Below are 55,812 nucleotides of genomic sequence, written 5' to 3'. Positions count from 1 at the left end.
TGCGAATGAGGTACATATAAGGGTGGGTAGCCCCCCCATCATCTCGCCCTGCTATTTTGGAATCAATATGTCAACATGTGAAGAGTTGATAGCCTCCAACAAGAGCATTGAAGATGTCAGGTTGGCGCTTGGTGCCGATTCGATTGGCTATATAAGCATCGACGGGCTGGTCAAATCCATCGGAATTCCCGCCGAGAACCTGTGTCTGGGATGTGTGACGGGCAAATATCCTCTGGAGGTTCGGGGCGAGGCATGTGTGCGAGGGCGTCCGACAGAGATGTAGACGACAACCGATAGAAAAAGTGCAGGACATTATGCGGGGAGTGAGATTTGAACTCACGAACTCCTACGAGACAGGGTCCTAAGCCCTGCGCCTTTGACCTGACTTGGCAACCCCCGCCTTTGTAATCTATATATGCTGCTCCTTATTTTAAATTTTTGACAACAAAGTGATACTTCGAATTGAAATCTTTTAGTACTTCAAACTCAATTAAGAATCGTGAGCAAAATAAACCGAGATCAGGTCGTGAATATAGTCGTGCAACTACTCAAGCAGGCAGAAACGACACTGCCAGAAGATGTCCTTTCTGCGCTAAAATCTGCCAGGAAGAGAGAGAGCAATCCGCTTGCACGCATACAGCTGGATATGATTCATAAAAACGCTGATTTTGCGAGAGAAAAAGGCATTCCCATGTGCCAGGATACGGGCGTGCCGATATTTTTCATCGAAATAGGGAGGGATGCAAAAATCGATTTTGACCTGGAAGGAGCGATTAGAGATGGCGTAGTCAGAGCCACAGACGAGGTTCCGCTTAGACCGAGCGCTGTTCATCCTATTACGAGGCAGAATTCTGGGAATATCGGTCCTGGTTTCCCAGATGTGAACTACGATTTTGTGGATGGAAAAGATATTAGAATTACTGTTGCAGTGAAGGGTGCCGGGTCTGAAAATATGAGTGCGCTCAAAATGTTCTCACCATCAGAAGCAGATGATGTAAAACGTTTCATCGTAGAAACAGTCAAGAATGCCGGAGGCAAGCCCTGTCCGCCAATCATCGTGGGCGTTGGCATTGGAGGCACGTTCGACAAAGCAGCGAGACTGGCAAAGAAAGCGGCGTTGCGAGGCTTGGACACGGTACCAGATAAATTAGAGCAGGAATTGGTGGATGCCATCAATTCACTTGGCATAGGGCCAATGGGCCTGGGAGGAGATACCACTGCGCTGAAGGTTAACATCGAGTATGCACATTGTCATGTCGCCTCATTGCCAGTGGCAGTCAATATTCAGTGCTGGGCCGATAGGCGTGCATCTGCCGTTCTGGAGGGTTAAAAATGGAGCACAGACTAGTGGCGCCGTTAAGCAAAGAAAACGTGATGAAGTTGCGGGCAGGAGACATCGTATATCTGGATGGCACAATCTTAACTCTCAGGGATGAAGCGCACAAGCGATTATTATCATCGGATGGGATGAATATGCCATTTGGACTGGACGGTGCGACCATATTCCACTGCGGACCGCTGATGAGAAAAGATGCAGAGTGGCGGCCGATCGCGATAGGTCCAACGACCAGCGCCAGAATGACTAAAATGACGCTGGAGATGCTGAAAAGGTTTGATATTAGGGGGATAATCGGCAAAGGTGGAATGGAAAGTATCGCAGGTCGTATATACGAAAAATGCATTTATTTGGCATCCACTGGCGGATGTGCAGCGATTACTTCTGCACAGGTCAAGCATGTTATCGATGTACATTGGCTCGACCTAGGGATGACGGAAGCCGTTTGGGTTTTGGAGGTCGAGCAGTTCGGGCCCCTTATAGTGGGAATCGACGCCCATGGAAACGATTTATATGCAGAAGTCATGAAAAAGGCAGATGAACAGATAAAAAAGATGTTCTAATAGTCACTTTTCTCCCCCAACATTGCTATAGGCATTGATTCATCACTCACCTGAGAAGAGCAGGAATGCCCAGAGAGTTCATCAAAGAGCTCAGAGGAGACAAGAGAAGGGACGCCATCGACATCTATGATCATATAGATAAGGAGGAGATGAGAAAGACATATCTAGCCTACACTCCACAGCTTGGGATCTAACGTGTTTGTTTTATCCTATCAATTCAATAACTTTTTAAATTTTAGTAATGTTGTATTATCGAGTGGTGTAGAGTTCTGGTTCTTGGTCAACACCCTATGATGCAACAGACCCGTTAAGTATTTAAATTATGAAGTAATAATATAATTACATGAATTCAAAAGAGCACCTTTTGATAGGTGCAGGAATTAGTTTAGGTGTGTATGCGTTGTATAAGTCCCATAATAAGGAGCCTTGGACTCTTGAAGGAGTCCTCATATCTGGTGGACTGGGAGCAATTACGGCATTATTACCAGATATCTTGGAGCCCTCAAGTCACCCAAATCATAGAGGTGCTTTTCACAGCTGGGGTGCTCTCGCAATATTAATTCTTAGTAACCACAAGATACTACAGAACGATGTCTTCTCTAACCTCTCTGATAATGAAAAATTGGCACTTATACTGGCTTCGGTAGGATATGGAAGCCATTTGCTAGTAGATAGTCAAACCCCAAAAGGATTGCCTATATGCTAACAGCGAAAATAATAGGCATAGTCTAATGGATCTTTGGGCTAATTGCTTAATCTCTATTTTTTGTTAGACTCTACTTAACCTTTCCACACATCAACGATCTTGAATTTTTCTTTCAATTCCGCTGGGTTTTTGAAGATCTCTTATAGGTAAAACAGATGAACAGATAAAAAAGATGTTCACCTTTCTCCAGCCAACTCCAGCCTCTGGCCCTTGACTGTCAGCTTAGATGACATTTTTGCCAATCCTCTGATGAAAGATGGGCTTTGGTTCAGCGCTTTGCACAAACCCATCATCGAGGCGTTTTCCTTTTTTATTTCCTTCTGTATTTTTTCGATTATATCGCGAAATTCTTCTTCATTGGAAAAAGCTATTACGATCAAATCGCTTAAATCGTCCAATCCACACTGAAAATTGACTTGCACGCTGGAATAAGATGTGTGGAACTCTTCGTCAGGGGTCTTTCCCAGTTCTGGCATCCTCCATTTACTCTCGATTAATCCGCCTTTTTGAAGTATCTCAAGGCTTTTTCTGGTATCTCCCCCTATCAGTCCTGCAAGTTCCTCCTTGGTCCTCCAGTTGACGGAAAGCTCGTTGAACACCCTTTTATGGATATCATTTCCAAAAACCTGGAATAATGGGACGAGGTCTGCGGGGTCATTGATGATTCGAGTTCGTTTGGGCATATTTCACCCTCAACATATACTTAGCCCTCAAATCCGATAAAGCTTTGGAACTCATCAGACCTGGGTTCGTCTTCTCACTCGAATCTACTCTCTAATCGTTCCAATATCTGAGGGAGCGTCGTGTATTCCAGTTCTTTTTCATCCAGCAGATGAGGCTGGAAGGGTCCATGGCGCCGCATATAATCTGCTATCTCATTTGCTTTTGCTCTAGCGTGGTCGAATGCTGGGTCTTCGAACATATCGCATGGCTCTTCGAGCATTCCATCGTTCAGTTGAAACCCAAGTGATGCAACGCGTGGCGGGCCGTCGAATCGCGTCGGGTTTGCATCTTTGAGTGACACAGGCATGAGGGGTCCATTGTGGCTGCCTCTCATCCATCCTGCCACTAAGTAAGGGAATGCAAATGCATCAAGCACCTCTCCTACTGCTGGAAATCCACTCTGACATCTGACCATCGCCACGGGATCGTCCTTGCCCACGTATTTCCCGGCGATCAAACTTAGTTTGCTTGTTGACACCACTCCTGCAGGTTCTCCAGATTTCTTGGCAACGGACTCGACGCAGAATTTGCTTTTGATGCCGATGACAGCGAGCAGGTCATACAGTTCCTCTGGCGCTTTCAGTTTGATCGTCTTGTTAGCGTATACGTCCAGTACCCTGAACACGAAACCGTCATGCATCTTGGTATCGATCACCAACCCAGCTGTCCCGAATGGATCCGCAAATATTTTATAAAATGGAAGATTGAACGAAGCTGGCTCGGTCTTGTCCATCATAAAGATGACGATGGGTTCGCTTTCGCGCTCTTCAATCTCAAATTCGGCGCTTCCAGGCCCCATTCCTTTGACGTTTCCAGAAAACGAATCTGACAGTAAATCCTGGCCTGCGCCGTAATATCTCTTCTTCTTGGCAGCGTCTGCCGCTTCTTTAAATGTATCCCATGCGAGGGCATGTATTGGCTCCGCATTCACGCCCATGTCGTGGGTCATTATTAATGATATGTCATCTCCGCACCGCGTGACGTAAGAATCTATCAGCAGTCCACTTTTCTCACCCTCAGTCAGATTAGTACTGCATATGTCTAACAATTCCTGGGGCACCTTCCTATGTCCAGGCGCACTGCCGATATCTGCCTTGATTATACTTATGGTTGTTTTTGCACCCATTTTTAATCCTCTCCTTCACTTTCTATTTAGTTGTTCTACCATATAATGGATTCGTAATTGTGTTATTTGACTAACATAGCCCCAACGATGAACGCAAACAGCGCCACCACCATCGCACTCTTGATGAGCAATGATGCCATAGATGGAGATTTTTTTATCACTGCGCCGCCCACTAACAAGATGACGCATGCCAGAGCCACCACTAAAAGATATGAGGTGCCGAGGATTCCGAATATTACTGGAATGGGACTCAACAAGACTGCCAGTATGATAAACATTAACGCTACCATTGTGGATTTACGTTTTCCTATGCGAATTGGTAATGTGACCGCGCCCTCTTTTTTATCTCCCTCTAAATCTTCCATGTCCTTTACTATTTCCCTCCCGATCGTAGTTAGCATCGCGAGCATAAAGAGCGTTGATGTGACTGCAATGCCGTTCACGGCTGCTCCACCGAACAAGAACGCCGAACCGGTGAGATAGCCGATGCAAATATTACCCCATAACACCGTCCTCTTGAGTCGGTAGGCATAATAAATTAAAATTAGCGAATTTGCCATTGCTATCAAAAAGCATATGAAATTTATGAAGTAAGATAGAGCAACGCCGACTGTTAACAGTCCGATAGAGAAACGGAGGGCACCCTTAGCGCTGACGCGCCCGCTCGGTATTGGCCTAAAAGGTTTGTTGGTCGCATCAATTTTCGCATCATAAAAATCATTGATGGCGTTGCCACCTGCCGTGATGACACATCCAGCGATGAATGCAAGTGCCATCTGGGACATGTATGGAGATACAGCACCACCTGCTCCGACGATGCTGCCTATCAAGATTGCCAGTCCAGCCATCAGACAATTCAACGGCCTGGTCAGTTCGAGATATTTAATCATCTCTTCCAACCTTTAACATTTTATCCAGTGCTTGTTTTGCTTTAATGCGTATATCCTCTGGCACGGTGATCTGATGCTCCATATTTTTCAGTGCCTTTGCCACCTTATCCAGCGTGTTCTTCTTCATATTTGGACAAACGGCCTGGTTAGATGAAGGATAGAATGTCTTGTCTGGATTCTCCTTGCGCAATCGATATAGTATTCCTATCTCGGTGCCGATGATGAATCCCATCGCAGACGACCCTTTAACATATCGAACCATCCCGCCTGTGCTTAAAACCTCATCTGCTAATTCTATCACCTCTGGACGGCATTCCGGGTGCACGAGTATCTTCCCTGCCGGATGTTTCGCCTTTGCCAGTAGCACATCTCCTTTTAAGATGATGTGGTGGGACGGGCAGTATCCATCCCATGGTATTATTTTTTTGTTCGTTTTTGCTGCCACGTATAACGACAGGTTCTTGTCAGGAACGAAGATGATTTCCTTTTCGTTCATCGAATTTACGATTTTGACAGCGTTTGAGGACGTGCAACATATGTCACTCTCGGCTTTGACAGCGGCGCTCGTATTCACGTAACATACCACTGCCGCATCTGGATGTTTTTTCTTCTCGGCGCGCAAAGCTTCAGGAGTGATCATCATAGCCATCGGACAAGTCGCTCCGACATCAGGCATCAAGACGGTCTTATCCGGGTTTAGTATGGCGGCACTTTCTGCCATGAAATCTACACCGCAGAACACGATGACGTCCGCATTGCTTTCCGTCGCCTTCTGGCTCAGTCCAAGTGAATCCCCGACATAATCCGCGATGTCTTGTATCTCGCCTATCTGATAGTTGTGGGCGAGTATGATTGCATTTCTTTCCTCCTTCAACTGGCGTATTTTATCTTGTAGCATAACTATGTCCCAATCTGAATTTCATCAACTATTTTTTTCAGGGTGGCAATTGTGGACAGTGCTGCCAGATAACTCGTCCTTGGGTTGTCTGGAGACGGTACATTTTCAACTCGCGTCTCGAATTTACCGAACTCTCCTTCCACATAAATTTCATGGACGTTTCTGCTCAGGGCTGGGTCTGCGATAATCCTGACTCTGGTATTTTTAGTCCCGATGCCTGCCAGGCTCAACGTAGCGGCTACGTTCACGTTGGCGGGAAAGGCTCTGACAGCGTCTTCAGCGCATCCCTCGAATATGATGGTTGCCTTTTTCAGCGCATTCAAATCTATTTTGTGCTGCTCGATATATGGCGCCCCTTGAAAGCCAGATGGATGCTTCCTGGTGATGAGCATGACGGATGACATTTTTGCCATCGAGGCGGATTTCAGCCCGTCCAAGCCAACGATCGCACCAGAGGGCAGGTACACCCTGCAGTCATGCTCGCTGGCAAGGCTCTTGATTCGTCTCCATAGTCTTTCATCCGTAAGTGCCCCAATGCTCATAATCATCACATCCCTGCCCTTTTCCAGCGCAGGTATTACTATATCTGGAACTGCGGACTGGGCAGCACATTCCACAACCAGATCAACCGCATCTATTAGCGCAGATGTATCCATGACCCTTGGCCGTATATTTACAAGAGAATCGGCAAGTTCTTGTGCTGATACGGGGTCTCTATCCGATAACGCCGTGAGATGGGCATTGATGATGCCCTGGTCGAAAGCCCTGCAGATCGTCTTGCCTATCGCGCCGCAACCAACTATCCCTATCTTCATGCAATTCCTTCGGAATTCCAAGTTGTAATTTCTACGAAATTTCAACATCGAAGAAACTAATATGCCACAAGCATAAAAGGATTTATGGTGGTAGTGAAAAGTATTAGAGAGAATCATGAGAACTGTCGAACTCAAGCGCTTCCTCGAAGAGGATGTTGGTTCAGGGGACATCACTGGAGCGGCAGTTCCAGATGTCCATGTTAAAGCGCACATCAAGGCAGGCGAAGACGGTATTTTAGCCGGTCTCGAGGAGGCGAAACAAATATTCGAGCATTTCGGACTTGATGTTCAATCTAAATTCAGAGATGGTGCCGAGTTCAAGAAGGGTGACGTGATTTTAGAGGTGAGTGGAAATGCCAGATCAATTCTCGTTGGAGAACGATTGGCGCTGAACTTTTTGGGACGAATGAGCGGCATCGCCACGCTCACTCGGTCATGTGTGAAGTGCAGTAAGGGCGTGACGATTGCTGGCACCAGAAAGACCACTCCAGGATTCAGGAAATTTGAGAAAAAGGCCATCAAAATAGGCGGCGGTCATCCGCACAGGTTCAATCTGGCTGAAGCCGTCCTGATCAAGGACAACCATATCAAAATAGCAGGTTTAAAGGCAGTTATTGATAAAGCACGAGAACTCCATCCTGAAAAGAATATAGAGGTCGAAGTGGAGGATACAAATGATGCCATCAAGGCAGCACAGCTCGGCATCGATACCATAATGTTCGATAATATGGCTCCAGAGGATATCATGGATGCGGTGGAAAAATTGAAGAAAGCGAGTCTGCGAACTCGAGTGAAGCTTGAGGCATCTGGTGGAATCACACTCGATAATCTAAACGATTACGCTGATACTGGAGTTGACATAATCTCAATGGGGGCACTCACACATTCGGCAGGATGGCTGAACTTCAACCTGAATTTGGTTGAATAAACAGTTAAGAAAGAATGCTCTCCATCAAGTCGCTCTCGATCTTGTCTATCATTGGAATGCCTGTAACTCTCTCTGCAATCTCTGATATGGACGCAATATCGTTTCTGCTTATCAGATTCAGCTTGAACTTTCTTGAGCCTGCCATCAATTGCTTCAGACCTGTTCCAAGCCGGTCAACATAGTAGGTATACAATCCAACCGCACCAGCTGGGAGCTCCCTGGCGCGTGCACCATACTCATCCACCAGGTCGGACATTGCAATAAAGAACTGCTCTGGAGCTGCGCCATAATTTTGTTCAAATGACCTTGGCAATTTGCCCTCATTCGCCAGTTCAACAAAGTGTTCTGCCTTCATCACTGCGGTTATCGGAGCCCTTGCCATTGCAATGGCCTTCACATGCGGACCGCTGCCCATATCGCTCATTGCTATCGACTTGAACATCTGCGTTTCGTTGACGAACCCGCCAGCGAATGCAATATCTGGCACATATCTGCCCTTCTTCTTCAGCAATTCTATACATTTCATAACCTGTGCTTGTAGATATACGGTTGGCGTGGCGCACTCGTTCATCATAGGTACTGGACTCATACCCGTCCCTCCGCCTGCACCATCAAATGTAAGCAGGTCAATCTTTGCTTCCGAAGCCGCCTTGAGCGTGAACGCAGTTATTACTGGCCTGTACGCCCCAGTCTTAAGGAATACGCGCTTAGCCCCTTGTGCTCTTAGATTCTCCACGTCCTCTACGAAACCCTCATGCGTCGGAAACCCAACTCTGCTGTGCCTCTCAAATGTCTTGAACGCGCCCTCTTTAAAAGCCCTCTGCACGCTTGAGTCTTCTGGGTCTGGGAGTACAACATAGCCCCTTCTTTTTAGTTCTATCGCCTTGGCGATATCATCGATTCTTACCTCGCCGCCGATAGCTTTGGCACCCTGCCCCCACTTCCTTTCGATGATGTTGACCTCTAACTTAGAGAGTGCATACTTGTCAACGCCCAATCGCTGGTCTTCCACGTTGGTCTGGACGACTATGTCGCCATGCACACCATCCCAGAATTCCCTGTATTTGTCAACCCTATACTTTAGACTATCCGAGTGCGCTACCTCTCCATTCGTGATTTTCAAATTCATATCCATTCCGCAGATATTTTCCCCAATAACCTGGATGGTGCCCGAGATGGCTGCGCCCACAGCCAATCCGTTCCAGTAATTCTGCGCCACTGCAGTGGAACCCAATCCTGCCGTGAATGCTGGTACCTTAAGCGGAACTCCTCCAGCAGATGTTTTGACATCCGCAGCTGGGAAAATTGCCCTGTCTGGGTCTGGCTCTATTCCCTCTGCCCCCAACACATCGGTCAATATCTGAAAATGCGACCAATCCAGTCCATAATCTTTATTTGATGCTGCGGTGCTATGTCCAAATTCTTCAGGCGCTGGATATAACACCTCTCTGCCTCTGAAGGCAGATTTGCCAATCTCACATAAAACTGTACAGTTCTTTACGCAAATAGGGCACATGCCGCTTGTGGGGCTTATATCCTTAAATCGCGTAGCGGTACCGGTTGTAGACCTTGCGTTTGCATATATGTCAGCCATTTATAGAACTCCTATATCCTATATTCTACATGAAACGTAACGTTTAGTTAGAATAAAAGCCTATTTGAGAAATTTTCATAAAAACAACAATTGCCACGAAAGGTTATAATGTAATATTACAAAACTAAAACCATGAAAAATCCCATAAGAATCACCATCGCCCTTGACGAAGAAACTGCCTTGAGAAGATGAAAGAGGATTTTTCAGGCACTATTTCCCCTTTAATATCGCTTCTTTTCTTTCTTTATAGCCGAGGAGATTACCTGACCTGCTGTTTTTACCACCATATAAGCCCCTCCCACAATCAATACCGCAGGGGCTGATACTATTCCTGCAGCTACCGTTATTCCAGCGCCTGCAAGCAGTGCCATGTCATGGTTTATGAGAAAGCGGGAAACCTTGTCAAGCGTGGGAGGTTCAATAGCTATGGAATCGGTCTCGAGAACCGCATCTCCTTTCTGGAAGACCTTTATCCAGCTGCTCTCTTCTGATACAAGGACTGCAGTGAAAGAGTCATCGTATAATGTAATGCCGCGTGCAGCCGCATGTTTTGTGCCGAAACCGAGTAAGGTTTCTGATTTTAATATCCTTGAACCATATGCCACAAGCTCGCCGTCAGGCGTTAGAATTACGGCCCCGTCGAGTGTAGCAAGCTTTTCAACTACGGAATCCATTCCATTACTCAGGAGATTTCCTGCAAACTGGATTTGGGGGTAGTGGAGGTGGTAGTTGCCCTCGATTTTATCCCTGTCCGCTATTATGAATAAAGCGCCCTGATTCTCTCTGGCAAGACTTTTTGAGATATTAAGGATGACACGCATTACCTCTGATTTAATATCCTTGCTATCTATTTTGTTCATACCTTCTTCTTATAATCGAGATAAGTTATAAGTTTTGGTAAATTGATTTTCATCCTGGTTTTTCAAAGGAGAAAATCACAACAAAGAGGAATCAATTGCATAAAAAAGAATAGTATCCGGAAAATGTTTGCAGGAATTTCCCATAGATATGGCCTTCTCAATCACCTGTTGAGCATGGGGCGGGATAGATGCTGGCGGCGGTTTGCAGTATCAAAACTGCCATCCAGGTATATACTTGATGTCTGTTCAGGAACAGGTGATGTGGCAATAGAGGGTTCAAAAAAAGCAATGTAATCGCCTCGGATTTCTGTGAAGAAATGCTGAAGTTGTGTGCCAGGAAAATTAAAAAAAGGAATATAGAGAATATCTACTACATCCAGAACGATGCTGAAAACCTTTCTTTTAATGATGAAACTTTCAATGGCACCATTGCGGCTTTCGGAATCAGGAATGTGGCAGATATCAAAAAAGCATTGTTCGAGATGCATCGGGTGGTTAAAAAGGGAAGAAATTGTCATAATATTGGCAGATACTTTTCTATCTCATAAGGATGGACGCATACTTTGTATCCATCCCACTCTATCTTTTTATTCTCGATAAAGTTGTTGAAGGTATGATCGCCCAGCGCTTTTCGTACCAGTTCACTTTTCTCAGTCAGTTTGACAGCGTCAATCAGACTGCCTGGAAGCGACTCTATCCCATCCTTCTCTCTTTCCTGCTCACTCATATGAAAAACATCTTTCTCAGTTGGTTCTGGCAATTCATATTTGTTTTTAATCCCTTCCATACCTGCCGCCAGCATTACCGAGAAGGCCAGATACGGATTGCATGCAGGATCTGGACTGCGGTACTCGATTCTCGTTGCTTTTTCCTTCCCTGGCTTATACATGGGCACTCTGACCAATGTAGACCGGTTTCTTCGGGCCCATGATATATACACAGGCGCCTCATAGCCTGGAACCAGGCGTTTATATGAATTGACATATTGGTTGGTGATGGACGTAATCTCCGGTGCATGCTTTAACAATCCTGCGATATATCTTTTAGCAACATCGGATAGATAATATTCGTCACCCGAGTCAAAAAATATGTTTTTATCCCCCTTGAATAAAGATTGGTGTGTATGCATGCCACTCCCATTTACCCCTGATATGGGCTTTGGCATAAATGTGGCATATACGCCGTGGTTTTGCGCTATCTCTTTAACCACCAGTCTATAAGTCATTACAGTATCTGCCATGGTGAGTGCATCGCTATAGCACAAATCTATCTCGTGTTGAGATGGCCCCACCTCATGATGGCTATATTCCACCTTTATCTCCATTGACTCCAGGGCGAGTATCGTGTCGCGCCGCAGATCGCTTGCCGCATCTAGGGTGGTGAGATCGAAATACCCGCCTATATCCAATATTTTGGGCTGTTTCTCGTCCTCAAAATAGAAGTATTCCAGCTCTGGGCCCACGTAAAAAGTATAGTTCGTCTTTTCCAACTGTGCCAGATTTCTCTTCAATATATATCGGGGGTCGCCTTCGTAAGGAGTGCCGTCTGGCTGAAGGATATCACAAAACATACTCGCTACCGCCTTCTCCTTTGGCCTCCATGGGAGAATCCTAAGCGTACTTGGGTCAGGTTTTGCGAGCATGTCACTTTCATCGATTCTGGCAAATCCCTTTATCGACGAGCCGTCAAAGCCCATGCCTTCTGAAAAAGCCTCTTCCATTATATCACTTGAAATAGCGAAACTCTTCAGTTGTCCCAGGATATCTGTGAACCAGAGTCTTATGAATCTTATGTCCTGTTTTTTTATTGCCTCGAGCACCTGCCCCTCATCCTTCGACCTCATCTTAAACCACCTTCAAATTAATTAGCGTCCAACCTATTTTATAAGAAATGAATATTTCTATAAATATCTTTCGGTTTATACGTGATTTGTATAGATTTTTACATATTTTTTGAGACCTCTTTGTTTTAAATCAGTTAATTTTTTAAAGGTTGAAAGATATAATTGATAACATGGACAAAGTCGACGAACTCGACCTTAAAATAATTCGTGAGTTGCAAAAGGATGCGCGTAAAAGTTATAGGGATATAGCCAGCAAAGTTAAGGTCGCCGAGGGGACGGTTTATAACAGGGTAAGCAAGCTTCGTGAAATTGGAGCAATCACTGGGTTCATACTGAACATAGACTACTCAAAGCTGGGCTACGACTTAACCGCATTGATAGGTCTCGTGGTCGAAGGCGGGCATTTGCCTGAGATAGAAGAGGCAATCGCCAGAGAGCCGAACGTTTCAGCAGTATATGATGTCACAGGCGAATACGATGCCATCATAGTAGCGAAGTTCAAAAACCGTTCAGATTTAAATGATTTCATAAAGAACCTTCTTGCCATGGATAACGTGAGGAGAACCTATACGATGATAGTTCTAAATATCTTGAAAGAGGAACACGGAGTGATAATTTAGCCTGAAGGTATTGTAAGAGTATTATGGACGTAGTTGGTGTGACTGCGGCAAATGTCTCTCATTTCTTTCTACTCTCAAGTTCATTTAGCATCTTTTCTATACTTGGTTTAATCTCGGGCAATCTTTCTTTTGCTACCTTCCATACGATCTCATAATCGATGCCAAAATAAAAATGAATGATCTTATCTCTTATCCTTGCCACATCACTCCATGGGATCTCTTTATATCTTTCTCTTAAATGCTGAGGTACGCTCTTGCCTGCCTCTCCTATGATCTCAAGTTTCCTTGCAACCGCGCTGTTTGTTTTATCATCTGCTACAAATTCATCAAAGTTCATATCTCCGATGAACTCATCGATCTTATCTATGGCGCTTAAAATGTCCTTTAGATATAAATTGTAATCTCGTTTCATATTGGAATTGCTTCTTCAAGCACCGCATCCTTTATCTCAGGTCGTATTACGGTTTTTCTGACAAGGTCAACCTTAACGCCTATGATCTCTTCAATATATCTCTCAATCTCTATGAATTTAAGAAGATCGGGGGCATCGTAAAACTCCACAAGTATATCCACATCACTCCCTTCTGTTTGCTCGTCTGTGACCAGAGAACCAAATATATATAGTTCTTTAACACCGTATTTATCTCTCAGTTCTCTTCTATTTGTAGACAAAATCTTTTTTATCTCTTTTAGCGTCTTCATGTCGCCTCCATATTTTATATAATCTCGTTCTCTTTATATTTCAATGCATCATAATTTTGCCTTCACAACACCATTGGAATCCTGATATTTTCCTTTGTACATACTATTCGGCGATGTTACACGGAACAATAGCATCTGGACTATTCGCTCGCCGTAACTTATCTCTATTTCTTTATCGCTCATATTGCTCAGGCACAGCGTCAGGTTGCCTCTAAACCCAGGGTCGATAAAACCGCCGCCCAGGATAAGTCCCTTTCGCGCATATGATGACCGAACCTTTAGAATACTCGCCACGTCCAATGGCATTTCCACGCGCTCGAGCGAACCAACCAGTGCAAACGCCTTTGGTTGGATGACAGTAGATTCCCCTGCTCTAAGGTCATATGATGCGGGTTGAAGCGAATCTTCGTTGAACGGTTTGATAAGTAGTCCTTCTGACATTTTCCTTCTGATATCCCTATCCGACAACATCATGCCATCCACTATACCTGAGCAGGATTTAATACTTTTCTGCGATAAGCTATAATAGAATGGCATAATATAGTGTGATGGGTCTGTGGGGTAGTGGACATCCTTTCGGGCTTCGGACCCGACGACCTGGGTTCAAATCCCAGCAGATCCGTATATCGAGGAATGTTATGAACGGCAAATTAGTTAGAGATAGGGTCATATTGGAAGAGGCTGCCATCGCTGAGTTATACAGTACCAGCTATTACGGGCGCCCCAGGGATGGCAAACTAGAATTAACCCTGACCGAGGCGGCATACCTACTTGGGCGAGAGAGAATCTCGATATCTCTGGATAAAAAACCCCTAAATTTTAAAGAATTTGTCAAGACTGCTTCCAACCTGATGGAAAAATTCGAACTAAAATACATCGTCTACAAAGATTTGCGGGAGAGGGGATATTATGTACAACCAAGTGTAACCGATTTCAGGCTGTACCCCAGAGGGGGGCATCCTGGCAAAACGCCAGCAGAGTATTTCGTGCGCGTGGTATCCGAGAGAGAACCACTCCCCCTGACAGATATAATGCGGCATCTGGAGACTGCGAAAAACGTGCGAAAACAAATCATACTCGCCATCGTGGACGAGGAAGGGGATATAACGTTCTATGATGCTAAAAAGACGGACATGGAAGGAAAGATGAGGGAGGTAAAGACGAACGGCATTAAAGAAGAGGCGGCGCTGCTGGGGGACAGGGTGATAATCTGGGATCCAGAGCTGGCACATGCGCTCCATCATGGCAGCTTTTTTGGGACATTGTTGCATGAAAAAATGCTGCAATTGTCGCTCGTGGAGTCTGCATATCTGCTAAAAAAGAAGGTCATAAAGATCGTCGATGGAAAATCAGGTAAAGTCCTAAGTTTCAAGAAGTTTGCAGAAAAAGCAACGAGAATCGAGCCGATATTTGACGGAAAATACAGGACCTATGAAGGGCTGCGGGATAAAGGACAGGTGGTCAAGACAGGTTTTAAGTTCGGCAGCCACTTTCGTACCTATGAACAGATTGATTCCATTGAAAAACTGACGCATTCTAAATATCTCGTACACGCGATTCCAGGTGACCATATATTTGCATTACAGGAGTTGTCACGTGCCATCAGACTCGCCCAGAGCGTTAGAAAGCGAATGATATTTGCATATACAACCGATAAAAAAGTACAATATGTCGATATTGGAAGAACTAAATTGTGATAAGGAGGCAGAGGGAGTATGAAGCTCGACCCATGGGGAGCCGTGGATATCACGGATTATTCAAAATTGTTCGACGAATTTGGAATAGCTCCTTTTGAGACAATTATCCCGGAGATACCGAATCCACATTTATACATGCGAAGACGAATCATCTTTGGTCACCGCGATTATCAAACGATTCTGGAAGCGATGAAAAATGACTCTCCATTTGCGGTCATGAGCGGATTCATGCCATCTGGTCCCGTGCATCTGGGACACAAGATGGTGATGGATGAGATGATATGGCATCAGCAGATGGGAGCGCATGCATTTTTCGCCGTGGCTGATATGGAGGCGCATTCTGTCCGTAACATCTCGTGGGATAAATGCATTGAAATTGGAATCAACGAATATGTGCTCAGTTTAATCGCACTCGGTTTCAAGTCCGACGGCCACATTTACTTCCAGTCCAAAAATCCGCTGGTAAAAGACCTTGCGTTTGAGCTCGGGATGAAGACGAACCTGTCCGAGATGAATGCCATTTATGGATTTCCCGGCGAAACTCACGTTTCACACATGCTCAGCACGCTCATTCAAAGTGCGGACATCCTTCAGCCACAGCTATCCGAATATGGTGGACCGAAGCCAGTGATAATACCAGTCGGTGCGGATCAGGACCCACACATAAGGCTCACAAGGGATATCGCGAACCGGATGAGGATGTTCAAAGTAGAGCCTCGTGACGGTTACATCAGCGTGAGAGCGAGAGTTGCAAATAAGTTAGCCATGCGCACCATTGCAGACCGCGTGGACGGAAAAACAAAACCCTATGCAGAACACCTGGACATCTATGATAATGATGATATGAAAGCGGTCGAATCCATCGTGCGCGAAGTGGAGGTCGAGCATGGAGGCTGTGGGTTTTACCAGCCAGCATCGACCTACCATCGGTTTATGAGTGGATTGGCAGGCGGCAAAATGTCGAGCAGTGCTCCAAACAGCGTCATTGCGCTGACCGAATCTCCCGACGTTGCAGCCGCAAAGATTAAAAAGGCAAAAACAGGAGGGAGTATCACTCTTGCAGAGCAGCGCCGGTCGGGTGGCGAACCTCAAAAATGCACCGTTTACGAACTTTTGATGTTCCACCTGCTCGAAGATGACGAGCAACTCGCAGGGATATTCAAAGAATGCCGAGACGGCGGGCGCACCTGCGGCAAATGCAAGGCGCTTGCAGTGGAGCTGATGTCCAATTTCCTGAAGGAGCATCAAGAGAAGCGCGAGCTCGCAAAAGAGCGATTGGATGAGTTTGGCTTAAAAATCTGATTTAGAGAGGAATAACGCGAAAAAGTCAGTGATAAGGACCCTGACAGTTCAGATAACATATGCCATTAAAAGAAGTTTTTGTTAGAAAAATTTGGGCGTAGCAACCTGCAAGGTTGTGAAGTCTTTTAACGGCTGTTAGACGGGGACGTTAGCCCCGAGCCAACGAAGTTGGCGAAGAGTTGCGGTTTTATATCTCCCATATTATTCCCAGCGAAACGTTTTTGCTGATATTACGAGTCCCAGGATCAAAAATCCAAGCAAAATTATCATCTAAATCCGCTGCTTCGTTTTGTTCTGCCCATGTTTTTGTCAAGGGCATGCATTTCAGCTAACGCCCTCTCTTATCTTTCACTATCTCCAATACCTTTTTAAACTCGTCCGCTCCCGCCTCTTTTAATAGTTCATATATCAACATCTCTGTGGTTGTAATTACCACTCCATCCCCTCTCACCCTGCCAATCGCCGTTTCAAAATCTGTTTTTAGATGAGAAGAGGTGGCATCCTTGATAATCTGTGTTGAATAGCCATTTTCCACGAGGTCAAGTGCCGTTTGAATCACGCAAATATGCGTCTCAACACCGCAAATTAACACTCTCGTTCGATTGATTTCTTCCAACCTTCTTCTAAACTCTTCATTCCCATAAGAGCTAAAACATAATTTTTCAATAGGATGATACATATTATATTGATGAAGCAATTCCTTTATCTCGGGGATGGTCTCACCCAACTTTTTTTGCTCCACCACCATAACAGGCAGTTTAAAAACGTTTGCAGTTTTAATCAACGCTTTAATATTCTCGACAATTTTGCCTCTCTCGTAAATGGGAAACACAGGACTATTTACCAGCCTGTCCTGCATGTCTATAATTAATAATATGCTATCTTCTTTTCCTGCCATAGCTATATGTGATTTATATTTTAATCTATCAACCATATTTACCATCACCTGAATATCATTCCCATCCCTGTTGCAGCCGACTCGTCCTCTGCCTCTATCTTTTCGATTACCTCTTCTGCCTCTTTTCCCACTACCTTCTCGATTTTTATGCCTTCCAACAGCTCATCGACCTTTTTAATCATCTCAGGCGCAGACCTTATAAATAGATAATATCCTTCGCGCTCTGAATCCACGAACTTGCACTCCCGGACGGTATATCCTACTCGCTTGAGCATGTCCCCACTTAAAATTCTCTCGGCCTCTTTCTTGGTCTCGTAATCGTAAAAATATAATGTGTTCAAATTATGCCCTCCGTTTGATAGGAGCATATATTTTATCTGGGATAAATGTTTTCAATGTAAGTAGTTACAAATAATAGATACTGCATTCTAAATCAGGAGTGTCATTATGGTCGAAATAGACCGCATCAACAGGCTTAATGAAAAGCGCATACTATTGGCGCTTGACAAGGTCGGGTCCGCAAGCCCACAGAGACTTGCAGAGATTTCCAACCTCAAAGTCGATACTGCCATGCAGGCTGCGTTTTCACTTGCCGAGAGAGGGCTGGCGGCGGTAGAGGAGGAAACGACTAAATTTTACTCGCTTACAGATGAAGGGATATTATATGCACAGCAAGGTCTCCCAGAGGGGCGAATTATCGATTTTATGGAAGGAAAAGAATGCACACTGTCCGAGTTAAAGAGGACGTTCCCATGGAGAGATATCAGCATTGCGCTTGGCTGGTTGAAGCGAAAGGGACTGGCGACTATCGAGAAAAAAGGCGAAGAGACGACAATCAGACCAATCAATACGGGCAAAAAAGACGCTCAGAAGGAAATCCTGGACTTTTTGCGCTCACGCCCTTCTGATGGTCTCACGAATTTTTCATCCATGACTATCCAGGAATTGCTCAACAGAAATCTGATCAGCGCTATCGAAAAAACATCTCGCACCATCACCATTACAGATGCTGGGCGCAAATTAGTGCAGAAAGGCATTGTGCTTACGGACGAAATCGGACAACTGACCCCTGACTTGATCAGGTCAGGCAAATGGCGAGAGAAGGGATTGCGGCCATATGACATACACGCGCCAGCACAGGAAACCTTTGTTGCTAAAAAACATCCATATCAACGACTGCTCGATATGATGCGCCAAATATTCCTCGAGATGGGCTTTGAGGAGATAAGGGGAGACTTTATACAGACGTCGTTTTGGAATTTCGATGCGCTGTTCCAACCACAGGACCATCCTGCCAGGGAGATGCAGGATACGTTCTATCTCGATTCCAAGGGGAAGCTGCCAGATAAATACGTGAAAGGTGTAAAAGCGACACACGAGCATGGCGGCAATATCGATTCTGCAGGATGGGGGACTAAATGGAGTCTTGACATGGCACGGATGAACGTTCTCAGAACGCATACTACTGCGATAACGATAAAACATCTGGCAGAACATCCAAAGCCGCCTGTTAAGGCGTTCTGCATCGGTCGAGTATATCGGCGCGAAGCCATCGATGCCACGCATCTCCCCGAGTTTGAGCAATTGGAGGGCGTGGTGATGGATGAGAATGTCTCGTTCAGAGATTTGCTGGGCTATCTGTCCGAATTCTATCATCGCATGGATTTTGAAAATGTGCGCTTCCGTCCTGGGTATTTTCCATACACGGAGCCATCGGTCGAGCCAGAAGTCTATGTGCCAGAACTAGGCTGGATTGAATTGGGCGGAGCAGGCATATTCAGGCGCGAGGTTACGGCTCCGTTAGGTATCGATTGCCCCGTTCTCGCATGGGGGCTCGGTGTTGGCAGGCTCGCGATGTTGCGCCTGGGCCTAAAGGATTTGAGGGACTTATATCGGCCTGATATCGATTGGTTGAGGAGGTATCCTATCTCTCAATTGCGCGAGGGTAAAAATGAGTGATGAGGAAATCGCAATAGTTGAAGAAACCAGTGTCGAGGAAGTAAAAAGAAGATACGAATGATAAAAGGGCGAATGTTTAAAAGAGTTAGGAAGTAATATCTCTGTACTAAGCCGAATTAGAGGCGTATAATAATGAAGATAGAGAAAGTCCAGATACGAAACTTCAGGTCTATTAAGGATCCCAGTGAAATAAAAATCGATAGCAAAGTGACTTGCCTAATGGGCAAAAATGAAAGTGGCAAGACTAATTTTTTAAAAGCTTTAGAATCTTTTAATTTGGATTACGAATATATAGAGGAGGATATTTGTTCTTATTCCGAAGTGAAGGAAAAGTTAGAAAGGGGAGACATAGAGCCCGAAGACATAGATATCATTACAGCTTGGTTTGAAATTGAAAATGAAGATAGAAAAAAGTTAAAAGATATCAACAAAGAACTTGCCAAAATAAAGCATTTAAAGATTACAAAATATTATAGCAATCAATACGAAGTTGAAAGTCCGGAGTGTGGAATCGAAGATTTAGAGGTGGAACCTAAGAATACAGAAGAAATAGTTGAGAATATAAAACTTCAAATTGATGATGTGTCAACAAAACTCCAACAACATACACAAAGATATCCTCCTTTCGCTTCTAGTAAGCCTCAATATGACCAATTTGCAGAAAATTTCCTCTCGACAGATTTTACTAACATATCAAACGTTGAACAAGCTTTCACCACCTTATACGCTAACTTGCGTGGATTACCTAACATAGATGCCACTATTCAAACAGATATTGAAAATACTATCAAGATTCTTGAGCAAATTAAAGGTGAACTAATAACCGAACTCCAAGAAGACGATATCATAGGAAAAATTTTAGAACTAATTCCTAATTCAATTTATTTTGATGCCGTAGATCTTCTAAAGGATAGTATTGAAATAAATGAGTTTCTAAAAAATAGACCTCAATACAAAACTTTTGACAATTTAATAAATTTGGCAGGGTTAGATGTAGAAAAATTAACGGAAAAACCCACACATCGACGCCGTTCTTCTAAAGAAGAAGCTTCAGCGAGAATAACTGGTAGGGTAAATGAGTTATGGCGACAGGGTACTGTAAATGTCAAAATTGGATACGATGGGGGCACTCTTTTTGTCTATATAGAGGACAAAACAGAAGCGCGTGATCCACCAAGTCGGAGAAGCGATGGTTTTCAATGGTTTTTGTCATTCTATATAAACTTTATGGCAGGCACTAAAGGCGAGTTCAAAAATGCAGTAATATTACTTGACAACCCTGGGGTGCTTATTCACCCCTCGGGACAAAAAGACCTCTTAAAAACTATAGAGCAAATCGCAGAAAGTAATCAAATCGTATATACAACTCACTCTCCCTTTTTAATTGACAGAGAGCATCTTAACACAATTAGAATTTTTCAAAAGAAAGAGAGAAAAGTGGGGACAATCATCAAAGAAAAATTTCATGATTCAGATTTTGATGCACTAGAGCCAATAAGGGCCGCTATTGGAGCCACTATTGGCGACTCTCTTTTTGGCTTAAAGAAAAATGCAATTGTGGAGGGATATTCAGATTATCTTATTTTAGAAGGAGTGTCACATTACTTTCAAAGAAATAAAAAGGGATTCCTTGACTTTTCTAAAGTAGCAATTATTTCTGTGGGTGGAGCACAAAAGGTGCCCTATTTCACGCTTTTTGTGTGGAGAAAAGGCTATAAGTTTGTTATAATACTAGATAATGACAATGAGGGAAGAGAGGTTGCAAGAGAGTTAAAAGAAAAATATCCAATAGATGCAAGTTTAGTTTTCAAGTTAGATGAAATAGCACCCGATAAAATGCAGGGAAGAGACATCACAATTGAGGATCTCATTGATCCTTCTTTTTATAACAAGGCTGTTAATGAAGCCTATAAGGTTTGCTTCAGAAAAAAAAGAGGAGAAGAGGAAATAAAATTGGATGAACTTGATACCTCAGTTATCATGCAAACGAAAAAGTACGAGAAATTCTTTAGTAAAAACAGGTTGGGTCGATTTGACAAAACCTTAGTGGCAAAGCAAGTGTACAATATGACTAGCGATATATCTTGTACTGATGACGTTCTAGGAACAAGTACAATAGAAAACTTTGATAAGCTTTTTGAAATAGTTAACGATAAATTGAAGATTTAAAATCGTAGAAGAAAGCGTTGGGTGAACTAATGAAAATTTATCTCGATGAATCGGGTGATTTGGGATTCGGTTCCAGAGCATCAAAATACTTCGTATTAGCAGCGCTCCTCGTTAGAAGCCCGCCCCAAATTAAGAAGTGCTTCACAAAAGTCAGAAGGCAAAAACTCCCCAAAAAATACAAAAAGACGCCAGAATTGAAATTTCACAATTCCAGCCCCACTATCAAAAGACGCCTTCTTGAGCGTATAGCAGACACAGATACCGACATTGTATATGCCGTGTTGCGCAAGCATCAAGTGCATAAGAGTCTTCGAGATAAACAACCCATTATTTATAATTATGTGAGCGGGTCGCTGCTTTCTAAAATCGTCACCGAGTATCGGCTTAAGGGAACCGTGAATGTGTTTGTCGACAAATCCCTTTATGGACTTCAAAGGGAAAGTTTTGACCAGTATTTAACATGGAGGGCACTGATGAGTGACCATACTAGAGAGTTAGATATAAAGCCGCCAAAAATTGTTCATGCAGATTCCCAGCAGGATCCATGTATTCAAGCAGCGGACTTTGTTGCTGGTGCGATACATTGCAAATATCGTGATAAAAAAGATGTTTATTACCAAAAAATTAAGTCCAGAGTCTCTATAGCACTCGACTTTTTTGAGGGGAAAAGCAAAAATTATGTAGTGAACCCTTCCCTACTTCGTCCCACCCGCCTCAGGGCGGCCTCATCCTTTTCGAAAAGGACTTACTCACCAATAACATCAATACAATTAGTAAGACTTAAGACTTTCGTTGGACTTCAAAAGGTGTTAACATGCCAATCATAACCTTACAATACGACGACCTTGAAAAACTAATCGGCGCAGACAGGGATACAATTCTCAAGAGAATACCCATGATAGGCGCTGACATCGAGCGCATTGAAGATGAGCATGTCGACATCGAGTTCTTTCCAGACAGACCAGACTTATTCAGCGTCGAGGGTTTGGCGAGGGCGATGCGTGGTTTTTTGGGAATCGAGACAGGACTGCCCGAATATGATGTTGAAAAATCGGACATCGCGGTCACGATAGAAAAATCGGTCAAGCCGATAAGGTCGCATCTTGCGTGTGCAGTTGTCCGTGGCTTGCGCCTAAACTCCAACAGCATTAAATCCCTGATGACATTGCAGGAGGATTTACACTGGGGATTGGGGCGCAATCGAAAGAAGATGTCCATCGGCGTGCACGACATCTCGAATGTGAAGCCGCCATTCAGATATCTCGCTGTCGGTCCCGATTTTAAATTCGTCCCACTTGAGTGCAATCGGAAAATGTCAATGCGCCAGATACTTGAAACTCACCCGAAAGGAGCGAAATTCGCCCATATTCTGGCAGGGGCAGACCGCTATCCGCTGATAATCGACTCTGCAGATAATGTGCTATCGTTCCCGCCGATCATCAACTCCTCGCTGACGAGCGTTACCGAAGACACCGCCGATGTGTTTGTCGAGGCGACGGGCACCGACCATTCCATTTCCATGGCATTGAACATCGTGGTCACGGCGCTGGCGGAAAGAGGTGGCAAAATCGAGTCTGTTGAGGTTATTTCGGACGGTAAGGGAGTTGCAATGCCTGACATGTCTCCGACGACCAGGAAGATTCAGGTCAGCGAGGTCAACTCGCTCCTCGGACTAAATCTGACAGCGGAACAAATATCTGATGAGCTCGTAAAAATGAGATTTGGCGCCACCATTAATGATGGGGAAATCAAAGTTGCAGTGCCACCCTACAGGGCAGACATACTGCACACCTGGGATATAATCGAAGACGTTGCAATTGGATATGGATACGATCGATTCGAGCTGGCATTTCCAGAAACGCCGGGAATTGGAAAGACACATCCCATCGAGAACAAAATGGCAGTTGTCAGAGAAATAATGACAGGGCTCGGATTTTTAGAGGTCATGACGTTTACCCTGTCCAGCGAACAGGTGCATTTCGATATGATGCGGCGCAAAATAGAAAAGGTCACCAAAGTCAAGCATCCGATCAGTGAGGCCCATACCATGGTCAGGTCGTCCATTCTGCCAAATTTACTGGAAATCCTGTCGCTGAACAAACATCGAGAACTCCCCCAGCGAATATTCAATGTGGGAGATGTGGTCATCAATTCCAAGAACGCACAGCGACTTGCCAGCGCATCCACGCATGCTGCCGCGAATTTTGCCGAGATGAAATCCATACTCGAATCGGTAGCGAAGGAGCTCGGCCTTGAATACGATATCGTCGAATCAGATGACTTGGCATTTTTAGAAGGAAGAAGGGCATCAGTGAGGGTCAATGGAAAGACCATTGGAGTATTTGGCGAAATACATCCGGATGTGATAACTAATTTCGGATTAGATCATCCGATTGTAGCGTTCGAGTTGGAGCTTTTTTAATCTCATGCCATAGACGATGCCCACAAAGAGCCCACTCAAATGGGCAGTGCGTGCCACCATATCTCCTGCGCCAATGAAGAGGATGTCCATTACCGCAAAGAGGATGACTGCATGTGTGATTTTCATCGGGATGAAGTATATATAAGCCCTTATATCGGGCGCGATTATCGCGAGGCATGCAAAAACGCCGAACAGGGCACCACTTGCACCTACCACTGGATTTTCCGACGTTATGAGGTGGCCAATGCCTGCGACGATTCCTGATAATAGGTAAATCGTCAAGAACGTTTTGCTTCCAACCCGTCTTTCCAGTTCAGGTGCGAAGAAAAACATGAAGAGCATATTGAAAAATAGATGCCCAAAGCTACCGTGCAGGAACAAATACGTCACAAGAGTCCACGGCATTGAGAGGACATAATCAGGATGCAGAATAAGTATACCTGGATATAATGGAATGATAGACTGCAAGATAAATGATACGATGCATGCCACTAAGATGATGGTCGAGTAATTCCGTTGATATTTTTCAAGCACAAATCATTACTATTATGCACTCACAGATAAGGTTTATCTATAAAACCAACACCAATCAATGCAGTAGGTATCGTGGTGAAATCATGCGGACAATCAACTGGAGCGACAATGGCCATATTATATTGACAGACCAGACGAAACTGCCGAAGGAATGCGCCACGATTGAATGCAATGATGTCGATACTTTGGCAGAGGCGATACGATCCCTTAGGGTCAGGGGCGCCCCAGCTCTGGGTGTAGCTGGCGGTTTTGGGATCGCCCTGGCTGCGCAGACCAGCAGAGCAAGGAGCCAGAGAGACTTGATACGGGACATTGAACATGCGGCAGAAGTACTGCGAAATACTCGACCGACTGCAGTCAACCTGTTCTGGGGCATCGAGCGCGTTCTAAAGAAAACGAAGACGGGGCGTTCGGTCCATCAAATGAAGGAACTCGCATTAGAGGAAGCCAGGAAGATGGCGGACGAGGATGTGGAGATATGCAAGCGAATCGGCGAACATGGGGCAAAACTGCTGGAAGATGGCGATGTCATTATGACATATTGTAACGCCGGCAGAATGGCTTGTGTGGACTGGGGCACTGCCATCGGCGTAATCAGATCGGCTATCGGACAGGGGAAGAGAATAAAGGTGATCGCATGCGAAACGCGTCCATTGAACCAGGGCAGCAGGATCACGGCCTGGGAACTCCTGCAGGATGACGTTCAGGTTATCCTAATAACAGATAACATGGTGGGGCATGTGGTAAAATCGGGAATGGCGGACAAGATAATAGTCGGTGCCGACCGCATAGTCGAAGATGCGGTGTTCAATAAAATAGGAACGTATACTCTTTCAATAATAGCAAAGGAGCATAAAATCCCATTTTATGTAGCAGCACCGATGTCCACGTTTGATTTTGAAAAGCGCGCAGCGGATATAGAAATCGAAGAGCGGTCTCCCCAAGAACTGAAATATTTCGGAGACGAACAAATCGCTCCGCTTGAGGTGGAGGTGTATAATCCGGCATTTGATGCCACGCCGATGGAGAACATAACTGCGATAATCACGGAAAATGGCGTGTTCCATCCCCCGTTCTCATTTAAAGACATAAGAGGAAAAGAGAGTTAAACTAAAATAAGAATACATTTGATAGAGTAGATTGGAGGGCATATATAATGGCAGCGATAAATTTAATCTGCAAGGATGAGCCAGGTGTGTTGAGAGACATCACAGGAGTGGTGGCGAGACACGGTGGCAACATCCAATACACCCAGCAGTTCATTATCGAGCGGGGCGTCCACCGAGAAAAGGTATCCGTCTGTATGGAAGTTGACAATATCGAGGATATGGATGCACTCGTAGCGGATTTGAATTCACTGGAAGCCATGTTCGATGTTATGACCTATCCGTCCTTTAAGGAGGTATTTGGGTCAAGAGTTATCATCATCGGAGGGGGCGCACAAGTAGCACAGGTCGCGATGGGTGCGGTCAATGAGGCGGACCGGCATAATATCAGGGGCGAAAAAATCAGCGTCGATACGATTCCGCTGGTCGGAGAGGATGCGGTTGCAGATGCCATAAATGCCATAGCACGTCTTCCCCGAGCTGCCATTCTGGTTCTGGCAGGGGCGCTCATGGGCGGACGAATTACAGAGGAGGTCAAGAAACTGCGTGAAAGCGGAATCCCTGTCGTTGCGTTGAATATGGCGGGCAGCGTGCCCGACGCTGCAGATCTGGTCGTGAGTGACCCAATACAGGCTGGGACGTTTGCAGTGATGCATGTGGCAAAGACAGCGGTATTTGATATCAATAAGTTGACGAAGCGACGATTTTAAAAGAATTTCGAAAGCAGTGAGCTCTCTGCCCTGCATAACTCTATGAATCCACAAGAACTGCACTGTACTTTTTCAGTTCTGTCTGGAAGCGCACCGCCTTTTATCTTCTTCACTTTGTCTAAGATTTGCAGGACTTTTCTGCGATCGGCATGTCTGATATTTGCCTCGCGGAATTCACCATAACGGCAATATTCGACGAGACCGCGCCTTACTATCGTATCAAATTCCTCTTCGATGAGGATTGCATAGGCGGTCAGCTGTAGTTTGTCGTTCTTCCAGACTCCGTATTCAGGTTTGTTACCAGTTTTGATAATAGATGGGAAAAGTTCACCATCGATTTGTACTATCTTATCTGGACATCCTATCATGTCGAAGCGTTTAGAATATAATTGATGTTGCACTTTCCACGGCGTAATCTGCTGTATTAACTTTTCCCTGGAGTTACCAACGCCTTTTTCGAGACCCGTGGCTATCAGGTCAACATCGATGTTTGATTTGGATTCCTCGAGTTGCACCTCGGATAGATTCTTCAGTTCATTTCGGTATATGGTTCGAATCCTATCTGCCACTTCATCCAATTGGGCAGTCAACGCACCCGAACAAGAGACTCCGACAAGTCCAGACTCCTTCGGAAGACTTTCGGTTTGAAACAGCGATGGAAAACGGAATGCGAGCTCTTTGAGCAGCAGATGTTCTATATGTTCCGGGGTGATGGCCTCATTGAGTTCGTGTCCGCGAGACGTAAAATAAACCTGGCGCGGACATGACAGGTATAATCTCAAATCAGAAACTCTTATCGTCAACCTATATGCTCTCCAGTCCGTTCAAAATTTCATCGGCGGTGTATCGTGACGAGATGGTTCTGCTACGTCCTCTCCTGCCATCATTGATATAATTTGTATCGATCAGTTTAATTGATTCCAGTTTGTTCAGCATGTCATGGTATCGAGTGTAGCCCAATCCCGTGCCTTCTTGGAATTTTTTATAGAGCTCTCCTGCCTTAATCTCTCCACTTTCAGCGATCAATTTTAGGAGGGTCTGTTCGTCATTTCGCAGGAGGCGAATCAAGTGTGCAAGATGCACGAGTTTTGAGCCCTCATACGCGCCGTCTACGTCTTCTATCGATATTTGCTTACTTGCTCTGCGTTCTGCATTAAAGCCAGCTCGCTTGAGCAGGTCGATGCCAACCCGCAGGTCCCTGGAAGTTTCGACACAATCGACGATCTTATCCAAGACATCTGCGGGAACCACATCCGGGAAAAATCCATATTTTATCCTGTTTCTCAGGATGTCGTGAATTTCAGCGCGCGCATATGGTGGGAAGCGAATTTCTTGCGGCAAAAATACCGAGTTGACTCTTTGGTCCAGAACATAGTGCATCCCCGTCTCACTCAACACACCTATAACTCCGATTTTCGCTCCGGGATATACCTCATGCGCCCGTAAAAGTGGATACAAGACTCCATTTACTTCGTTTTCGTGGAAAAGGTAATTGACGTCGTCCAGCGCAACCACAAGGACGCGCTTTTTTTCAATGAGGTATTTTGCTATCTCACCAAAGAGCTTTTTGAAGGAAACCCCAGATGTTGGAGGCATATAGCCATATATCTTCTGGAATATTTGGGAAAAGATGACATATCTGGTATTATCCACCTGGCAGTTGACGTGGACTGGAATGACTGATGACGTGTGTTTCTCGATTTCTTCAAACACCTTGTGAACTGCGGTCGTCTTACCGGTTCCAGGTGGACCGAGACAGAGCGTATTGATGGGATGCATCGCTCTAACAGCCGGGCGCATGTTAAACGTCAGTGCCTCTATCTGGCCGCTTCGGTGAAGAAAATGTTCTGGTACATGGTCTAATTCGAACATCTCGCCGTTTTTGAAAATCGTTTGGTCCCACGACAGCATATCCTTTGGCATTTTCACTCCTCCCTATCACTTTCACTCTACTCTTAGATTAGCTTTTTTATAGTATATAATTTATAAGAACTTGTATTGAATGATGATAATCTTATTATGGCATCAACGTCAATAAATGTGCGATAAAATGACCGAATTTGAACGCGAGTTGGTCAGGTCCTTCAATATATCCTTTGAGCGCAACCAGATCGATGGCATAGCATACAGGATTAAACAGCACAGATTTTCCTCACAGCCGTTGGACGTACTGGTCGATTCGCTAAATCCGGATTACTATCTGGGCATCGAGTGCAAGAGCATATCGACAAAAAAGGGAGCGAACGCACTCTACTTCACCCAGCACTTTAGCACCGACAAAAATGGCACACACCAGCTCGAGCGCATCGATGAGTTCCTCAAAAAATCAGGCAGAACAGGATTTCTGGCCATTGAACTTAGAAGGGGCACTGGGAAACCGAGGGAAGCATATATCCTCAAATGGTCGAAATTGAAGAAGCGCTATGACGACGATTCCGTTGGATTCACGGTGGACGAACTCATGGAACTCCCGCAGATCGGTCGGGATGGCACCGATTACGTAATTGACCCGCAACTATGGAGACGTTGAAAAAATGCCAGAATATTCATCAGTTTCTAAATGGGAGGAATTTCTCAAGCAGTACTATGAAGCGCACATTCTCCAGCTAGCGAATGAATATCCAGAGGGGCGCACTCTGATCGTCGAGTACCATGATATCGAGAAATATGATTTGAGTTTAGCGGATGCACTGTTGGAGAGGCCTCAGGTAGTTGTGCCAGATATGGAAGAGGCTCTCAAGCTCATCGATATTCCAATTGACGTTCGCCTAGATGATGTGCACGTCAGAGTGACCAAACTCCCTAAGAAGACGCAGATTAGAGAGCTAAGAAGTCAACATATTTCCAGGTTAATCGCGATAGAAGGGCTGGTGCGAAAAGCTACTGCAGTGCGCCCTAAGATAATCAATGCCGCATTCGAGTGCTTGCGGTGTGAGCAGCTCACCTATGTACTGCAAACCGGGACAAAGTTCAACGAGCCATACGTCTGTGAAAACGTGTCATGCGGCAGAAATGGTCCATTCAAACTGAATCTCAGCGAATCGACTTTCGTGGATGCGCAAAAACTGCAGATACAAGAATCTCCAGAAGAGCTGAGAGGGGGAGAACAGCCGCAGACATTAGATGTGAATATAGAGGACGATCTAACAGGAATAGTTGCGCCTGGCGACAGGGTGATCGTTACGGGGATTCTGTGTTCATATCAGCGTACCACTCCCAGTGGAAAGAGTGCGTTTTTTGACATATATCTTGAATGCATTTCGATCGAAATGGAGGAACAGGAATTCGAGGAACTGGCCATCTCCAAAGAAGACGAGGAAGCGATTCTTAAGTTATCTGAAAATCCAGACATTTATAAAACCGTGGTCAACTCGATTGCTCCATCTATTTTTGGCTATGAAAATGTAAAGGAAGCGATGGCACTTCAATTGTTCTCGGGAGTGGCAAAGCTCCTGCCAGACGGCACGCGAATCAGGGGCGATGTTCACATGCTGTTAGTTGGAGACCCTGGCACAGCAAAATCTCAAATGCTTCGCTATATAACAAAGCTTGCGCCGCGGGGAATCTACACAAGTGGAAAGAGCACGACATCAGCTGGATTGACCGCCACCGCTGTTAAAGACGAATTTGGAGATGGACGCTGGACGCTTGAAGCAGGCGCACTTGTGCTCGCCGACAAGGGAATAGCTGCTGTGGATGAGATGGATAAAATGAAGTCAGAGGATCGAAGTGCACTGCACGAGGCGATGGAACAGCAGACCATCAGCGTGGCCAAAGCAGGCATCATAGCCACGCTCAGATGCAGATGCTCTCTGCTGGGCGCTGCTAACCCAAAATATGGAAGGTTCGATAGATATACCTCAATAGCAGAACAGATCAACCTACCGCCAGCACTACTATCTCGATTTGACCTGATATTCCCTCTCGCTGATGAACCGGATATAGAGCTGGATAAAAACATCGCCGAGCATATTCTACGGACGCATTACGCAGGAGAGCTCGCTGAACATGCTAAAAACTTCCCAGGTGGCAGGGTAACCGAAGAAGATGTGAAATCCGCAATGGAGGTAGTCCAGCCTGAAATCGACCCAGACCTGCTGAGAAAATATATCGCCTATGCTAAGAGGATATATCCCATACTCATCGATGAATCACGCCAGAAGTTGGTCGAGTTCTATCTCGGGTTGCGAAAGCAAGGGATAGGTGCCAATTCCCCGGTACCGGTGACAGCGCGTCAACTAGAGGCGCTGGTACGGCTATCAGAGGCAAGTGCCAGGATTAGACTGAGCGACTCGGTTACGGAAAATGATGCAAATCGGGCCATCAACATAGTAGAGGCATGCCTCAAACAGGTTGGAATAGACCCTGAGACCGGGATGTTCGACGTCGATGTCATAGCAGTGGGCACCAGCAAAAGCCAGCGTGACAAGATCAAGGTGTTGCGCGACATCATACGAGAGCTCGAGCGCGAGCATGGGGGTAAGGCGCCAATAGAGTATATCTATAACAAAGGCGAAGAAAACGGCATATCGAGGGACACTGCAGAGGAACTTATATCCAAACTAAAACAGCAGGGGGACATCTACGAACCTACTGCAGGATTTATCAAATTGGCAGTGGCAGGATAATGTATCTTAAGATATATCAAATCGGATGTACAGAGCATAGTTACTCCAGGAGTTGCATTCCGACTAACGGTTTCAGGAGAGATTGCAGGAATAGCTTTTGCGGGTAGCGATACAATCAGAGTTAAAGGATAAAGGGAGTAGTAATATTAGCATCCGAAGCTTTTTGAGATCTGTCGTAACATTCATCACAATTGCTTTGGGAGGTTTGGGGCTAATCATGACTGGCACAGGTATACACACATTAGTAAGAAATTTCAGTATATCTGGATTAATAAATGTCATAGTTATGGTGGTGTTTGCGGTTATACTTTTAATTATAGGACATACCTTATGGCTCGGCCCTACGCCAGAACCGAAATATGAACCACCAGAACATGAACATGAGGAGACAAAGAAATCCAAAATATGGATTCGTAAGAAATCCAGAGATAAAAGATAGAGATGGTTATCCAGAGCTTATGGTCAAATTCGACAGATCAGAGGTGCAAAACATGGTCACCATAGGAAACGTAACTTTGACAATAACTGGAGAGATTGAAGGATTACGATTTGAAGGCAGTGATACGATCAGGGTGATTTAAATAAGATTGTTCAGAATGAATAAGACAGGTTAGTACATAATGACTCCATCACTATTTTGTCCAGGTTGTGGGCGAGAATCCAAAGAAGGGCTTTGCACACCCTGTTTTCTAAAACACTTCAATCTAATTGAGCATCCATCTATGTTGGAACTTGAGATATGTCCAACGTGTAGGGCTTGTTTTGTCGGTGGCAGATGGACCAAATACCATGATTATGCAGATGCCGTAACTCCAATCGCCATGTCTCAATTGAATATCCATCCCGATGCCAATGAGCTGCGCATTGCACTCAAACCTCAAGTATCTGATGGATGCGCCAGCAAGGTACACGTTCGTGTGGATGCCGTGGTGCAGAGGATGGACGTCTTCAAAGAGTTTGATGTCGAGGTTCGGATCAAAAAGAGGGCATGTGATAGATGTAGTCTAATTGCCGGGGGTTACTATGAGGGCATCGTACAGGTCAGGGCAAGCGGGCGCACTCTGACGGAGATGGAAAGGCACATCTCAGAGAAGATTGCGCATACGGTCATCAAACAAATCCAGGAGCTCAGTAAAAATGCCTTTATTTCGGATATTAAACACCTGAAAGAGGGCATGGATATATATGTAGGGGCGATTAAGATTGGCAGGCAGATATCCAAAGCCATCATAGATAAATTTGGAGGGAATTTTTCAGAGGCGTCAAAATTGGTCGGACAACGGGACGGAAAGAACATCTACAGAATTTCCTTTGCGGTGCGCATCCCTAACCTCATGCCAGGAGATATCATCTCACTGAGAGACAGCGTAATCCAGATAACGGACTCTAGAAAAAAGGTAATCGGGATTGATTTAATGACTGGCGCACGTTTTATTTCAGATGCCAAGAAACTGAAAGGAGTGAAATTACTGTGCCATGAATCTGATGCTGAAGCGACCATTCTGACGATGGTGCAGGATGACGAAATCCAAATTCTCGACCCTGATTCATACAAGCCAATGACTTTGCCAAGGCCGCCTTTTTTAACTGCGGAGAGCGGAGATGATGTTTTGGTCGTCAAGACCGAGAAGGGCATGTTTATTTTGCCGAAAGAGAGTTGATCACTCATATACCTGATACAATCATCGCCCAAATTACCTATCGCAAACTCCTTTCTTCGCATAAAACGATATAAGTCATCAAGGTTAACTACCAATAAGAGCTATGTCCAGAGAATCGAACGCCACCCTCCCAAAGCTACTAACTGGTGCATTGAGTAAAGATGAGTTGGAATTGTTGCCGGGCGGGTGGCAGATTCTCGGCGATATTATAATCGTTAGCATCCCGCCTCAATTGAGAGCCAGGAAATATGTGATTGGCGAAGCCCTCCTCAAATTTTATCCAAGATGCAAGACCGTGTTGAGGATGAGAAGGATTTCGGGTCCGTACAGGGAGCCAAACGTCGAGGTAATTGCAGGCAATGACACAGAAACAATCCACAAGGAGAATGGGTGCAGATTTAAGCTGGATGCAACTAAAATCATGTTCTCGCCTGGAAATCTGGACGAAAGAAAAAGGATGTCCAAGCTCGGTAAAGACGAAATCGTCGTGGACATGTTCGCAGGAATAGGATACTTTTCGATCCCGATGGCAGTACATTCAAAACCAAAGAAGATAGTCGCAATTGAGGTTAATCCTCTTGCATATCGCTATTTGTGCGAGAACGTTCAACTCAATAAAGTGGGGGACATCGTCCAGCCAGTGCACGGAGATTGCGCCATAAAAACGCCAGTTGGCATCGCTGATAGAGCGATTATGGGCAGTTTTGAGGCATTTCATCATTTAGCCCATGGGATAAATGCGCTTAAGCCTGGGGGAATTCTTCACTATCACGAAACGACACCTGAGAAACTGTGTTTTGGCCGTCCAATCAACCGAATCATAGCTACGGCCGAAATGCTGGGCAAATCCGTTAAAATACAGAAATCGCATAAGGTCAAGAAATACTCTCCAGGCGTCTGGCACATCGTAATTGATGCGCAAGTATTTTAGGCTTTAACCCGATGTATGATACGATGGACCAATTGGAGACCATACTTGACAATGGAGAACAGGAAAACATCGAGTTCAAAGAATATCTAACAGAAGAGTTGCACCTGAAGGATGAACGGAGGCAGGGGTTAGTCTGCCAGATGAAGCACAGGTTGAGTATGGGGAATGGTACCGCGCTCTATGTAGTTGGAGTGACCGATGGAGGTATGTTGCGCGGCATATCATCCTCTAAGTATAAAGAGACGTTATCTGTTTTGAACTGTATCGCACTTGAGGCTGGTGCCAAGGTCACGGACTGTAAAGAATATAAGGTAAACAAGGGATATGTTGGGCTCCTTACCATTAAGAGTCACCTCCCTGCCAAAGAGCATATACTGATTGGTACGGCAGGACACGTGGATCACGGGAAGAGTACATTGGTAGGCTCTCTGGTTACTGGAATAATGGACGATGGAGCTGGCAAGACCCGCATATTTTTGGACGTACAGCCCCATGAAATCGAAAGGGGGCTGTCCGCTGATTTGTCTTATAGTGTATATGGATTTAAAAATGGAAAGGCAATTCGTCTGAAGAATCCCCTGAGCAAGAAAGAAAAGGCAGGAGTGGTCGAATCGGTGGACAAACTGATATCTTTCGTGGACACCGTCGGTCACGAGCCATGGTTGAGGACCACTATAAGGGGCATCGTCGGTCAGAAACTGGATTATGGGTTGCTCGTGGTGGCGGCGGACGATGGGGCGACTCATGTCACAAAAGAGCATCTGGGAATTTTACTCGCAATGGAGCTGCCGACAATAATCGCCATCACAAAAATCGATAGAGTGGAAGAGGGACATACAGCAGAGACGGAAAAACAGATTATGCATATACTTAAAGTGGTTGGAAAGATTCCATTGCGCATAAAATCAAAATCAGACCTCCACGCCATTTCCAATAGATTGAATGATGGAGTGATAGTCCCTATTCTCAGAGTTTCATCCGTTACGAAGGCGGGATTTGACCTGCTCGATCAGTTATTGTTCCAGCTGCCGAAACGAAATCTGGGAGCTCAAAAGCCGTTCCAGATGTATGTCGATAAGGTGTATCAAGTGACAGGAGTTGGAACTGTAGTGAGTGGTTCGATCAAGCAAGGCGAGGTGAAAGTTGGAGACCATCTGCAACTTGGCCCGACCGACGATGGAGGCTCCATCCCGGTCAAGGTGCAGACCATCGAGACACACTATTACAGGGTGGATAAAGCAAGCGCCGGCGACATCGTTGGGATAGCGCTCAAAGGCGCCAAGCCCTCCGACATCTGGAGGGGCATGTTATTGTGTGAAAAGGAAATTAAATCAATTCGGGAGTTTGAAGCAGAGGTCATAATATTAAATCATCCGACACGCATTGCAAAGGGATATGAACCAGTTGTCCATATTGAAACCATAGCGGAAACTGCCACATTTGAGAAATTGGAGCAGGAATATATGATGGCAGGGCAGACGGGGCGTGTCACCATGCGCTTCAAGTTCAGGCCATATCATATCTATGAAGGAGAGAAGTTCATCTTCAGAGAGGGCAAGAGCAAGGGAATTGGAAGGGTTTTGAAGGTCTTCGAGGCAAGATAACCTTTCCCCTATTTCAGTTCTGTGAACAGAGGAATGTCAACTTAACACCTATAAATAGAGATGAAGCAATTGTGTATAACGTATCGAGTGTATCTGAAGTTCCCTAAAAGGGAATTTGGGCGGAGGTGCGTAGCACCGTAGCCAGATACGCTCTGTTATATGCCGTGTTCATATCCTATCTTTCTCCTACTTGCGTTGAGTATGGTAATCCCCACAATTTCTCCTTTTTCATATCTGATTATAAGGTCATCATCTGTGAGTTCAGAATCATCCGCGTGGCTTGGCCTCTTGAAGTTAATGTATAAAACATCGGCTTCTTTATCGTAAGATGTCCAAATCCTTGAATACGGCACCTCCAACAAGTCAGGTACGAGATTCATTATCCTCTTTACTTCTCCCACTGCCATATCTTTCGCCTCCTTTCAAGCTTTTTTCTCCACCTCGTTAAAAAGGCGGTAATCACAAATCCATCTTCTTTACTCAATTCCCTATATATTGCTACAATATATTTATCCTTCTCTATTTGCCTTACTGCTATACGCTCCCCAGTCTTACCTTCATAAATTGCTTCTGCCCCCTCCACCACTTCGAGAACTTCAAAATAATAGCCTGCCATCTCTGGATGCTCTTCTGTAATATGAATCCATCTCTCCTCTGTCAATCTTATTGGGACACCGTTTTTAGACCTTACTATGTCCATATTCTATTAAATTTCCCTTATGGATATTAAGATTATTCACAGGCATGGCGTATAACTTAATATATACGAAATTCGCATTTTGCCCCAATCTAGAAGGATATACGAACTTGTTAACCTTCATATTGATAGAGAAGTGTATAAATTTGCTTCTCAATCTTTTCCTTAAGTTGGCAGATTCTTATGAACAAATCCTAAACTTCATCTTTTGTCTTTTTGATGGCTTTTGGAATGGCATCTATCACATCTGTCGCCAGCAGTCCAAATCCATATTCCCCAAATGCGATATCCCCGGCAAGCCCATTTATAAAAGCTCCAGCAGCAGCCGACTCAAAAGCATCGTTCTTTGCATAGAATGCTCCGACAACACCAGCAAGCACATCTCCAGTTCCTCCAACGGTCATGCCAGCATTCCCGGTCTGATTTGCCTTTGCCGTATGGCCATTAGATATTATATCTATTTTGCCTTTTAATAATACAACACATCCATTCTCTCTTGCAAATTCCTTGAGCACCTCCATTCTCTTCTTCCAGTTTTTCGGGATGTCACGCCCAGTCAATCGTTTAAATTCGCCTGCATGTGGAGTTATTATGGCATTGCCATCCAGCGGCAGGTCCAGTGCAGATAATGCGTCGGCATCGATCACGACCTTCTTACAGATGGGGATGATTGCTTTAACCGCCCTCAGCGTCAATTCGTCCCTGCCCAGCCCCATGCCGATAACCACGACATCGTGCTCCTGCACCAGTTCTGTTATGATCGGCAGGTCGTCGAGCGTGAGTATATCAGACGTTAACGAGGACACGATCAAGTTCGGTGAGAACGATGCGATGATGTCCGAGACGCTGGCTGGTGCAGCGATGGTTGCTATATCTGCGCCAGTCCTAAGTGCCGCCAATGCAGCAAGTGCGGGTGCGCCGACGTACGCACCTCCTCCAATAATCAGTATGCGCCCATTATCTCCTTTATGGCTATCCGAATCTCTATATACTAATGAGTGAACGTCTCCAGGCCCTACAAATAATTCCGCTTCTTCTGGCACGCCTATGCCCATAACTTCAACGTTTGGCATGGTCGCCAATCCCTTTTTCATTTTATGAAAGGTAATGGTCAAATCTGGGTGAACCATTTTTATGCCCTTGCCTGTATCCGGGTCCATCCCACTTGGGACGTCCACAGATATCACGAACGCGTTTGACTCATTAATCAGGTCGATTGCGCTTGCTTCTGGTTCCCTGATCGGGCCACGAATGCCCGTTCCAAATATCGCATCGATGATGATGTCCGAATTTATGACCCCATCACGGTCGATATCTTCCGTATCATGCACTTCTGTTAAGGTCGCATCAGTATCTTTTAACCTATCCCAATTAACCTTTGCCTCTTTTGTCCGTATATTTTCAGGAGTGCATAGCAACATGACGTGGATATCGAATCCCTTTAGATAACGGGCGGCTACGAACGCATCCCCTCCGTTATTGCCGCGCCCTGCTATGAGTGTGATCTTGCCACTGGCGTGTCGTTTTCGAACTGCATCTGCAACAGCCTTGCCAGCATTCTCCATCAGCTCCATGCGTGGAACGCCGAAATATTCTGAGTTGACGTCTATCACTCGCATCTGCTTTGACGTGATGATTTCGGACATAAGTATGGTTTACATAGTCCAATAGTATAAGATTTATGCTGGTATAGTGCCTATACATCGAGATGATATTATGATTCCTGGAATGAGGGGCATGAACCCAAGAAAAATGCAACAGATGATGAAACAGATGGGCATCGACGTTGAAGATGTCGAGGACGTGAAGGAAGTCATCATCAGAACATCGAACAGGGACATCGTTTTTAATGACGCCCAGGTCACGATAATGAATGTCAGGGGTGCAAAAACGTATCAGGTTGTCGGCACCCCAGAAGAGCGCCAGCGCGAATTGGAGGCGACCGAGGCAGATGTGCAGCTCGTGGTAGAGCAGAGCGGGGCATCCGAGTCTGAGGCAAGAAAGGCGCTGAAGGAAACGGAAGGCGATCTGGCAGAAGCGATACTGAAACTGAAATAAAAGATGAAAGCATGATAGCCGATGATACCCCTGTACTGCTCACGGACAAAAAATGTGAGCATTTAGTCGCAGTTTCAGATGACGAATTTCATACGGGTTATGGAACGATCAAATTATGCAAATTACGCGAAAAGGAATTCGGTGACACGATTTCTACGCACCTGAATCACGAATACATCATTCAAAGGCCAAGGGCACCGGATTTTTTCAAACACTGCAAAAGGACAGGTGTTCCTTTGATGCCAAAGGACATCGGAATCATCCTTGCATACACGGGGTTGGGCGGCGGGGACTCTGTGCTCGATGCGGGAACGGGTTCCGGGATTCTGGCAATCTATCTCGGCAATGTCGCTAAGAGAGTGATCACATATGAAAAAAACGAAGAATTTGTCAGGGTGGCACGCAAGAACATCGAAACTGCGGGCATGAAGAACGTCGAAGTGATGCACGGCGACATAATCCCTGAGATGGCAAACCTAAACGAGAAATTCGATGTGATAACCCTTGACATGATGGATGCAGACCAAGTAGTACCGCATGTGAGAGCTGTGCTCAATCCAGGCGGATATTTGGTGACATATTCTCCATTTTTTGAGCAGACGAAAAAGATACGCACCGCAATTGATCATGGAAAATTCTCAAGCGTGCGGACCATAGAATGCATGGAACGCGAAATTAAATTTGAGAGGCGTGGGACGCGCCCCTCCACGCGAGTGGGGCACACTGGATTTATCACAATAGCACGGTTATAAAACTTCCCCTTTTCACTTTTTCTTGTTCTTGGAGTATCCGAGAGCTTGTAGAAGTTCGATCGGCAAGGGAATCACGACCGTGGTCGCCTTTTCGGTCGTGGCCTCTGCTATCGTTTGGAGGGTACGTATGAACATTCCGCCTTCTTGTTTGCTCAGGATGTCTGCTGCTTCTGCTATTTTTTGAGAGGCTTGTTTCTCACCCTCGGCGTGAATGATTCGCGCTCGCCTATTCCTTTCCGCCTCTGCCTGGGATGCCATCGCCCTCTGCATCTCCTTTGGCAGCTCCACGTCTTTTATCTCGACTGCGGAAACTTTGATTCCCCATGGGTCTGTCGCTTCGTCGACGATTTCTTGTATCTTCTTGTTCAATTTAACTCTCTCTGATAGCAGTTCATCTAATTCAGCCTGGCCTATCACGCCCCTCAACGTCGTTAGAGCCATTTGAGACGTTGCGAGAGGATAGTGTTCTACCTGGGTGATTGCCTTCTCAGGGTCCATCACCCTGTAATACACGACGGCATTTACCCTTGTGGTGACATTATCCTTGGTGATGACCTCTTGCGGCGGCACGTCAAAGGCGACCGTTCTCAGGTCCACCCTCCTCATTTCCTCAATTATGGGTATGATGAAAAAGAGTCCAGGTCCTCTGGCACCGACAAGTCGTCCCAATCTAAATATCACGCCACGTTCATATTCGTTTACAATTCTTACCGCGGACGATAAAATCATAAACACCACTATAATCATTCCGAGTATCAATAGTTCCATTTATTCGCGCTCCTTATTTATTTTTCTAACAAAAAGAGTTAGCCCCTCCACACGTATAATCTTTACGGTTTCTCCCTGTTTTATCGCCCCGTTTTCTGCCCTCGCATTCCATATCTCTCCCCTGACCTTGACCTTGCCCTCCTTGTCGATGTCCGTCTCGGCTCTGGCTGTCTTTTCGATCAATTCATCAATACCTGTCGTTGGTTTCTTCCTTCTCGTTTTCATCACGGCACCAACTCCGAATATGAAAAATGCTACAGAGGTGCCAGCCATTCCAAGCACAATTAATTGGAACGTTCTGAACCATTCTTCCGCGAGTAAAGGCTCTTGTGGCAACATGAATGCCCCGAGTATGAGACAAACGACGCCGCCCACCGTTAGAATACCATGGGTGGGCGTGAGCACTTCTGCGATAAACAATATCACCGCCGCTATTATCAGAATTATGCCAAACATATTAACGTCAAATGTTCCAAGACCATACAACGCCAGGATTAAGCATATCGCACCTATCACCTCTGGCACATATGTTCCAGGCGAACTGAATCCAAATATTATTCCATATATGCCTACTAACAGCAGTATAAACACTACCTGCGGATTGCTGAGTATATCGATGATCTGGTCCCTAATCTTCTCCTCCCTCACATATATCTCTGCATCTGCCGTCTGCAGATGGGTTTCCGCCCCCATCACCATGGTCGTCATGCCGTCGACTTTCTCAAGCAGACCGCGAACATCATCTGCAATTACATCGATAACATCCGCCTCCAGCGCTTCGCTTGCGGTTAGTACTAAATTCTCGGTGACAAAGCGCTCTGCGACATCAACCGGCCTTTCCCTTCTCTCGGCGATACCTCTCATAAACCCCGCCATGTATGATATCGTCTTGTTGTCGGCTGGTCCCGGCGCACCTGCTGGGTCTGCCATGACTGGCATGCTAGCACCCGTCGTGGTTCCTGGCGACATGGCTGCCACATGGCCCGCAAGCAGGATGTACGTCCCGGCAGATGCGGCGATGCCCCCCCTCGGTATGTATGTTATCACGGGAATTGGCGAATTATCGATAGCTTTTATAATATCTATCGTGGCGCCCACAAGCCCACCTGGAGTGTCTATCTGGAGCAGCACCGCTGACGCACCCATGTCCACTGCATCTTCTATTCCGTTCTCCACGTGAAGCGCCGTGCCAGCGGTTATCATTCCTTCAATCTCGATGACGTATACTATGTTCTCTGATGACCTGGCGCCACCGATTCCCGATGTCAGGAGTAGCATCAAAATGATTGACAAAGTCCATATTTTCATGACGATGTTACCTCAAACGCATAGCATATGATATTACGGTATGATATAAATTTGCTCCTATCAATAATTTTAAGCCTGATTTATATTATATTAAATTCGATGAAATTTGCCGGGCGACATATCATCTCAATGAAGGATTTCTCACGTGAGGAGATCGATTACATATTAAAAAAAGCCGAGGCGCTCGAACCGTTTGCGCGCGGTAAAGGTAAGGGGTCCGACTTATTAGCAGGCAAGATTTTAGCGACGTTGTTCTATGAGCCAAGCACAAGAACCAGACTGTCTTTTGAGACCGCTATGAAGCGATTGGGCGGAGATGTCATCAGTATAGTATCCACAGAAGCCAGTTCAGCAGCAAAAGGCGAGACGCTTACCGATACGCTCCGGGTAATTGGAGGATATGCGGATGCCATTGTGCTAAGGCATTCCAGAGAGGGTGCCGCACGTATGGCAGCGGAGATATCCGATATTCCGATTATAAACGCAGGAGATGGTGCAGGACACCATCCTACGCAGACCCTGCTGGACCTGTACACCATCAGACGAGAAGGACATCTTGAAGACCTGAGTATTGCACTTATAGGAGACCTGAAATACGGCAGAACCGTACATTCGCTGGCATATGCGCTATCGCTGTATGGCGCAGAGATAAATTTAGTTTCCCCTGAACAACTTCGAATACCGCTCGATATCAAGAATGATTTAAAGAAACGAGGGGCAAACGTGGTCGAAACTGCAAAATTGTCCGATGTGATTTCCGACATGGATGTTCTCTATGTCACCAGAATCCAAAAGGAGCGCTTTCCAGATCCCAGCGAATATCATGAAGTGGTGGGGACATATCGCATTTCAACCGAGACGTTGCGGAATGCCAAAGAAGATATGATAATCATGCATCCGCTTCCGAAGGCGGATGAAATCGACAAGGACGTAGATTACACTAAACATGCCAGATATTTCAAACAGGCGTTCTATGGCATTCCGGTGAGAATGGCGATACTACGCCTCGTACTGGGTGATGCGCAATGAAAAAGAATGGACTTTACGTGCGCCCGATTCAAAATGGAACGGTCATAGACCATATCACGGCAGGGCAGGCGCTCAGCGTGCTACGAATTCTCGGTATCAACAGGACGACGGAGGAAGTGGTCAGTGTGGTCATGAACGTCACGAGTAAGGCGATCGGCACAAAAGACATCGTCAAGATCGAAGGACGAGAATTAAAACCCAGTGAAGTGGACAAGATTGCATTGATTGCACCGTCTGCTTCTATCAACATCATCCGCAAGTACAATGTGGCAGGGAAGCATAAGGTAGACATCCCTGACGAGATAGAGGGTGTTGTGAGGTGCGCCAACCCAAATTGCATTTCAAATACAATAGAGCCGGTGGTATCCAGATTCACCACCGAAAAACAGAAGACAGGCATACAGCTGCGCTGTATTTACTGTGAGCGCATAATCTCCGAGAATATCGTGGAGCATCTTTTATAACATCTCACCAGGCACGCCTACCGCATCAGTCCTGCACTGTTTGCAGTGTTTGAAAAGCCGCATATGTTTACTGACTGATAATCTGGCGCGATTCATCTGAGTGCAGGTTGGCCTCTTCATCCATCCAAATTCACCCCGTGGTATCAGCGGCATGACGTTCATACCGAGTGCATATTTGGACCCCCATCGAGCTATCTCTTCAACCTCGTGCTCATTCACGCCCGGTATCAGCACCGTGTTTATTTTGATTGGTATGTCCAGCTCGTGCGCAAGTTGAACGCCCAGCTGCTGAGCTCTCAGCAATATGGACGTGTCCTTGGTTTTTTTGCCATCGAGATATAACCACTCATATATCTTATCCGCCGTCTGAGGCGTGAATGCGTTGACCGTCACGGTCACGTAATCGACACCTAATTGATGTAGTTGTCGTATCTTGTTGGGCAACAATAGACCATTGGTGCTTAAACACGTAATTAACTGTGAAAAACGATCCTTGATAATCTCCAGCGTTTCAAACGTTTGTGCATTGACCAGCGGATCCCCGGGTCCGGCAATTCCAACCACCTTGATTTGTGGGTCTTCCACAATCGCCTCTTCTACAGCGATGATTGACTCTTGCGGAGTCATTATCTTAGAGGTTGCGCCTGGTCTAACACACTTGGACGTACAAACGCCATGTACGCAGAATCGACATTTTATATTGCACAGTGGCGCGACAGGTAAATGTATCCTGCCCACGCGAAAATGTGCGTCTTCATCGAAACAGGGGTGGTCCATCTCTCTTACCATTTGTCATATCGCTACAGGGACTATATAACATAACGCACGCCTGAGTCGCTCAGAAGTAGCAAAGCGAAAGGCTTTTACTCGTCAACTACAAATGAACTATTTGTTCGTAAACAACCTGTTAGGCGAAATGCGAATAGCAATAGGGGGAATGTAAATGGTTTATAAAATTTTCCTGAGTCATAGTAGCGTAGATAGGGATTGGGTTGAGTGGATAACTGTCAATGCAAAAAATATTGGCATCGATGTTTATCTTTACGAACATGATCATCAACCGGGAACGCTCATCGCTGATAAGTTAAAACGAGCTATCCGAGACTCTGATACTCTAGTGGTTTTGCTTACCCATAACAGTCAATTTTCTTCTTATGTTCAACAAGAAATAGGCTTTGCAGAAGCTAGTGGAAAGCGAATTATTCCTCTTGTTCAACCAGGTATACAAGAACAGAGTCTTGCTATGTTAGAGGGTAGAGAATATATCCCCTTTGACTTTTACAACCCGGAGAAGGCCTTGTCAACGCTTCTTAGATATCTACAACAACTTAAAAAAGTGAAGGAAAATGAGCAAGCAGTCCTTATGGGGATAGTAGGACTTATCTTTCTAGCTTGGCTGCTTGGAAGGAAAGAGTGAGAACAGGAAATCGCACTTCGCCTAACAGAGCGTATCTGGTTACGGTGCTTCGCAACGCTTCGCCCAAATTTTGCTTGGTGACAGATAACGATTAAGAAAGATTATTTAAGATATGTGACCGCGTCATGAATAGCCATATCGATCGGTGGGAAACGCTCCTTCCTCCACGTCTTCTTTATATTTTCTGGATGCCTCCAATATGACCTTCCTCAGATTTGCATACCTCTTCACGAATTTTGAAGTGGAATCATAGAATCCCAGGAGGTCGTGGGTCACGAGAACCTGCCCATCGCAATGAGCTCCTGCGCCGATACCGATTGTCAAAATCTTTAGTTCTTCGGTGATTTTTTTTGCCATGTCTGATGGTATTCCCTCCAATACTATCGAGAAGGCTCCCGCACCCTCAACAGCTTTCGCATCATCCAATATCTTTTTCATCCCCTCTGGAGTTTTGCCCTGAACCTTATAGCCCCCCATCTGGTGTATGGATTGTGGCATCAAGCCAACATGCCCCATGACCGGGATGCCAACTTCGGTCAACGCTCTGATTTTATCCTCAAACGCCAAACCACCCTCTAGTTTGACGGCTTCCGCTCCTGCCCGAATCAACCTGCCAGCATTTCTCAGTGCCTCTTCTCTGCTAAAGTATGACATGAAGGGCATATCGCTGACTACTAAAGCGTTCTTTACGCCCCTGGAAACCGCTTTCGTGTGATGGATAACATCTTCCATCGTCACAGGAAGGGTATTCTTATAGCCCAAGACCACATTTCCCAAGGAATCCCCTACCAACAAGACATCGATGCCTGCTTCATCCAATATTTCTGCAAAAGAATAATCATAGGCGGTGAGCATGGTAATCTTCTTTCCGGATTTCTTCATTTCCATCAATTTTGGCACGGTGACCTTATCCCTTCTCATATTCCCCCTCGCAGTTTTCCAGAAGCTCTTTGGCTCGGTCCAATCGTATTCTTCCCTCTTCGACCAGAGCATCTGCAATCTTATCCACCATGTCGCCAGTCGCACCTGCCATAATTGCAATGTTTTTTGCATGCAGGGACATGTGCCCTTTCTGTATTCCCTCCGTCGCCAAAGCGCGAAGCGCAGCGAGGTTTTGTGCCAGGCCAACCGATGCCATCACCTGCGCCAGTTCCGATGCGGTTTTCACCCCCAAAATCTTTAGGTTAGCCATTGCCGTCGGATGAACTCTGGTGGCACCACCGACCGTGCCGACCGCAATTGGCAGCTCGACTGTCCCTACTAAATCCCCATTCCCGTCCTTCTCATAGTTCGTCAGGGGCTTATATCTCCCCGATATTGCCGCATATGCGTGCGCACCCGATTCGACGGCTCTCGTATCATTGCCAGTGGCTAAAGCCACAGCAGAAATTCCATTCATTACGCCCTTGTTATGCGTCGCAGCTCTGTATGCATCGGATTCTGCGAATTTCTGCGCCACAATTATTCCATCGACGACATCTTTTCCACCCAGTGCATCCTTGGAGAAGGTCGCCTGCGCTTTAGCCATCCTCTTAACTGCCAGGTTGGAAATAATCCTGAGATATGCCTTGCCAGAAGTAACCTCTTCAATCAGGGGTGTCACTGCCTCTGCCATCGTATTGACCGCATTTGCCCCCATTGCATCACGACAATCGACAAGTAAATGAGCAATCACCATCGGACCCATTGAAGTTTCGATGATTCGTACTTCTACATCTTTAGCCCCGCCGCCAAATTTTACCAATGTCGGATTCTGCTCGTTTGCCAGCGTTAGGATATCTCCTTTTGCACTTAGAATAGCCTGCCTTGCGGCGCATGGGTCTTCGCACATCATTTGAATCTGCCCTATCATTATCGGCTCTGTTGTACTTGCTGTGAAGCCCCCGTTATGTCTTGCTATTTTAGCGGCATTGCTGGCGGCTGCGATGACAGAAGGCTCCTCGGTTGCCATCGGTATCAAATAGTCCCTGTCATTGATCAAGAAGTTCGTAGCAACTCCAAGAGGCACTTCCATTACGCCGATTGCATTCTCGATCATATTGTCCACTTTATCCAATTCCAGTGCCCCGGTTTTGCTGATGCTTTTTAGAGATATATCATCCAGGGCAGCAAACTCTTTGACCTTCTCTCTCCTTTTTTTAGAGTTTAGCTTATAGAAACCAGGAATCCTCGAGGTTTTATTCATTCTAAGACACGCCCGCTGGTATGAATTTGGTGCCATAATATATGATGCCTTCGGGACCGTCTTCCCCCAACTTCCGGAAAACAGACCGTACTTTCATGCCAATCTGGATTTCTTCGGGGCCACATATTACCTGCCCTGTCAATCGTGGCCCCTCCTCCAATTTGATTATGGCAAGCACGTATGGTGTTTGCTTGTTGAAACTGTCAGATGCCGAATATATCACCGTATATGTGACTACTTCTCCAGTTCCTTTGAACCTGTATTCTGTGATTTTCCCATCTCTTCTGCATACTGGACAGGTGGTCCTCGGAGGGAAATAACATTCCCCACAACTGTTACACCGCGTTCCAATTAAATTATATCTCGCCGATATGTGTCTCCAGAATCTTGGCACTGTCATGTTATCACCTATTAATGCTCAGTATATGGACTATTGTCGTTCCACCTGTCCCTCCGACATTATGGGTCAAACCTATCTCTGCTTTAGCCACTTGTCGTTTTCCTGCCTCTCCCCGAAGCTGTGAGACGATTTCCACTGCTTGTTTTATGCCCGTTGCACCAACTGGATGTCCACAGGCTTTTAAGCCGCCACTTGGGTTTATCGGTATCTTGCCATCCAGTGCAGTCATACCTTCTTCGGTGGCAGGACCACCCTCGCCCTTTTTGACGAAACCAAGATCTTCGATTGCACAGACCTCAGCGATAGTAAAACAGTCGTGAACTTCTGCCAGGTGGATATCTTCTGGCCCTATGCCTGCTTTCTTATACGCCCATTTAGTGGCATGTACGGTCGCATCAAGGGTGGTGATATCTCGCCTATCATGGAGTGCGATGGTATCGCTTGCCTGCGCCGAAGCACTTACGTACACAGGAGTGTCAGTGAACTGACGTGCGACCTCCGCTGGCGCAAGTACTATGGCGGCAGCACCATCGGTGATCGGCGAACAATCATATACCCTAAGTGGATCCGCTATCATTGCGGAGTTCAAAACGGCTGATATCGATATCTCGTTTTTGTACTGTGCCTTGGGATTCATCGTTGCATTGTGATGATTTTTAACCGCTACCTGTGCCAGTTGCTCCCGAGTGGTACCATATTTATGCATATGTAAGCGTGCAATCATGGCATATAATCCAGGAAACGTAGCACCCATGAAAACCTCCCACTCCCTATCAGCGGCAGAAGCGAGCGTGTCGATCGTCGTCTCAGTTCCAACATCGGTCATCTTTTCAACACCAGCCGCCACCACGATATCATGGTGGCCCGAGGCAACTGCAAGAAATGCCTGCCGCAGAGCAAGTCCACCGGATGCACATGCGGCCTCTACCCGCGTACTGGGGATATGCAATGAGCCTGCCAGCCCTGCGTAATCGACTATCAAGGCGCCGATATGCTCTTGATCGATGAACCTGCCAGCGCTCATATTTCCAACGTATAGTGCATCGATCTCTTCGCCATGAATGGCCACATCGGCTAAAGCGTTAGAACCGGCCTCGACGAACATATCTCTAAACGACCTCTCCCACATTTCGCCGAAATGCGTACAGCCTATCCCAATTATTGCAACGTCCCGCATATAATCACATCACTATTTTTCCTTTGTGTTTTGCATATACTGCATAATCTATGTACTTGGGGTTTTTCAGAAGCTCCTGAACGGTTGGTGCCCTGCCTCGCACATCCTCGATGCCATCGGTCACGGTAATACAAAATGAATCGCTGCCGGCACCCGAGCCGAACGATGTCATCAGTATCCTGGACCCCGCTTTTGCCTGGTCGAGGATTGATGCCAGACCTATCAATGATGAGCCAGAGTAGGTATTGCCCAACATAGATACAACCAACCCTGGTCTAACCTGCTCTTCCGAGAATCCCAGCATTTTGGCCACCTTTAATGGAAATTTGCCATTGGGCTGGTGGAATACCACATAGTCATAATCCCTGGGTTTCGTATCGTTTTTCATCATCAGGTTCTTTGTCGCGGAGACGATATGTTTGAAGTATGCAGGCTCGCCAGTAAACCTCCCCTCATGCATCGGATAATTCATTCCCTCTCGCCTCCAAAAGTCAGGAGTATCCGTAGTAAATGATGTGGTGTCCTCTATTTTGGCGATAAGATTCCTTTTTCCAATGATGTAAGCAGCTCCGCCAGCGGCTGTTGTGTACTCCAACGCATCACCAGGTGCACCCTGTGAAACGTCCGAGCCAATGGCCATGCCGTAATTGACCATTCCGGCGGCTACCATCCCCATGCAGGTTTGAATGGCTACCGTGCCTGCTTTACAGGCGAACTCAAAATCTGCAGCAGTCAAGTCAGGCGTTGCCTGGATCGCCTCTGCAACTATCGTAGCCGTAGGTTTGACTGCATAGGGGTGACTCTCTGAACCAACATAAATCGCTTCGATCTCCATGGGATCGATATCGCTCCTGCGAACCGCATTTCTTGCAGCCTCTACCGCAATGGTCGCCGCATCTTCATCAATGTCCGGCACGGATTTTTCATATACAAGCAATCCTTTTTTAATCTGGTCTGGATTGTCGCCCCATACCCTTGCAATCTCTTCAATCTTGATCCGATACCGTGGGATATATGCGCCATAACTTGTGATTCCAATGCTCATACGACTATTTCAACTCCTCAATGCCTTGATCAACTCGTTTATGGGTAGATTGGTCGTCATCAACGGCACCTGTTCTATTTCTGCGATCTTCTTCGCGATGGGGTCTACTTTCGATACATTTAACCCATGAAAAACTACGGCGCCTGGCTTGAAATTGGTAACTCGAATCGCTACCAGTGGCGACCTGCCAGTGGATACCCTCGTAAAAATCAATGCCCTTTCAGTACTCCACCCATATAATCTGAAGAACTCATTGGAAGATAGTTCCACGATTGCTCTCAAACTGTCGATTATCGTATGCCCGTTAATCATTTTGGCGAAATTCCCTGTAATTTTTTCTGCATCGATCATCTTGGCAAAGTCATCGAGTTTGAGCGGTATCGAATATTCATGGATATCATAGACTACGTTGATGTCGAATCCGCGGTCCAAGATATTTTGATAAATTCTAATCTTATTGCCGCCACTTTGTAAGTCTATTGTCAACAATGCATTTATGATCTTGTTTATGATAAGCGTCCCTGGAGACTTGCGGCGCCCATTTTCATAATCGCTGATAACCGAAGGTGTTACATTCAAAAAATTTGAAAGGTCGATTTGGGCTATCTCGAAATTCTTTCTCCATTTCTTGAGAGTTTCACCTGGATTGTCAGAGATGGTTATTTCCCCAGCCATCTTTTCGGCCAATCTTTTACGAACATCAATGAGTTCGTTTTCGTCCATTAGAAGTAATAGATGGTCAAGATTGGTTATAAATTTAACGAATTAAGCATCGGCATTAGACGAAGTAAAATGGGGCCGGTAGGATTTGAACCCACGATCGGCTGGTCTGGAGCCAGCTGCCCTTCCAGACTAGGCCACAGCCCCACAAAGTAGTCCCGGGCGGATTCAGAACCAGCTTAAACCTAAAGCTGGCACGGTAAAGCCAACATTCCACTTTGTTTCAGTTGGCTAGAGTAGTCCCGGGCGGATTCGAACCGCCGTCGCAGGCTATCTTCAGCAACCTGCAAACCAACCTGCAAACAGGAGTCTCTACTTCGTAGAGACCCTCTCACTGCCGACTAAATCCGGAGATTTAGACGGAGTGGCAGATGTTCCATCTGCCACACGGAGCAGTGAGCAGGTTGATCATTTTATGCTCCTTCGAGCAGTACTTTCTGTTTTTAGTTCAACCTTTTGGAAAAGGTTGCTCCAAAGGCCTACAGGATTGACCGCTACCCTACGGGACTTACACAGATGTATGATATTATGGGCCCGACCGGATTCGAACCGGTGATCTCCGCCATCTACACCCGTTCAGCTGAAGAGGGTTGTGTAAAGGCGATGTCATAACCAACTAGACCACGGGCCCATATTGTCACAACACACTAACGCCCCTACATACCATAAGATTATCCCAAGAACCATTTCATCTATATGTTATGAGAGATATAAATTATCTTGGAGGGCTTTAGAAAAAATGAGTTCAGAAATGTGCTCCATTTGTGGCTTACCCCGCGAACTCTGCGTTTGCGAGGAAGTTGCAAAAGAGCAACAAAGAATAGTAATCAAAGTGAACAGGCGTAGATATGGAAAAGAGGTCACAATTGTCGAGGGGCTTGACCCACATGAGATCGATATTGGTGAACTCTCCAGTTACTTGAAATCACGACTGGCGTGCGGTGGAACAACCAAAGATGAACGGATAGAGTTGCAAGGAAATCATAAAGACAGGGTAAAAAAAATACTCATGAAGAAGGGATTTATCGATGTTGAAATCCCATAAGGATTACAACTCTCGCAGAGGTCACAGATCGAAGATCTGTGAGTCCGTCTAACTCTTCCGAGTTAGTCGGTGTTCCATCTGCGATATGTTGAAATCCCGTAGGAATTACAAATAAATTTGTAATAAAAAAGGATAGTTTTAGAGAGAAATGATGAACTGGGTTTAGGCGAATAAATAGGCCATATAAGCGCAGTACACGCCGAGTAACATCAGACCTTCGAGACGCGTGAGTTTCAATCCAGTCCAGAATAGTATGAATATTTTTATCCTATTTCCATACGCCACAATCCGGACACCACACACGTTGCAAATCCCATTCTGACACATACGACTCGTTTGCCAGGGCCGTTTCGTTAGCAGCCGAATTGTTGTCCTGCTGCAATCCGTCCTCCTGCCTGTCACCATCTCCACCGCCTATTAAGAATGCGAACGTGGAAGTGAGCATAAAGACGATGATAAGAATGGCAATAATTTTCTGTTTCATAGTATTCTGTTTCATAGTATTCCATTTCATGGGAATCACTTATACCGCTCTCGGATATGACCCGAGCACTTTTAGCACACCTGCCTTTTTTTCAACCATATTCAGGGCTTCCTGGACTTTTTTGTCCGCGATATGTCCCTCCAAATCTATATAAAATAGATAATCCCCTAAAGCCTTTTTGGTTGGTCTGGATTCTATCTTAGTCAAATTGATATTTTTGGAGGCGAATTCGCCCAATATTTCATAGAGCGCCCCCGGTCTGTCTTTCCGCAGATATACGATGATGGAAGTTTTGTCTTTTCCTGTTGGCTCTGGAGTTGGCCCTCCGAGCACGATGAAGCGCGTATAATTCTCCTTCTGACCCTGGACATCACGCAGAACTACCTTGAGGCCGTATTTGTCCGCAGATTCCTCTGAGGCGATGGCTGCCATTTCCTTTGACTTTGATGTTAGCTGTGCGGCATGAGCAGTACTTGCTGTCATCTGGATGTCAATGTCTCCGAAATGATTCTTTATAAACTGCTGGCACTGTGCTAGTGCCTGAGGGTGTGAAAGAATCACCTTGATGTCCGTGATGTCGCCCTTCATCAGCAAACAGTGTTTAATGGGGATGACGATTTCTCCGATTATTTTGGTTTCGTCTGATATGAAACGTAGAAGGGCGTCGAGCGTCATGCCAACCGAACCCTCCAACGAGTTCTCGATGGGAATTATTCCGCAGTCCACCTCTCTAGCGGCCACTGCTTTTGCCACATCGAAAATGTCATCATAATATGAGAGTTCCGCCCTGTCGTTCCATTTTTTTGTGGCCTTTTCCGAGAATGTCCCCTCTGGCCCCAATAGCCCAATCATCATAGCTATGCATAGTTAGGTTGTGAGAATATAAATAAACACAACCTTTAAATGTAATGAACAATATCATACATTAGAGTACATATCTATACAGTGATTAAAATGAAGGAGATTATAGCCAAATTAAGCGAAAGAAGGGGCCTCTTGATAGAAGAATCGGAGAGCGCAATGGAAAAGATTCTGACATCTGCAACGGATGCACAGATTGGTGCCTTTCTAATCGCCTTGAGGATGAAAGGGGAGACGTTTGAAGAGATAGCTGGACTGGCAATGGGTATGAAAAAAGCAGCGCATACCATATCTGTGAACATAAGTCCGTTGATAGATACGTGCGGTACTGGCGGCGACAAGTATAATACGATTAATATAAGCACAGCGGCTGCCATCGTGACGGCTTCTGCTGGGATATCCGTAGCAAAACATGGCAATTATTCGATTACATCTAAATGCGGCAGCGCTGATGTGTTGCGAGAGCTGGGTGTGAAGATAGACCTCCAACCGCAAGAAGTGAAACGTTTGATCGAGGACATTGGAATCGGGTTTATGCTTGCGCCGATATTCCATCCTGCCATGAAACGAGTGATACAACCGAGAAGAGACATCGGCGTGCGAACCGTGTTCAATATTTTGGGACCTCTTACCAACCCGGCAAATGCAGATGCCCAGGTAATCGGTGTTTATGACAGGACGTTATGCCAGAAACTCGCCAATGTTCTAAAGATTCTTGGTTCTCAAAGGGCATTGGTGGTTGCCGGAGAGGGCCTAGATGAGATATCGAATATAGGAAAGACGACAATAGCCGAACTAAAGAATGGACAGGTCAGAACATATTCCATTATGCCGGAAGATTTGGGAATTCAGCAAGTGAGCCCGAAGGACATTGCAGGCGGAATGCCAGAAGAGAACGCCAGGGACCTAATCAGGGTTTTAAAGGGCGCACATGGTCCAAAGCGCGATATCATAGTGATGAACTCTGCTGCAGGTATCTTCGTCGGCGGTGGCGTAAGCGACCTGAAAGAAGGCGTGCAGAAGGCCGAGAGAGCAATAGATGATGGTGCCGCTTTGGCAAAACTAAGGGAGATGGTTGAAAGAACTGGTGAAATAAGTCGGCTGGAGAGATTTTTATGAAGTATGGAAACGTGAGGGTCAAGATATGCGGAATCAAGACGCTTGCAGACTTGGATATGGCGGTAGAGTGCGGCGCAGATGCGGTGGGCTTCATCACAGATGTCCCAGTTGACACGCCACGTAAAATCAGTACTGACACAGCGCGTTCCTTAGTAAAAAAAGTGCCAATTTTCATCAATTCCGTCCTGGTAATCATGCCAGAAAGTGCCAGCGAAGCAATAGCCATGGTCGAAGATGTCTGTCCGCATACCGTACAGATTCATAGCGATTTATCGCTTCAAGAACTCCAGCAGTTGAGGGATCGCATCGATATTTCCATCATCAAGACGATTGGGGTATCTGACTTCAATGGCACCATATCACGGGTGAACGAAGTGGCCAGTGCCGTTGATGCGATATTGCTCGATACGATTGAGTACAAGCCAGGAGGAACTGGAGTGGTGCACAACTGGGAGGTCAGCGCCAAGATCGTGGACGACTGCCCACTCCCGGTAGTTCTGGCAGGCGGATTGACTTCTGAAAATGTCAGCAGGGCGATTTCCATCGTCAAGCCATATGCAGTGGATGTGGCTTCTGGCGTTGAGGTCAACGGCAAGAAAGTCGGGCGCAAAGTTCGCGCATTTATCAGCGAGGTGGTTCATGCTCAATCTCAATCGCGATGAGTTTCTGGACATGGCGGAGGCGCAGAAAAAGCCGTGCATAATTCCCCTGTATCAAAAATCATCATTCCAAAAATCCCCCATATATTGTTATGAGGCATTGTATAGTGCGGACGGACATTCATATATCCTGGAGTCGGTAGAAAAAGGAGAGAAAAGGCATGCACGCTTCTCATTTGTTGGCGCCAGCCCAAATGCAATTATATCAATCGATGGCGGTACACTAAAATTTAAGGCACTGGATGACATCGGTAAACGGTTCCATTCCTTGATGGGACAGACCAAAAAAGATGGAGACCAATTCGACCTGCTCGCATCCATCTGGAACGGTCGCATCAATTACGACACAGACCTCTGTTTTGACAGGCACGTCTTTATTGGCGGTCTACTCGGTTATATCGCCTATGACACCGTATTTGACACGCACATCGATATAAAAAGCCGACATCAAAAGTTGAGGTCAGAGAACATACTGTTTATGCTTTCCATGTCGACGATACTATTCGACCATTTGAAAGAAGATACATACATAATCTCGAATGCCTTGATAACTCCCGATTCAGAGCTGCAAAAAGTCTATGGTGAGAGTGCGGAAAGCATAGAGGATATCGGGAAACGCATAGCCGCCAAGCCATCATATCGACCTGAAACAATTTCCATCGGAGACCTCGAGCCCAATACGAACAAGGACCTGTACGAGCAGATGGCCAAAAAGGCGAAGAAGTACATCTACGATGGGGACATTTTTCAGGTAGTCCTCTCCAGGCGATATGAAATCGAAGCCGATTGCGACTCATTGCAAATTTACAAAAAACTGCGAGAGATCAACCCATCGCCATATATGTATTGTATGCAGTTTGGGGATAGAGCGATCGTCGGCGCAAGTCCCGAGACGCTGGTATCCGTTCATGGTAAAAGAATCATCACAAATCCGATTGCCGGCACTCGGAAAAGAGGGATGACCAACGAAGAGGATGAGAGACTTGCCCAGCAAATGAAGTGCGATGAAAAAGAGGTAGCGGAGCATGTTATGCTGGTGGACCTGGGGAGGAACGATGTAAGTATTGTATCCAAACCAGGGACGGTCAAAGTCGAAGACTATATGTCGGTCCTGAAATATTCTCATGTCCAGCATCTTGAAAGCACGGTGACCGGGGAGCTCAAAGATGATTGCGATATGTTCGATGCTGTGCGGGCAGTCTTTCCAGCTGGAACTGTTTCTGGCGCTCCAAAAATCAGGGCAATGGAAATCATCGATGAACTGGAGACTGAAGCGAGGGGCATCTATGCAGGGGGCATCGGCTACTTTTCATTCAATCAGGATGCTGACTTCGCGATCATCATCAGAACGATCGTGAAGGATGGAACGCAACTCCATATCCAGGCAGGTGCCGGAATCGTGGCAGACTCGGTCCCAGAATACGAATATTACGAGACCGAAAAAAAGATGGAGGCAATGATGAAAGCTGTTGCAATGCTGGAGGCGGGTAGATGAGGATACTATTTATCAATAACAGGGACTCGTTTGTATACAACTTGGTAGATTACGTGGGAGTGGACGAACCCGAGACCATTATCGTGCCCAACACGACGTCCATCAAGGAGGCTAAAAAAATCGATCCAGATGCCATTGTAATATCGCCAGGACCAGGAAACCCACACCACCCAGCTGATATCGGCTCATGCCTGGAGACAATCCGTGAGTTTAAAGGCACACCCATACTCGGCGTATGTCTCGGGTGCCAAGCGATATGTGTCGCATTTGGCGGCACTATCGCCCATTCGACATCCGGTCCAGTACATGGCAAAACATCGAATATCAGACATGACGGCAAGACGATATTTCGTGGACTGCCGAACCCATTAATGGGTGGGCGATACCATTCGTTAGCAGCAGTCGACGTGCCAGATGAACTCGAGATTACTGCCCTAAGCGATGATGGCGTGGTCATGGGAATGCGCCACACGAAACACCTCATCGAAGGTGTGCAGTTCCACCCGGAAAGCATATTGACACCATGTGGAAGAAAAATGGTCCAAAATTTTCTAGAGATGGTGCGCCATGCTGATCGATGATATTCTCTCAGATGCCAAAAAAAGAGTTGAGCATATAAAAACAAAATCATTCAGAGTCCAGAATAGGGACGTAATCAGGAGGATAGGGGCGAAACAGGAGGAGAAAAAAGTTCCTTTGATAGCGGAGATTAAACCGTCTTCGCCCTCGGAGGGCAGGATTCGAATGATAGATGCAAAAGAAGCGGTGCGAATTGCAAAATATCTGCAAGATGATGTTATTGCAATATCAGTATTAACCGAGCCGAAGTTCTTTGGTGGAAGCATCGAGAACCTAAGGGCGGTGCGGGAAAGTGTGGATGTGCCTGTGCTTCGCAAGGATTTCA

63 protein-coding genes and 5 tRNA genes (2 of these 68 only partly in view) are annotated in these 55,812 nt (G+C 45.8%); 33 read left to right on the top strand and 35 right to left on the bottom strand.

What is annotated here, in order from left to right; all coding sequences use genetic code 11:
* On the top strand, positions 1-283 hold the end of the coding sequence (gene purF / locus BME93_06460; protein ID ATZ61680.2) for an amidophosphoribosyltransferase. The gene continues 1,121 nt to the left of window position 1, outside the view; the window shows 283 of its 1,404 coding nt (coding positions 1,122-1,404); the start codon falls outside the window, past its left edge; the stop codon is at positions 281-283.
* A gap of 32 nt (positions 284-315) precedes the next feature.
* Here the strand turns inward: purF and BME93_06455 are convergent.
* Positions 316-400 (bottom strand) — tRNA-Leu (locus tag BME93_06455).
* Between the two features lie 96 nt (positions 401-496).
* Here BME93_06455 and BME93_06450 point away from each other — a divergent pair.
* From BME93_06450 to BME93_06435, 4 genes are all read left to right on the top strand, one after another.
* Positions 497-1,330 carry a fumarate hydratase gene (locus tag BME93_06450; GenBank protein WRQ72962.1) on the top strand — a complete coding sequence of 278 codons (834 nt, stop codon included), beginning with the start codon at positions 497-499 and terminating at the stop codon, positions 1,328-1,330.
* 2 nt (positions 1,331-1,332) lie between these two features.
* Positions 1,333-1,899: a FumA C-terminus/TtdB family hydratase beta subunit gene (locus BME93_06445; GenBank protein ID ATZ61678.2), complete on the top strand. Its 567-nt coding sequence runs from the start codon at positions 1,333-1,335 to the stop codon at positions 1,897-1,899.
* A gap of 65 nt (positions 1,900-1,964) precedes the next feature.
* The gene (locus BME93_06440) at positions 1,965-2,093 is read left to right on the top strand and encodes a hypothetical protein (GenBank protein ID WRQ72899.1); all 129 of its coding nucleotides are present in this window, start codon (positions 1,965-1,967) and stop codon (positions 2,091-2,093) included.
* 149 nt (positions 2,094-2,242) lie between these two features.
* The gene (locus tag BME93_06435; protein WRQ72898.1) at positions 2,243-2,605 is read left to right on the top strand and encodes a metal-dependent hydrolase; all 363 of its coding nucleotides are present in this window, start codon (positions 2,243-2,245) and stop codon (positions 2,603-2,605) included.
* Between the two features lie 176 nt (positions 2,606-2,781).
* Here BME93_06435 and BME93_06430 read toward each other — a convergent pair whose 3' ends face one another.
* From BME93_06430 to BME93_06410, 5 genes are all read right to left on the bottom strand, one after another.
* Positions 2,782-3,288 carry an ArsR family transcriptional regulator gene (locus tag BME93_06430; protein ID WRQ72897.1) on the bottom strand — a complete coding sequence of 169 codons (507 nt, stop codon included), beginning with the start codon at positions 3,286-3,288 and terminating at the stop codon, positions 2,782-2,784.
* A 74-nt stretch (positions 3,289-3,362) separates the two neighbouring features.
* Entirely contained in the window at positions 3,363-4,454 is a 1,092-nt protein-coding gene (fbp, locus tag BME93_06425) for a fructose-1,6-bisphosphate aldolase/phosphatase (GenBank protein ID ATZ61677.2), read from the bottom strand.
* 62 nt (positions 4,455-4,516) lie between these two features.
* The gene (locus tag BME93_06420) at positions 4,517-5,344 is read right to left on the bottom strand and encodes a geranylgeranylglycerol-phosphate geranylgeranyltransferase (GenBank protein ATZ61676.2); all 828 of its coding nucleotides are present in this window, start codon (positions 5,342-5,344) and stop codon (positions 4,517-4,519) included.
* Entirely contained in the window at positions 5,337-6,242 is a 906-nt protein-coding gene (nadA, locus tag BME93_06415; protein ATZ61675.2) for a quinolinate synthase NadA, read from the bottom strand. The genes BME93_06420 and nadA overlap by 8 nt, the downstream gene beginning before the upstream one ends.
* Positions 6,243-6,244: 2 nt before the next feature.
* Positions 6,245-7,057, bottom strand: coding sequence for an aspartate dehydrogenase (locus tag BME93_06410; protein ID ATZ61674.2), 813 nt, complete (start codon positions 7,055-7,057; stop codon positions 6,245-6,247).
* 115 nt (positions 7,058-7,172) lie between these two features.
* Between BME93_06410 and nadC the strand changes: the two genes are divergently transcribed.
* A complete protein-coding gene (gene nadC, locus BME93_06405) occupies positions 7,173-7,985 on the top strand; it encodes a carboxylating nicotinate-nucleotide diphosphorylase (protein ID ATZ61673.2) in 813 nt (270 codons plus the stop codon).
* Between the two features lie 4 nt (positions 7,986-7,989).
* On the opposite strand, the gene BME93_06400 is transcribed toward nadC, so the two are convergent.
* The 4 genes from BME93_06400 to BME93_06385 form a co-directional block, all read right to left on the bottom strand.
* The gene (locus BME93_06400) at positions 7,990-9,579 is read right to left on the bottom strand and encodes a glutamate synthase-related protein (GenBank protein ATZ61672.2); all 1,590 of its coding nucleotides are present in this window, start codon (positions 9,577-9,579) and stop codon (positions 7,990-7,992) included.
* Between the two features lie 221 nt (positions 9,580-9,800).
* Complete coding sequence (locus BME93_06395) at positions 9,801-10,439, bottom strand: DNA integrity scanning protein DisA nucleotide-binding domain protein (protein ATZ61671.2); 639 nt, start codon at positions 10,437-10,439, stop codon at positions 9,801-9,803.
* Positions 10,440-10,600: 161 nt separating this feature from the next.
* Positions 10,601-10,927, bottom strand: coding sequence for a hypothetical protein (locus tag BME93_06390; protein ATZ61670.2), 327 nt, complete (start codon positions 10,925-10,927; stop codon positions 10,601-10,603).
* 26 nt (positions 10,928-10,953) lie between these two features.
* Positions 10,954-12,282, bottom strand: coding sequence for a glutamine synthetase family protein (locus BME93_06385; protein ATZ61669.2), 1,329 nt, complete (start codon positions 12,280-12,282; stop codon positions 10,954-10,956).
* A gap of 170 nt (positions 12,283-12,452) precedes the next feature.
* On the opposite strand from BME93_06385, the gene BME93_06380 reads away from it, so the two are divergent.
* Positions 12,453-12,902, top strand: coding sequence for an Lrp/AsnC family transcriptional regulator (locus tag BME93_06380; GenBank protein ID ATZ61668.2), 450 nt, complete (start codon positions 12,453-12,455; stop codon positions 12,900-12,902).
* Between the two features lie 58 nt (positions 12,903-12,960).
* Here BME93_06380 and BME93_06375 read toward each other — a convergent pair whose 3' ends face one another.
* From BME93_06375 to dcd, 3 genes are read right to left on the bottom strand one after another with little or no spacing between them, the layout of a single operon-like run.
* Positions 12,961-13,314 (bottom strand): DUF86 domain-containing protein, encoded by a 354-nt coding sequence (locus BME93_06375; GenBank protein ATZ61667.2) that lies wholly within the window; start codon positions 13,312-13,314, stop codon positions 12,961-12,963.
* Positions 13,311-13,604 (bottom strand): nucleotidyltransferase family protein, encoded by a 294-nt coding sequence (locus BME93_06370; GenBank protein ATZ61666.2) that lies wholly within the window; start codon positions 13,602-13,604, stop codon positions 13,311-13,313. Before BME93_06370 ends, BME93_06375 begins: the two co-directional genes overlap by 4 nt.
* A 48-nt stretch (positions 13,605-13,652) precedes the next feature.
* Positions 13,653-14,078, bottom strand: a complete 426-nt coding sequence (gene dcd, locus BME93_06365) for a dCTP deaminase (protein ID ATZ61665.2) — start codon at positions 14,076-14,078, stop codon at positions 13,653-13,655.
* 76 nt (positions 14,079-14,154) lie between these two features.
* On the opposite strand from dcd, the gene BME93_06360 reads away from it, so the two are divergent.
* From BME93_06360 to BME93_06350, 3 genes are all read left to right on the top strand, one after another.
* A tRNA-Arg gene (locus BME93_06360) sits at positions 14,155-14,226 on the top strand.
* 16 nt (positions 14,227-14,242) lie between these two features.
* Positions 14,243-15,301 (top strand): tRNA-intron lyase, encoded by a 1,059-nt coding sequence (endA, locus tag BME93_06355; protein ATZ61663.2) that lies wholly within the window; start codon positions 14,243-14,245, stop codon positions 15,299-15,301.
* Between the two features lie 18 nt (positions 15,302-15,319).
* Complete coding sequence (locus BME93_06350) at positions 15,320-16,603, top strand: tryptophan--tRNA ligase (protein ID ATZ61662.2); 1,284 nt, start codon at positions 15,320-15,322, stop codon at positions 16,601-16,603.
* A 328-nt stretch (positions 16,604-16,931) separates the two neighbouring features.
* Here the strand turns inward: BME93_06350 and BME93_06345 are convergent, their stop codons facing one another.
* Together BME93_06345 and BME93_06340 are read right to left on the bottom strand one after the other, a co-directional pair.
* On the bottom strand, positions 16,932-17,537 hold the full coding sequence (locus tag BME93_06345; GenBank protein ID ATZ61661.2) for an isochorismatase family protein: 606 nt from the start codon (positions 17,535-17,537) through the stop codon (positions 16,932-16,934).
* Positions 17,538-17,545: 8 nt separating this feature from the next.
* A complete protein-coding gene (locus BME93_06340) occupies positions 17,546-17,842 on the bottom strand; it encodes a hypothetical protein (protein ID ATZ61843.2) in 297 nt (98 codons plus the stop codon).
* A 106-nt stretch (positions 17,843-17,948) separates the two neighbouring features.
* Between BME93_06340 and BME93_06335 the strand changes: the two genes are divergently transcribed.
* From BME93_06335 to pheT, 4 genes are all read left to right on the top strand, one after another.
* Complete coding sequence (locus tag BME93_06335) at positions 17,949-19,460, top strand: phenylalanine--tRNA ligase subunit alpha (GenBank protein ATZ61660.2); 1,512 nt, start codon at positions 17,949-17,951, stop codon at positions 19,458-19,460.
* A 132-nt stretch (positions 19,461-19,592) separates the two neighbouring features.
* A complete protein-coding gene (locus BME93_06330) occupies positions 19,593-21,629 on the top strand; it encodes an AAA family ATPase (protein ATZ61659.2) in 2,037 nt (678 codons plus the stop codon).
* 29 nt (positions 21,630-21,658) lie between these two features.
* The gene (locus BME93_06325; GenBank protein ID ATZ61658.2) at positions 21,659-22,456 is read left to right on the top strand and encodes a DUF3800 domain-containing protein; all 798 of its coding nucleotides are present in this window, start codon (positions 21,659-21,661) and stop codon (positions 22,454-22,456) included.
* Entirely contained in the window at positions 22,444-24,051 is a 1,608-nt protein-coding gene (gene pheT, locus BME93_06320; GenBank protein ATZ61657.2) for a phenylalanine--tRNA ligase subunit beta, read from the top strand. The genes BME93_06325 and pheT overlap by 13 nt, the downstream gene beginning before the upstream one ends.
* On the opposite strand, the gene BME93_06315 is transcribed toward pheT, so the two are convergent.
* Positions 24,010-24,585, bottom strand: a complete 576-nt coding sequence (locus tag BME93_06315) for a rhomboid family intramembrane serine protease (protein ATZ61842.2) — start codon at positions 24,583-24,585, stop codon at positions 24,010-24,012. The two genes, pheT and BME93_06315, sit on opposite strands and share 42 nt — an antisense overlap.
* A gap of 83 nt (positions 24,586-24,668) precedes the next feature.
* Here BME93_06315 and BME93_06310 point away from each other — a divergent pair, with 83 nt between their 5' ends.
* Both BME93_06310 and BME93_06305 read left to right on the top strand, forming a co-directional pair.
* Complete coding sequence (locus BME93_06310) at positions 24,669-25,694, top strand: S-methyl-5-thioribose-1-phosphate isomerase (GenBank protein ID ATZ61656.2); 1,026 nt, start codon at positions 24,669-24,671, stop codon at positions 25,692-25,694.
* A 47-nt stretch (positions 25,695-25,741) separates the two neighbouring features.
* Complete coding sequence (locus BME93_06305) at positions 25,742-26,401, top strand: DUF5612 domain-containing protein (protein ATZ61655.2); 660 nt, start codon at positions 25,742-25,744, stop codon at positions 26,399-26,401.
* On the opposite strand, the gene cas4 is transcribed toward BME93_06305, so the two are convergent.
* Both cas4 and BME93_06295 read right to left on the bottom strand, forming a co-directional pair.
* Complete coding sequence (cas4, locus tag BME93_06300; protein ID ATZ61654.2) at positions 26,398-27,204, bottom strand: CRISPR-associated protein Cas4; 807 nt, start codon at positions 27,202-27,204, stop codon at positions 26,398-26,400. The two genes, BME93_06305 and cas4, sit on opposite strands and share 4 nt — an antisense overlap.
* Before the next feature lies 1 nt (position 27,205).
* The gene (locus tag BME93_06295) at positions 27,206-28,324 is read right to left on the bottom strand and encodes an ORC1-type DNA replication protein (protein ID ATZ61653.2); all 1,119 of its coding nucleotides are present in this window, start codon (positions 28,322-28,324) and stop codon (positions 27,206-27,208) included.
* Between the two features lie 127 nt (positions 28,325-28,451).
* Between BME93_06295 and BME93_06290 the strand changes: the two genes are divergently transcribed.
* The 6 genes from BME93_06290 (at position 28,452) to BME93_06265 (ending at position 35,225) form a co-directional block, all read left to right on the top strand.
* Positions 28,452-28,931: a hypothetical protein gene (locus tag BME93_06290; GenBank protein ID ATZ61652.2), complete on the top strand. Its 480-nt coding sequence runs from the start codon at positions 28,452-28,454 to the stop codon at positions 28,929-28,931.
* A gap of 4 nt (positions 28,932-28,935) precedes the next feature.
* The gene (locus tag BME93_06285; GenBank protein ID ATZ61651.2) at positions 28,936-31,029 is read left to right on the top strand and encodes a minichromosome maintenance protein MCM; all 2,094 of its coding nucleotides are present in this window, start codon (positions 28,936-28,938) and stop codon (positions 31,027-31,029) included.
* A gap of 359 nt (positions 31,030-31,388) precedes the next feature.
* Positions 31,389-31,610, top strand: a complete 222-nt coding sequence (locus tag BME93_06280; GenBank protein ATZ61650.2) for a hypothetical protein — start codon at positions 31,389-31,391, stop codon at positions 31,608-31,610.
* A gap of 39 nt (positions 31,611-31,649) precedes the next feature.
* Positions 31,650-32,690 carry an NMD3-related protein gene (locus tag BME93_06275; protein ID ATZ61649.2) on the top strand — a complete coding sequence of 347 codons (1,041 nt, stop codon included), beginning with the start codon at positions 31,650-31,652 and terminating at the stop codon, positions 32,688-32,690.
* A gap of 103 nt (positions 32,691-32,793) precedes the next feature.
* Positions 32,794-33,621: a class I SAM-dependent methyltransferase family protein gene (locus BME93_06270; protein ATZ61648.2), complete on the top strand. Its 828-nt coding sequence runs from the start codon at positions 32,794-32,796 to the stop codon at positions 33,619-33,621.
* Positions 33,622-33,644: 23 nt separating this feature from the next.
* Complete coding sequence (locus BME93_06265; GenBank protein ATZ61647.2) at positions 33,645-35,225, top strand: GTP-binding protein; 1,581 nt, start codon at positions 33,645-33,647, stop codon at positions 35,223-35,225.
* A gap of 155 nt (positions 35,226-35,380) precedes the next feature.
* Here the strand turns inward: BME93_06265 and BME93_06260 are convergent, their stop codons facing one another.
* From BME93_06260 to BME93_06250, 3 genes are all read right to left on the bottom strand, one after another.
* Positions 35,381-35,632 (bottom strand): DUF2283 domain-containing protein, encoded by a 252-nt coding sequence (locus BME93_06260; protein ATZ61646.2) that lies wholly within the window; start codon positions 35,630-35,632, stop codon positions 35,381-35,383.
* Complete coding sequence (locus BME93_06255) at positions 35,614-35,925, bottom strand: hypothetical protein (protein ATZ61841.2); 312 nt, start codon at positions 35,923-35,925, stop codon at positions 35,614-35,616. The genes BME93_06260 and BME93_06255 overlap by 19 nt, the downstream gene beginning before the upstream one ends.
* Before the next feature lie 191 nt (positions 35,926-36,116).
* Positions 36,117-37,568: an NAD(P)H-hydrate dehydratase gene (locus BME93_06250; protein ATZ61645.2), complete on the bottom strand. Its 1,452-nt coding sequence runs from the start codon at positions 37,566-37,568 to the stop codon at positions 36,117-36,119.
* A gap of 70 nt (positions 37,569-37,638) precedes the next feature.
* Here BME93_06250 and BME93_06245 point away from each other — a divergent pair, with 70 nt between their 5' ends.
* Positions 37,639-37,980 (top strand): nascent polypeptide-associated complex protein, encoded by a 342-nt coding sequence (locus tag BME93_06245; GenBank protein ATZ61644.2) that lies wholly within the window; start codon positions 37,639-37,641, stop codon positions 37,978-37,980.
* 11 nt (positions 37,981-37,991) lie between these two features.
* A complete protein-coding gene (locus BME93_06240; protein ID ATZ61643.2) occupies positions 37,992-38,732 on the top strand; it encodes a methyltransferase domain-containing protein in 741 nt (246 codons plus the stop codon).
* Between the two features lie 12 nt (positions 38,733-38,744).
* Here BME93_06240 and BME93_06235 read toward each other — a convergent pair whose 3' ends face one another.
* Positions 38,745-39,500 carry a slipin family protein gene (locus BME93_06235; protein ATZ61642.2) on the bottom strand — a complete coding sequence of 252 codons (756 nt, stop codon included), beginning with the start codon at positions 39,498-39,500 and terminating at the stop codon, positions 38,745-38,747.
* On the bottom strand, positions 39,501-40,808 hold the full coding sequence (locus BME93_06230; GenBank protein ATZ61641.2) for a nodulation protein NfeD: 1,308 nt from the start codon (positions 40,806-40,808) through the stop codon (positions 39,501-39,503).
* A gap of 99 nt (positions 40,809-40,907) precedes the next feature.
* On the opposite strand from BME93_06230, the gene pyrB reads away from it, so the two are divergent.
* The gene (gene pyrB / locus BME93_06225) at positions 40,908-41,837 is read left to right on the top strand and encodes an aspartate carbamoyltransferase (GenBank protein ATZ61640.2); all 930 of its coding nucleotides are present in this window, start codon (positions 40,908-40,910) and stop codon (positions 41,835-41,837) included.
* Positions 41,834-42,301, top strand: coding sequence for an aspartate carbamoyltransferase regulatory subunit (gene pyrI / locus BME93_06220; protein ID ATZ61639.2), 468 nt, complete (start codon positions 41,834-41,836; stop codon positions 42,299-42,301). Before pyrB ends, pyrI begins: the two co-directional genes overlap by 4 nt.
* On the opposite strand, the gene BME93_06215 is transcribed toward pyrI, so the two are convergent.
* Entirely contained in the window at positions 42,296-43,090 is a 795-nt protein-coding gene (locus tag BME93_06215; GenBank protein ATZ61638.2) for a radical SAM protein, read from the bottom strand. The two genes, pyrI and BME93_06215, sit on opposite strands and share 6 nt — an antisense overlap.
* Before the next feature lie 154 nt (positions 43,091-43,244).
* Here BME93_06215 and BME93_06210 point away from each other — a divergent pair, with 154 nt between their 5' ends.
* Positions 43,245-43,718, top strand: a complete 474-nt coding sequence (locus BME93_06210; GenBank protein ID ATZ61637.2) for a toll/interleukin-1 receptor domain-containing protein — start codon at positions 43,245-43,247, stop codon at positions 43,716-43,718.
* 123 nt (positions 43,719-43,841) lie between these two features.
* On the opposite strand, the gene panB is transcribed toward BME93_06210, so the two are convergent.
* From panB to BME93_06165, 9 genes are all read right to left on the bottom strand, one after another.
* Positions 43,842-44,639 (bottom strand): 3-methyl-2-oxobutanoate hydroxymethyltransferase, encoded by a 798-nt coding sequence (gene panB, locus BME93_06205; GenBank protein WRQ72896.1) that lies wholly within the window; start codon positions 44,637-44,639, stop codon positions 43,842-43,844.
* Positions 44,626-45,903, bottom strand: a complete 1,278-nt coding sequence (locus BME93_06200; GenBank protein ID ATZ61636.2) for a hydroxymethylglutaryl-CoA reductase, degradative — start codon at positions 45,901-45,903, stop codon at positions 44,626-44,628. The genes panB and BME93_06200 overlap by 14 nt, the downstream gene beginning before the upstream one ends.
* Before the next feature lies 1 nt (position 45,904).
* A complete protein-coding gene (locus tag BME93_06195; protein ATZ61635.2) occupies positions 45,905-46,303 on the bottom strand; it encodes a Zn-ribbon domain-containing OB-fold protein in 399 nt (132 codons plus the stop codon).
* A 4-nt stretch (positions 46,304-46,307) separates the two neighbouring features.
* The gene (locus tag BME93_06190) at positions 46,308-47,480 is read right to left on the bottom strand and encodes a thiolase domain-containing protein (protein ATZ61634.2); all 1,173 of its coding nucleotides are present in this window, start codon (positions 47,478-47,480) and stop codon (positions 46,308-46,310) included.
* 4 nt (positions 47,481-47,484) lie between these two features.
* Positions 47,485-48,525: a hydroxymethylglutaryl-CoA synthase gene (locus BME93_06185; GenBank protein ID ATZ61633.2), complete on the bottom strand. Its 1,041-nt coding sequence runs from the start codon at positions 48,523-48,525 to the stop codon at positions 47,485-47,487.
* Positions 48,526-48,534: 9 nt separating this feature from the next.
* Entirely contained in the window at positions 48,535-49,248 is a 714-nt protein-coding gene (locus BME93_06180) for a helix-turn-helix domain-containing protein (protein ID ATZ61632.2), read from the bottom strand.
* A 70-nt stretch (positions 49,249-49,318) separates the two neighbouring features.
* Positions 49,319-49,392: transfer RNA gene (locus tag BME93_06175), tRNA-Trp, on the bottom strand.
* A 90-nt stretch (positions 49,393-49,482) separates the two neighbouring features.
* Positions 49,483-49,754 (bottom strand) — tRNA-Gln (locus BME93_06170).
* Between the two features lie 20 nt (positions 49,755-49,774).
* Positions 49,775-49,876, bottom strand: a tRNA-Val gene (locus BME93_06165).
* A 108-nt stretch (positions 49,877-49,984) separates the two neighbouring features.
* Between BME93_06165 and yciH the strand changes: the two genes are divergently transcribed.
* Entirely contained in the window at positions 49,985-50,290 is a 306-nt protein-coding gene (gene yciH, locus BME93_06160) for a stress response translation initiation inhibitor YciH (GenBank protein ATZ61628.2), read from the top strand.
* A gap of 268 nt (positions 50,291-50,558) precedes the next feature.
* Here the strand turns inward: yciH and BME93_06155 are convergent, their stop codons facing one another.
* Together BME93_06155 and pheA are read right to left on the bottom strand one after the other, a co-directional pair.
* Positions 50,559-50,774 (bottom strand): hypothetical protein, encoded by a 216-nt coding sequence (locus BME93_06155; protein ID ATZ61627.2) that lies wholly within the window; start codon positions 50,772-50,774, stop codon positions 50,559-50,561.
* 39 nt (positions 50,775-50,813) lie between these two features.
* Complete coding sequence (gene pheA, locus BME93_06150) at positions 50,814-51,629, bottom strand: prephenate dehydratase (protein ID ATZ61626.2); 816 nt, start codon at positions 51,627-51,629, stop codon at positions 50,814-50,816.
* Between the two features lie 99 nt (positions 51,630-51,728).
* On the opposite strand from pheA, the gene trpD reads away from it, so the two are divergent.
* The 5 genes in view from trpD to BME93_06125 are tightly spaced (each overlapping or abutting the next) and all read left to right on the top strand, a layout consistent with a single transcriptional unit that may run on beyond the window.
* Positions 51,729-52,754 carry an anthranilate phosphoribosyltransferase gene (trpD, locus tag BME93_06145; GenBank protein ID ATZ61625.2) on the top strand — a complete coding sequence of 342 codons (1,026 nt, stop codon included), beginning with the start codon at positions 51,729-51,731 and terminating at the stop codon, positions 52,752-52,754.
* Positions 52,751-53,416: a phosphoribosylanthranilate isomerase gene (locus tag BME93_06140; protein ID ATZ61624.2), complete on the top strand. Its 666-nt coding sequence runs from the start codon at positions 52,751-52,753 to the stop codon at positions 53,414-53,416. Before trpD ends, BME93_06140 begins: the two co-directional genes overlap by 4 nt.
* Positions 53,334-54,908, top strand: coding sequence for an anthranilate synthase component I (trpE, locus tag BME93_06135; GenBank protein ATZ61623.2), 1,575 nt, complete (start codon positions 53,334-53,336; stop codon positions 54,906-54,908). Before BME93_06140 ends, trpE begins: the two co-directional genes overlap by 83 nt.
* Positions 54,905-55,489, top strand: coding sequence for an aminodeoxychorismate/anthranilate synthase component II (locus BME93_06130; protein ID ATZ61622.2), 585 nt, complete (start codon positions 54,905-54,907; stop codon positions 55,487-55,489). The genes trpE and BME93_06130 overlap by 4 nt, the downstream gene beginning before the upstream one ends.
* Positions 55,476-55,812, top strand: partial view of an indole-3-glycerol-phosphate synthase gene (locus BME93_06125; GenBank protein ID ATZ61621.2) — the beginning only. 419 nt of this gene lie beyond the right edge of the window; the window shows 337 of its 756 coding nt (coding positions 1-337); the start codon lies at positions 55,476-55,478; its stop codon lies off the right edge, out of view. Before BME93_06130 ends, BME93_06125 begins: the two co-directional genes overlap by 14 nt.

This window comes from Methanosarcinales archaeon Met12, assembly GCA_002813105.2.
In the GTDB taxonomy this organism is placed as follows: Archaea; Halobacteriota; UBA148; order UBA148; family JAJOKI01; genus JAJOKI01.
This window is presented reverse-complemented; position numbering and strand designations above follow the sequence as displayed.

What these genes read in the sequence shown, in the direction of transcription:
- BME93_06400 (ATZ61672.2), bottom strand. Translation starts at nt 9,579, where the DNA reads ATGGCTGACATATATGCAAACGCAAGGTCTACAACCGGTACCGCTACG.
- BME93_06180 (ATZ61632.2), bottom strand. Translation starts at nt 49,248, where the DNA reads ATGGACGAAAACGAACTCATTGATGTTCGTAAAAGATTGGCCGAAAAG.
- BME93_06295 (ATZ61653.2), bottom strand. Translation starts at nt 28,324, where the DNA reads ATGCCAAAGGATATGCTGTCGTGGGACCAAACGATTTTCAAAAACGGC.
- pheA (ATZ61626.2), bottom strand. Translation starts at nt 51,629, where the DNA reads ATGATGATTGGGCTATTGGGGCCAGAGGGGACATTCTCGGAAAAGGCC.
- BME93_06235 (ATZ61642.2), bottom strand. Translation starts at nt 39,500, where the DNA reads ATGGAACTATTGATACTCGGAATGATTATAGTGGTGTTTATGATTTTA.
- endA (ATZ61663.2), top strand. Translation starts at nt 14,243, where the DNA reads ATGAACGGCAAATTAGTTAGAGATAGGGTCATATTGGAAGAGGCTGCC.
- BME93_06440 (WRQ72899.1), top strand. Translation starts at nt 1,965, where the DNA reads ATGCCCAGAGAGTTCATCAAAGAGCTCAGAGGAGACAAGAGAAGGGAC.
- BME93_06280 (ATZ61650.2), top strand. Translation starts at nt 31,389, where the DNA reads ATGAACCACCAGAACATGAACATGAGGAGACAAAGAAATCCAAAATAT.
- BME93_06445 (ATZ61678.2), top strand. Translation starts at nt 1,333, where the DNA reads ATGGAGCACAGACTAGTGGCGCCGTTAAGCAAAGAAAACGTGATGAAG.
- BME93_06200 (ATZ61636.2), bottom strand. Translation starts at nt 45,903, where the DNA reads ATGAATAAAACCTCGAGGATTCCTGGTTTCTATAAGCTAAACTCTAAA.
- BME93_06245 (ATZ61644.2), top strand. Translation starts at nt 37,639, where the DNA reads ATGATTCCTGGAATGAGGGGCATGAACCCAAGAAAAATGCAACAGATG.
- dcd (ATZ61665.2), bottom strand. Translation starts at nt 14,078, where the DNA reads ATGATGTTGTCGGATAGGGATATCAGAAGGAAAATGTCAGAAGGACTA.
- BME93_06410 (ATZ61674.2), bottom strand. Translation starts at nt 7,057, where the DNA reads ATGAAGATAGGGATAGTTGGTTGCGGCGCGATAGGCAAGACGATCTGC.
- BME93_06395 (ATZ61671.2), bottom strand. Translation starts at nt 10,439, where the DNA reads ATGAACAAAATAGATAGCAAGGATATTAAATCAGAGGTAATGCGTGTC.
- BME93_06430 (WRQ72897.1), bottom strand. Translation starts at nt 3,288, where the DNA reads ATGCCCAAACGAACTCGAATCATCAATGACCCCGCAGACCTCGTCCCA.
- BME93_06240 (ATZ61643.2), top strand. Translation starts at nt 37,992, where the DNA reads ATGATAGCCGATGATACCCCTGTACTGCTCACGGACAAAAAATGTGAG.
- panB (WRQ72896.1), bottom strand. Translation starts at nt 44,639, where the DNA reads ATGAGAAGGGATAAGGTCACCGTGCCAAAATTGATGGAAATGAAGAAA.
- BME93_06230 (ATZ61641.2), bottom strand. Translation starts at nt 40,808, where the DNA reads ATGAAAATATGGACTTTGTCAATCATTTTGATGCTACTCCTGACATCG.
- BME93_06195 (ATZ61635.2), bottom strand. Translation starts at nt 46,303, where the DNA reads ATGACAGTGCCAAGATTCTGGAGACACATATCGGCGAGATATAATTTA.
- BME93_06380 (ATZ61668.2), top strand. Translation starts at nt 12,453, where the DNA reads ATGGACAAAGTCGACGAACTCGACCTTAAAATAATTCGTGAGTTGCAA.
- pyrB (ATZ61640.2), top strand. Translation starts at nt 40,908, where the DNA reads ATGAAATTTGCCGGGCGACATATCATCTCAATGAAGGATTTCTCACGT.
- yciH (ATZ61628.2), top strand. Translation starts at nt 49,985, where the DNA reads ATGAGTTCAGAAATGTGCTCCATTTGTGGCTTACCCCGCGAACTCTGC.
- BME93_06265 (ATZ61647.2), top strand. Translation starts at nt 33,645, where the DNA reads ATGGACCAATTGGAGACCATACTTGACAATGGAGAACAGGAAAACATC.
- trpD (ATZ61625.2), top strand. Translation starts at nt 51,729, where the DNA reads ATGAAGGAGATTATAGCCAAATTAAGCGAAAGAAGGGGCCTCTTGATA.
- fbp (ATZ61677.2), bottom strand. Translation starts at nt 4,454, where the DNA reads ATGGGTGCAAAAACAACCATAAGTATAATCAAGGCAGATATCGGCAGT.
- BME93_06435 (WRQ72898.1), top strand. Translation starts at nt 2,243, where the DNA reads ATGAATTCAAAAGAGCACCTTTTGATAGGTGCAGGAATTAGTTTAGGT.
- BME93_06305 (ATZ61655.2), top strand. Translation starts at nt 25,742, where the DNA reads ATGGCAGCGATAAATTTAATCTGCAAGGATGAGCCAGGTGTGTTGAGA.
- pyrI (ATZ61639.2), top strand. Translation starts at nt 41,834, where the DNA reads ATGAAAAAGAATGGACTTTACGTGCGCCCGATTCAAAATGGAACGGTC.
- BME93_06325 (ATZ61658.2), top strand. Translation starts at nt 21,659, where the DNA reads ATGAAAATTTATCTCGATGAATCGGGTGATTTGGGATTCGGTTCCAGA.
- BME93_06375 (ATZ61667.2), bottom strand. Translation starts at nt 13,314, where the DNA reads ATGAAACGAGATTACAATTTATATCTAAAGGACATTTTAAGCGCCATA.
- BME93_06260 (ATZ61646.2), bottom strand. Translation starts at nt 35,632, where the DNA reads ATGGCAGTGGGAGAAGTAAAGAGGATAATGAATCTCGTACCTGACTTG.
- BME93_06420 (ATZ61676.2), bottom strand. Translation starts at nt 5,344, where the DNA reads ATGATTAAATATCTCGAACTGACCAGGCCGTTGAATTGTCTGATGGCT.
- BME93_06210 (ATZ61637.2), top strand. Translation starts at nt 43,245, where the DNA reads ATGGTTTATAAAATTTTCCTGAGTCATAGTAGCGTAGATAGGGATTGG.
- BME93_06215 (ATZ61638.2), bottom strand. Translation starts at nt 43,090, where the DNA reads ATGGTAAGAGAGATGGACCACCCCTGTTTCGATGAAGACGCACATTTT.
- BME93_06250 (ATZ61645.2), bottom strand. Translation starts at nt 37,568, where the DNA reads ATGTCCGAAATCATCACGTCAAAGCAGATGCGAGTGATAGACGTCAAC.
- BME93_06190 (ATZ61634.2), bottom strand. Translation starts at nt 47,480, where the DNA reads ATGCGGGACGTTGCAATAATTGGGATAGGCTGTACGCATTTCGGCGAA.
- BME93_06370 (ATZ61666.2), bottom strand. Translation starts at nt 13,604, where the DNA reads ATGAAGACGCTAAAAGAGATAAAAAAGATTTTGTCTACAAATAGAAGA.
- BME93_06155 (ATZ61627.2), bottom strand. Translation starts at nt 50,774, where the DNA reads ATGAAACAGAAAATTATTGCCATTCTTATCATCGTCTTTATGCTCACT.
- BME93_06345 (ATZ61661.2), bottom strand. Translation starts at nt 17,537, where the DNA reads ATGGTTGATAGATTAAAATATAAATCACATATAGCTATGGCAGGAAAA.
- BME93_06350 (ATZ61662.2), top strand. Translation starts at nt 15,320, where the DNA reads ATGAAGCTCGACCCATGGGGAGCCGTGGATATCACGGATTATTCAAAA.
- BME93_06285 (ATZ61651.2), top strand. Translation starts at nt 28,936, where the DNA reads ATGCCAGAATATTCATCAGTTTCTAAATGGGAGGAATTTCTCAAGCAG.
- BME93_06140 (ATZ61624.2), top strand. Translation starts at nt 52,751, where the DNA reads ATGAAGTATGGAAACGTGAGGGTCAAGATATGCGGAATCAAGACGCTT.
- BME93_06290 (ATZ61652.2), top strand. Translation starts at nt 28,452, where the DNA reads ATGACCGAATTTGAACGCGAGTTGGTCAGGTCCTTCAATATATCCTTT.
- BME93_06310 (ATZ61656.2), top strand. Translation starts at nt 24,669, where the DNA reads ATGCGGACAATCAACTGGAGCGACAATGGCCATATTATATTGACAGAC.
- BME93_06255 (ATZ61841.2), bottom strand. Translation starts at nt 35,925, where the DNA reads ATGGACATAGTAAGGTCTAAAAACGGTGTCCCAATAAGATTGACAGAG.
- BME93_06385 (ATZ61669.2), bottom strand. Translation starts at nt 12,282, where the DNA reads ATGAGGTCGAAGGATGAGGGGCAGGTGCTCGAGGCAATAAAAAAACAG.
- BME93_06270 (ATZ61648.2), top strand. Translation starts at nt 32,794, where the DNA reads ATGTCCAGAGAATCGAACGCCACCCTCCCAAAGCTACTAACTGGTGCA.
- nadC (ATZ61673.2), top strand. Translation starts at nt 7,173, where the DNA reads ATGAGAACTGTCGAACTCAAGCGCTTCCTCGAAGAGGATGTTGGTTCA.
- BME93_06130 (ATZ61622.2), top strand. Translation starts at nt 54,905, where the DNA reads ATGAGGATACTATTTATCAATAACAGGGACTCGTTTGTATACAACTTG.
- BME93_06390 (ATZ61670.2), bottom strand. Translation starts at nt 10,927, where the DNA reads ATGCATCTCGAACAATGCTTTTTTGATATCTGCCACATTCCTGATTCC.
- nadA (ATZ61675.2), bottom strand. Translation starts at nt 6,242, where the DNA reads ATGCTACAAGATAAAATACGCCAGTTGAAGGAGGAAAGAAATGCAATC.
- BME93_06330 (ATZ61659.2), top strand. Translation starts at nt 19,593, where the DNA reads ATGAAGATAGAGAAAGTCCAGATACGAAACTTCAGGTCTATTAAGGAT.
- BME93_06275 (ATZ61649.2), top strand. Translation starts at nt 31,650, where the DNA reads ATGACTCCATCACTATTTTGTCCAGGTTGTGGGCGAGAATCCAAAGAA.
- pheT (ATZ61657.2), top strand. Translation starts at nt 22,444, where the DNA reads ATGCCAATCATAACCTTACAATACGACGACCTTGAAAAACTAATCGGC.
- BME93_06185 (ATZ61633.2), bottom strand. Translation starts at nt 48,525, where the DNA reads ATGAGCATTGGAATCACAAGTTATGGCGCATATATCCCACGGTATCGG.
- BME93_06335 (ATZ61660.2), top strand. Translation starts at nt 17,949, where the DNA reads ATGGTCGAAATAGACCGCATCAACAGGCTTAATGAAAAGCGCATACTA.